At 66.5% G+C, this 56,051-nt stretch carries 53 protein-coding genes (2 of these 53 only partly in view); 24 read left to right on the top strand and 29 right to left on the bottom strand.

Translation table 11 applies throughout. The features are described 5' to 3' along the window. From LZ586_RS13895 to LZ586_RS13860, 8 genes are all read right to left on the bottom strand, one after another. A protein-coding gene (locus LZ586_RS13895; RefSeq protein ID WP_235076875.1) for a hypothetical protein crosses the window boundary here: on the bottom strand, positions 1 to 1,260 show its 5' portion. 405 nt of this gene lie to the left of the window's left edge; only the first 1,260 of its 1,665 coding nucleotides appear in the window; its start codon is at positions 1,258 to 1,260; the stop codon falls past the left edge of the window. A gap of 9 nt (positions 1,261 to 1,269) precedes the next feature. Further along, positions 1,270 to 2,712: a hypothetical protein gene (locus LZ586_RS13890; RefSeq protein ID WP_235076874.1), complete on the bottom strand. Its 1,443-nt coding sequence runs from the start codon at positions 2,710 to 2,712 to the stop codon at positions 1,270 to 1,272. A gap of 61 nt (positions 2,713 to 2,773) precedes the next feature. Further along, positions 2,774 to 4,114 carry a sulfatase-like hydrolase/transferase gene (locus LZ586_RS13885; protein ID WP_235076873.1) on the bottom strand — a complete coding sequence of 447 codons (1,341 nt, stop codon included), beginning with the start codon at positions 4,112 to 4,114 and terminating at the stop codon, positions 2,774 to 2,776. 13 nt (positions 4,115 to 4,127) lie between these two features. Then, the gene (locus LZ586_RS13880; RefSeq protein WP_235076872.1) at positions 4,128 to 5,834 is read right to left on the bottom strand and encodes a hypothetical protein; all 1,707 of its coding nucleotides are present in this window, start codon (positions 5,832 to 5,834) and stop codon (positions 4,128 to 4,130) included. Positions 5,835 to 5,878: 44 nt separating this feature from the next. Further along, entirely contained in the window at positions 5,879 to 7,096 is a 1,218-nt protein-coding gene (locus LZ586_RS13875) for an argininosuccinate synthase (protein ID WP_235076871.1), read from the bottom strand. Between the two features lie 83 nt (positions 7,097 to 7,179). Further along, the gene (locus tag LZ586_RS13870; protein ID WP_235076870.1) at positions 7,180 to 8,433 is read right to left on the bottom strand and encodes an SAM-dependent methyltransferase; all 1,254 of its coding nucleotides are present in this window, start codon (positions 8,431 to 8,433) and stop codon (positions 7,180 to 7,182) included. A gap of 71 nt (positions 8,434 to 8,504) precedes the next feature. Then, positions 8,505 to 9,194, bottom strand: a complete 690-nt coding sequence (locus LZ586_RS13865) for a molybdopterin-dependent oxidoreductase (protein ID WP_235079817.1) — start codon at positions 9,192 to 9,194, stop codon at positions 8,505 to 8,507. Positions 9,195 to 9,232: 38 nt separating this feature from the next. Next, complete coding sequence (locus tag LZ586_RS13860) at positions 9,233 to 9,946, bottom strand: cytochrome b/b6 domain-containing protein (RefSeq protein WP_235076869.1); 714 nt, start codon at positions 9,944 to 9,946, stop codon at positions 9,233 to 9,235. A gap of 73 nt (positions 9,947 to 10,019) precedes the next feature. Between LZ586_RS13860 and LZ586_RS13855 the strand changes: the two genes are divergently transcribed. Beyond that, the gene (locus LZ586_RS13855; RefSeq protein ID WP_235076868.1) at positions 10,020 to 10,637 is read left to right on the top strand and encodes a flavin reductase family protein; all 618 of its coding nucleotides are present in this window, start codon (positions 10,020 to 10,022) and stop codon (positions 10,635 to 10,637) included. Positions 10,638 to 10,639: 2 nt separating this feature from the next. Here the strand turns inward: LZ586_RS13855 and LZ586_RS13850 are convergent, their stop codons facing one another. Next, positions 10,640 to 11,413, bottom strand: a complete 774-nt coding sequence (locus LZ586_RS13850; protein ID WP_235076867.1) for a sulfite exporter TauE/SafE family protein — start codon at positions 11,411 to 11,413, stop codon at positions 10,640 to 10,642. 274 nt (positions 11,414 to 11,687) lie between these two features. Between LZ586_RS13850 and LZ586_RS13845 the strand changes: the two genes are divergently transcribed. Further along, positions 11,688 to 12,113, top strand: coding sequence for a hypothetical protein (locus tag LZ586_RS13845; RefSeq protein ID WP_235076866.1), 426 nt, complete (start codon positions 11,688 to 11,690; stop codon positions 12,111 to 12,113). Further along, positions 12,113 to 12,652, top strand: a complete 540-nt coding sequence (locus LZ586_RS13840; RefSeq protein ID WP_235076865.1) for a metalloprotease family protein — start codon at positions 12,113 to 12,115, stop codon at positions 12,650 to 12,652. The genes LZ586_RS13845 and LZ586_RS13840 overlap by 1 nt, the downstream gene beginning before the upstream one ends. Before the next feature lie 4 nt (positions 12,653 to 12,656). Here LZ586_RS13840 and rlmN read toward each other — a convergent pair whose 3' ends face one another. Beyond that, the gene (rlmN, locus tag LZ586_RS13835) at positions 12,657 to 13,841 is read right to left on the bottom strand and encodes a 23S rRNA (adenine(2503)-C(2))-methyltransferase RlmN (RefSeq protein WP_235076864.1); all 1,185 of its coding nucleotides are present in this window, start codon (positions 13,839 to 13,841) and stop codon (positions 12,657 to 12,659) included. Positions 13,842 to 14,019: 178 nt separating this feature from the next. On the opposite strand from rlmN, the gene LZ586_RS13830 reads away from it, so the two are divergent. After that, positions 14,020 to 14,391, top strand: a complete 372-nt coding sequence (locus tag LZ586_RS13830) for a DUF4168 domain-containing protein (protein ID WP_235076863.1) — start codon at positions 14,020 to 14,022, stop codon at positions 14,389 to 14,391. Between the two features lie 189 nt (positions 14,392 to 14,580). On the opposite strand, the gene LZ586_RS13825 is transcribed toward LZ586_RS13830, so the two are convergent. Next, positions 14,581 to 15,033: an invasion associated locus B family protein gene (locus LZ586_RS13825; protein ID WP_235076862.1), complete on the bottom strand. Its 453-nt coding sequence runs from the start codon at positions 15,031 to 15,033 to the stop codon at positions 14,581 to 14,583. Continuing rightward, a complete protein-coding gene (locus LZ586_RS13820; protein WP_235076861.1) occupies positions 15,030 to 15,677 on the bottom strand; it encodes a histidine phosphatase family protein in 648 nt (215 codons plus the stop codon). The genes LZ586_RS13825 and LZ586_RS13820 overlap by 4 nt, the downstream gene beginning before the upstream one ends. Before the next feature lie 230 nt (positions 15,678 to 15,907). On the opposite strand from LZ586_RS13820, the gene LZ586_RS13815 reads away from it, so the two are divergent. Both LZ586_RS13815 and dnaN read left to right on the top strand, forming a co-directional pair. Then, entirely contained in the window at positions 15,908 to 16,561 is a 654-nt protein-coding gene (locus LZ586_RS13815) for an outer membrane protein (protein WP_235076860.1), read from the top strand. Positions 16,562 to 16,703: 142 nt separating this feature from the next. Further along, complete coding sequence (dnaN, locus tag LZ586_RS13810) at positions 16,704 to 17,816, top strand: DNA polymerase III subunit beta (RefSeq protein WP_235076859.1); 1,113 nt, start codon at positions 16,704 to 16,706, stop codon at positions 17,814 to 17,816. A 116-nt stretch (positions 17,817 to 17,932) separates the two neighbouring features. On the opposite strand, the gene LZ586_RS13805 is transcribed toward dnaN, so the two are convergent. The 3 genes from LZ586_RS13805 to LZ586_RS13795 all read right to left on the bottom strand — a co-directional run bounded on the left by LZ586_RS13805 (position 17,933) and on the right by LZ586_RS13795 (position 19,438). Next, positions 17,933 to 18,277 carry a hypothetical protein gene (locus LZ586_RS13805; RefSeq protein WP_235076858.1) on the bottom strand — a complete coding sequence of 115 codons (345 nt, stop codon included), beginning with the start codon at positions 18,275 to 18,277 and terminating at the stop codon, positions 17,933 to 17,935. Between the two features lie 90 nt (positions 18,278 to 18,367). Further along, complete coding sequence (locus LZ586_RS13800) at positions 18,368 to 18,568, bottom strand: hypothetical protein (RefSeq protein WP_235076857.1); 201 nt, start codon at positions 18,566 to 18,568, stop codon at positions 18,368 to 18,370. Positions 18,569 to 18,649: 81 nt separating this feature from the next. After that, positions 18,650 to 19,438, bottom strand: a complete 789-nt coding sequence (locus tag LZ586_RS13795) for a hypothetical protein (RefSeq protein WP_235076856.1) — start codon at positions 19,436 to 19,438, stop codon at positions 18,650 to 18,652. Positions 19,439 to 19,514: 76 nt separating this feature from the next. Between LZ586_RS13795 and recF the strand changes: the two genes are divergently transcribed. Beyond that, positions 19,515 to 20,576 carry a DNA replication/repair protein RecF gene (recF, locus tag LZ586_RS13790; protein ID WP_235076855.1) on the top strand — a complete coding sequence of 354 codons (1,062 nt, stop codon included), beginning with the start codon at positions 19,515 to 19,517 and terminating at the stop codon, positions 20,574 to 20,576. Between the two features lie 38 nt (positions 20,577 to 20,614). On the opposite strand, the gene LZ586_RS13785 is transcribed toward recF, so the two are convergent. Beyond that, complete coding sequence (locus LZ586_RS13785; protein WP_235076854.1) at positions 20,615 to 21,376, bottom strand: CPBP family intramembrane glutamic endopeptidase; 762 nt, start codon at positions 21,374 to 21,376, stop codon at positions 20,615 to 20,617. A gap of 113 nt (positions 21,377 to 21,489) precedes the next feature. Here LZ586_RS13785 and LZ586_RS13780 point away from each other — a divergent pair, with 113 nt between their 5' ends. The 4 genes from LZ586_RS13780 (at position 21,490) to gyrB (ending at position 25,501) form a co-directional block, all read left to right on the top strand. Next, entirely contained in the window at positions 21,490 to 21,942 is a 453-nt protein-coding gene (locus tag LZ586_RS13780; protein ID WP_235076853.1) for a hypothetical protein, read from the top strand. Beyond that, positions 21,920 to 22,237, top strand: a complete 318-nt coding sequence (locus LZ586_RS13775; RefSeq protein ID WP_235076852.1) for a transcriptional regulator — start codon at positions 21,920 to 21,922, stop codon at positions 22,235 to 22,237. The genes LZ586_RS13780 and LZ586_RS13775 overlap by 23 nt, the downstream gene beginning before the upstream one ends. A gap of 278 nt (positions 22,238 to 22,515) precedes the next feature. Beyond that, complete coding sequence (locus LZ586_RS13770; protein ID WP_235076851.1) at positions 22,516 to 22,878, top strand: ArsR/SmtB family transcription factor; 363 nt, start codon at positions 22,516 to 22,518, stop codon at positions 22,876 to 22,878. A gap of 97 nt (positions 22,879 to 22,975) precedes the next feature. Further along, the gene (gene gyrB, locus LZ586_RS13765) at positions 22,976 to 25,501 is read left to right on the top strand and encodes a DNA topoisomerase (ATP-hydrolyzing) subunit B (protein ID WP_413777292.1); all 2,526 of its coding nucleotides are present in this window, start codon (positions 22,976 to 22,978) and stop codon (positions 25,499 to 25,501) included. 41 nt (positions 25,502 to 25,542) lie between these two features. On the opposite strand, the gene LZ586_RS13760 is transcribed toward gyrB, so the two are convergent. Continuing rightward, positions 25,543 to 26,388 carry an oxygenase MpaB family protein gene (locus LZ586_RS13760; RefSeq protein ID WP_235076849.1) on the bottom strand — a complete coding sequence of 282 codons (846 nt, stop codon included), beginning with the start codon at positions 26,386 to 26,388 and terminating at the stop codon, positions 25,543 to 25,545. Positions 26,389 to 26,522: 134 nt separating this feature from the next. On the opposite strand from LZ586_RS13760, the gene ppc reads away from it, so the two are divergent. Continuing rightward, complete coding sequence (gene ppc / locus LZ586_RS13755; protein WP_235076848.1) at positions 26,523 to 29,195, top strand: phosphoenolpyruvate carboxylase; 2,673 nt, start codon at positions 26,523 to 26,525, stop codon at positions 29,193 to 29,195. Positions 29,196 to 29,223: 28 nt separating this feature from the next. Here ppc and LZ586_RS13750 read toward each other — a convergent pair whose 3' ends face one another. From LZ586_RS13750 to LZ586_RS13735, 4 genes are all read right to left on the bottom strand, one after another. Continuing rightward, on the bottom strand, positions 29,224 to 29,616 hold the full coding sequence (locus tag LZ586_RS13750) for an acyl-CoA thioesterase (RefSeq protein ID WP_235076847.1): 393 nt from the start codon (positions 29,614 to 29,616) through the stop codon (positions 29,224 to 29,226). Between the two features lie 43 nt (positions 29,617 to 29,659). Continuing rightward, positions 29,660 to 30,478, bottom strand: a complete 819-nt coding sequence (locus LZ586_RS13745; RefSeq protein WP_235076846.1) for an MliC family protein — start codon at positions 30,476 to 30,478, stop codon at positions 29,660 to 29,662. Positions 30,479 to 30,692: 214 nt separating this feature from the next. Continuing rightward, positions 30,693 to 31,037: a DNA primase gene (locus LZ586_RS13740; protein ID WP_235076845.1), complete on the bottom strand. Its 345-nt coding sequence runs from the start codon at positions 31,035 to 31,037 to the stop codon at positions 30,693 to 30,695. 86 nt (positions 31,038 to 31,123) lie between these two features. Continuing rightward, entirely contained in the window at positions 31,124 to 32,359 is a 1,236-nt protein-coding gene (locus tag LZ586_RS13735) for a multidrug effflux MFS transporter (protein ID WP_235076844.1), read from the bottom strand. Between the two features lie 130 nt (positions 32,360 to 32,489). Here LZ586_RS13735 and LZ586_RS13730 point away from each other — a divergent pair, with 130 nt between their 5' ends. Then, complete coding sequence (locus LZ586_RS13730; protein ID WP_235076843.1) at positions 32,490 to 33,440, top strand: isopenicillin N synthase family dioxygenase; 951 nt, start codon at positions 32,490 to 32,492, stop codon at positions 33,438 to 33,440. 91 nt (positions 33,441 to 33,531) lie between these two features. Next, positions 33,532 to 34,824, top strand: coding sequence for a homoserine dehydrogenase (locus LZ586_RS13725; protein WP_235076842.1), 1,293 nt, complete (start codon positions 33,532 to 33,534; stop codon positions 34,822 to 34,824). 6 nt (positions 34,825 to 34,830) lie between these two features. Here LZ586_RS13725 and LZ586_RS13720 read toward each other — a convergent pair whose 3' ends face one another. Beyond that, positions 34,831 to 35,175 carry a hypothetical protein gene (locus LZ586_RS13720; protein ID WP_235076841.1) on the bottom strand — a complete coding sequence of 115 codons (345 nt, stop codon included), beginning with the start codon at positions 35,173 to 35,175 and terminating at the stop codon, positions 34,831 to 34,833. 145 nt (positions 35,176 to 35,320) lie between these two features. On the opposite strand from LZ586_RS13720, the gene glpX reads away from it, so the two are divergent. After that, entirely contained in the window at positions 35,321 to 36,286 is a 966-nt protein-coding gene (gene glpX, locus LZ586_RS13715) for a class II fructose-bisphosphatase (RefSeq protein ID WP_235076840.1), read from the top strand. Between the two features lie 74 nt (positions 36,287 to 36,360). Then, positions 36,361 to 38,217, top strand: a complete 1,857-nt coding sequence (locus tag LZ586_RS13710) for a CocE/NonD family hydrolase (protein WP_235076839.1) — start codon at positions 36,361 to 36,363, stop codon at positions 38,215 to 38,217. A 31-nt stretch (positions 38,218 to 38,248) separates the two neighbouring features. Here LZ586_RS13710 and LZ586_RS13705 read toward each other — a convergent pair whose 3' ends face one another. From LZ586_RS13705 to LZ586_RS13680, 6 genes are all read right to left on the bottom strand, one after another. Continuing rightward, a complete protein-coding gene (locus tag LZ586_RS13705) occupies positions 38,249 to 38,521 on the bottom strand; it encodes a UvrB/UvrC motif-containing protein (protein ID WP_235076838.1) in 273 nt (90 codons plus the stop codon). Between the two features lie 36 nt (positions 38,522 to 38,557). Then, positions 38,558 to 39,328: an ABC transporter permease gene (locus LZ586_RS13700; RefSeq protein WP_235076837.1), complete on the bottom strand. Its 771-nt coding sequence runs from the start codon at positions 39,326 to 39,328 to the stop codon at positions 38,558 to 38,560. Beyond that, positions 39,325 to 40,275: an ABC transporter ATP-binding protein gene (locus LZ586_RS13695; RefSeq protein WP_235076836.1), complete on the bottom strand. Its 951-nt coding sequence runs from the start codon at positions 40,273 to 40,275 to the stop codon at positions 39,325 to 39,327. Before LZ586_RS13695 ends, LZ586_RS13700 begins: the two co-directional genes overlap by 4 nt. 63 nt (positions 40,276 to 40,338) lie before the next feature. Continuing rightward, entirely contained in the window at positions 40,339 to 41,097 is a 759-nt protein-coding gene (locus tag LZ586_RS13690) for a DsbA family protein (protein ID WP_235076835.1), read from the bottom strand. Continuing rightward, positions 41,097 to 42,476 (bottom strand): M48 family metalloprotease, encoded by a 1,380-nt coding sequence (locus LZ586_RS13685; protein ID WP_235076834.1) that lies wholly within the window; start codon positions 42,474 to 42,476, stop codon positions 41,097 to 41,099. The genes LZ586_RS13690 and LZ586_RS13685 overlap by 1 nt, the downstream gene beginning before the upstream one ends. Before the next feature lie 100 nt (positions 42,477 to 42,576). Next, positions 42,577 to 45,270 carry an Rne/Rng family ribonuclease gene (locus LZ586_RS13680; protein WP_235076833.1) on the bottom strand — a complete coding sequence of 898 codons (2,694 nt, stop codon included), beginning with the start codon at positions 45,268 to 45,270 and terminating at the stop codon, positions 42,577 to 42,579. Between the two features lie 479 nt (positions 45,271 to 45,749). Here LZ586_RS13680 and LZ586_RS13675 point away from each other — a divergent pair, with 479 nt between their 5' ends. From LZ586_RS13675 to LZ586_RS13660, 4 genes are all read left to right on the top strand, one after another. Then, the gene (locus LZ586_RS13675) at positions 45,750 to 47,000 is read left to right on the top strand and encodes an N-acetylmuramoyl-L-alanine amidase (protein WP_413777291.1); all 1,251 of its coding nucleotides are present in this window, start codon (positions 45,750 to 45,752) and stop codon (positions 46,998 to 47,000) included. Between the two features lie 103 nt (positions 47,001 to 47,103). Further along, on the top strand, positions 47,104 to 49,623 hold the full coding sequence (locus tag LZ586_RS13670) for a penicillin-binding protein 1A (RefSeq protein WP_235079816.1): 2,520 nt from the start codon (positions 47,104 to 47,106) through the stop codon (positions 49,621 to 49,623). A gap of 70 nt (positions 49,624 to 49,693) precedes the next feature. Further along, positions 49,694 to 50,821, top strand: coding sequence for a peptide chain release factor 2 (gene prfB / locus LZ586_RS13665; RefSeq protein WP_235076831.1), 1,128 nt, complete (start codon positions 49,694 to 49,696; stop codon positions 50,819 to 50,821). Then, positions 50,818 to 51,573 carry a class I SAM-dependent methyltransferase gene (locus LZ586_RS13660; RefSeq protein WP_235076830.1) on the top strand — a complete coding sequence of 252 codons (756 nt, stop codon included), beginning with the start codon at positions 50,818 to 50,820 and terminating at the stop codon, positions 51,571 to 51,573. The genes prfB and LZ586_RS13660 overlap by 4 nt, the downstream gene beginning before the upstream one ends. On the opposite strand, the gene LZ586_RS13655 is transcribed toward LZ586_RS13660, so the two are convergent. Then, positions 51,565 to 51,915, bottom strand: a complete 351-nt coding sequence (locus LZ586_RS13655; protein WP_235076829.1) for a JAB domain-containing protein — start codon at positions 51,913 to 51,915, stop codon at positions 51,565 to 51,567. The genes LZ586_RS13660 and LZ586_RS13655 overlap by 9 nt on opposite strands. Before the next feature lie 177 nt (positions 51,916 to 52,092). Between LZ586_RS13655 and LZ586_RS13650 the strand changes: the two genes are divergently transcribed. The 4 genes from LZ586_RS13650 to ileS all read left to right on the top strand — a co-directional run. Beyond that, a complete protein-coding gene (locus LZ586_RS13650) occupies positions 52,093 to 52,887 on the top strand; it encodes a thymidylate synthase (protein WP_235076828.1) in 795 nt (264 codons plus the stop codon). A 148-nt stretch (positions 52,888 to 53,035) separates the two neighbouring features. Continuing rightward, positions 53,036 to 53,506 (top strand): dihydrofolate reductase, encoded by a 471-nt coding sequence (locus tag LZ586_RS13645; RefSeq protein WP_235076827.1) that lies wholly within the window; start codon positions 53,036 to 53,038, stop codon positions 53,504 to 53,506. Positions 53,507 to 53,547: 41 nt separating this feature from the next. Continuing rightward, a complete protein-coding gene (locus LZ586_RS13640; protein WP_235076826.1) occupies positions 53,548 to 54,486 on the top strand; it encodes a bifunctional riboflavin kinase/FAD synthetase in 939 nt (312 codons plus the stop codon). 185 nt (positions 54,487 to 54,671) lie between these two features. Beyond that, positions 54,672 to 56,051 carry the beginning of an isoleucine--tRNA ligase gene (ileS, locus tag LZ586_RS13635; protein ID WP_235076825.1) on the top strand. The gene runs 1,434 nt beyond the window's last position, so 1,380 of the gene's 2,814 nt are visible here — the first part of the coding sequence; the start codon lies at positions 54,672 to 54,674; its stop codon lies beyond the right edge, outside the window.

The following is a 56,051-nucleotide window of genomic DNA, read 5'->3' as shown; positions in this document are numbered from 1 at the left end:
CTTGCGCTCCAGCGCGAGCCCGGGAAGGTGCTGGACGCGCGTCATCCGCCATTCGTTGTAGCAGGTCTCACCGACGAAGGTGACCAGCCGGGCGCCGCGCGGCAGATGGTCGAGCGCCTTCAGCTCGCGGTCATATTCGCGGTCGTACAGGAAGAAGCTGGCCGTCGTGGCCGCCATGCGCGCAGTGAAGAACGCCATGCCGATCGCCGCCACCACCGCCGCGCCGCGCATCGACAGCCCCTTGGGCCGGATGCCGATGATTGCGATCGCCAGCATGAACGGCACCAGCCGCATGTCGGCATAGGCCGATCCGAACACGATCCGCGGCAGCAGCAGATACACCGCCAGCAGGAACAGCGCCGACAGCGTCAGGTTGCGCGAATATTGGATGTTCGGATCGCGGATGGCCTTGAACATCAGCAGGAACAGCACGCCCAGCGAGGCGAGGTCGAACAGCTGCCAGCGGTCGCGGAACACCTGTACTACCCACAAGGTCTTGGCGCGCCAGTTGAACCAGTTCGCGGTCTGCCCCGTCACGTGCCCGCCGCTGCGCCACAGCACCATCAGCAGCGCCGGCGGCGCCAGCACCAGGCAGTGGATGCCCGCCCAGAACCATGGCTTGAGCCAGCGCTCGACAAAGCCCTGCCCCCGCGCCAGGTCGTGCTGTCGCACGAGCTCGGCGGAGAAGGCCAGCACGCCGAGCGTCCCCCAGCCGAAAGTATGGGTGACCCAGATCGTCGCGGAAATCGGCACGAACAGCAATGCACGCAGCTTCAGATGCCCCAGCCGCGCCAGCCGCAGCCACCATCCGAACGCGATCAGCGCCAGCGCCATCGACAGCGCGAAGTTCACGAAGCCGAAATGGATCGGGAAGGAATAGGACAGCGGCAGCGCGAACAGCGCGGTCGCCGGGATGCGGCCATGCACTTCGCGCGCGATCATCAGCAGCCCTGCGACGGTCATCGCCGGAATGGTGATGATGATCAGCTTGACCGCGAGTTCCAGGCCGAACAGCTTGTTCAGCGGGATGATGAGCAGGTCGACCCCCAGATTGCCCATCAGGCTCCACTGGAAATTGTACCATTCGCTCAGCCACGGGACATGGTCATAGTCGAACTGAACCCGGTACCGGCCCATATGGCCCGGCAGGTCGACCAGTGGCGGAATGTCGGGCCATAGCAGCGGCACGATCGCCATGAGCGTGCACAGAGCCACGAACCACCGTGTCTGCCACCAATGCAACGCGTCGCCCCTGTTCATCGCGCCGCTTTAGGGGAGCAGGGGCGAAGGTTTCAAGCGGACTCGGTACACCGCCGACAGCCGGTTCGACCAGACGAGCTCCAGATCCGGATAAAGCCGGGGATTTGCCGGCATTCCAACCGTCCAGACATGCGTGAAAACACCCCGGGGAAAGCTGCGCAACGCGCCGTCCACCGTCATCGGGCGATAGGTGCAGCCCGCGGAGTAGATCAGCTGCGACGGATCGCTGCGGAACCAGCCGGCGTCTGGATGCCGCGCGCGGAGCAATTGCTGCCCCGCGATGCTCCATTGTTCGTTGGTGAAGATGTCGGCGCGCGCAACGCCGAGCCCGGCGATATGCGGCAGCCGCGTACTCGCCCAGTCACAGGGTTCGGCCACCAGCGACAGCACCGCGCTTCCCCGCGGAATATGCGGTATCGCGTCCGCCGCCTCGCGCTGGGTTTCGCCATAGAGGAACAGGCTGGCCGTGGCCGCCGCGATCCGGACGGCGAAGAACCCGGTAGCCACCGCCGCGACCCATGCGCCGCGCGCCGGCACGGCGATCAGCACCAGCGCCACCGCCGGCGCCAGCATCCGCATGTCGACATAGGATCCGCCGAGCATCACCCGCGGCAAAGCAAGGAACGCCAGGAACCCGATCAGCGCCGCTGCGCCCAATTCGCCCAGGCTTCGGCCCCTGGCCTGCCGCAGCAGCACCACCGCGAAGCCGAAGACGAACAGCGCCGAGAGCACATCGAACGCCTGCCACCGGTCGCGGAACAGCCCCGCCGCCCAGACCAGCTTCGCCTGCCCGGACCATTCGGGGTCGAGACTCACTCCTGGAGCGCGGACCAGCAGGGCGGGCAGCGCCAGGAACAACGCTGGCGGCACCGCATTGACGAGCGCCCGGACCAGTCCCACGCCGCCGCGCCGCAACCGGGCCGCCTCGGCGGCGAAGGCGAACAGCCCGAACATCCCCCATCCGAAGCTGTGGCACAGCCAGAGCAGGCAGGACACCGGCACGAACACGCCCGTGCGCAGCCACAGCCGCCCTTGCCGCCCCAGCGCGATCCACCAGGCCAGCGCGTGCAGCACCAGCGCCGACGCCAGCACGAAATTCACGAACCCGGCCTGGAAGGAGTAGGAATAGACCAGCGCGAACGCGACCGGCGCGGCGGGTGTCAGCCGGCCATGCACGACCCGCGACAGCCGCACCACGCCCCACCCCCAGAGCAGCGGGATCGCAATCACCACCAGCTTGGTCGCCGCCTCCACGCCGATCAGCTTGCCGAACGGGAACACGGCCAGGTCGACGCCGAGGTTGCCGAGCAGCGCCCAGCGGAAGGCCCAATGCCGCTGCAGGTCGGCCGACCGCCCGATCGCGTCGGCGATATGATAGCGCCCGACATGCCCCGGAAGGTCCATCAACGGCGGAAGAGCAGGCCACAGCAGCGGCAGGACGAGCAGCACCATGCATGCCGCCACGTACCAGCGCGTCTGCCACCAGGTCACGGAGCTAGATGGCCCGTCCACCCTAGGACCTCCGCCGTAGCAGGATCCAGGGGACGCGCTCGGGATCGAACGCGGTCCGTTGCCGCCGGTCGAAATAAGGCGGCATGTGATCGCCGACGATCAGTATGTCGGTAGCGGGAAAATCGTCGCGGGTGATCGCCGCGGCAAGCCGATCGTCAAGCTGCTGCCACAGCTGGAACTGCCGGCAGATCATCTCGAACTCGGCGACGGCCGGGAACGCGGCGCGCGGGCATCGCCGGGTATCGAGCGCGGCATCGGTGGGCACCGGCAGATGCGAGTTGACGGTGAGCCAGTACACGAATTGCGGCTTGCCACCCTCGCGAAGCTGCCGCGCGAGGATCGCGGGCACGTCGCGGTCGCAGGCGCCGGGAAACACGCCCGGGCACTTCGCAGCGCCCGCCGCGATCAGGGGATCCCGAAACGTCGCCCGCTCAAAGCCGATATTGGGGTACCAACGGTCACGGTCGAAGAAGCTCCCGTCGAAGCTGTGAATCGCAGAGGTACGATACCCGGCGGCGTGAAGTTTGGCTGGAAGACATGCGTCGTCGCGCCGCTCGACCAGATCACCATAGTCACCCCAGCGCGCGCACAGTTCGCGAATCTCACCGCTGGTGGTGGAGCCGAAATAGGGCGTCGATCCTTGCGTCAACGCATAGCGCGCGGCGATGTCGGGCCGCTTCCACCGGCTGACCAGCAGTTCGCGAACTGCCGGATCGTTCGGGAGCCCCATCGACTCCACCATGATCAACACCAGGTTGCGCTTGCCGTCAGCGTGCGACGCGAAGCCGCTCTGTGCCACGGCCGACGCGAACAGGGCACCATGCGGCGCGCTGCGCTTATAGGCGCCGCGGGTGCCGAACGACATCGCATAGTCGAGACCCGCCGCCGCGACGACAACCGCTACGGCGGTGAGCACCGCCCAAAGCTCGGTGAAGTCAGTACGGCTGCGCAGCAAGCGCGTCGCAGCCACGATCGTGAAGACCAGGCCGAGTCCGAGGAACAGATATTCGATCGAGCTCGCCGGACGCATCTCGACCATGAACTCGATCGAACTCAGCAGCGATCCGATCGCCAGATTGAACATGCCGGCGATGTACGCCAGCACCGAATAAGCGAGTACCAGCAGGAACGCGGCGAACTTGACGGAGTAACGCTGGCTGCGGACGACCAGGCCGGTGACGCCAGTGGCAACGATCTCGGACAGACGCGGCGGTGCGCCGACGATCCACATCAGCCAGAAACCGGCATTGGGCAACAACACCCAGCAGGCCAGCCACGCCCAGAGGCGGCCTGCCTCCTCGCGTCGAATACCGCGCAAGCCGGTAGCAGCGATCGCCATCATGTCCCCCTCCCGGTCAACGGGTAACCCTGTATATCCGTAGCGGCCCCGGTCCCCCGACCGGCGCCAGCCACGCGGGCGCATGCCCAACTTGCAATTGCCGCGCCAGCGTATCAACACCGGCGCTGCGGCCCAACTCGGCGAAGTCGGAAGGGCAGGACACCACATAATCGATTTTTAGCTGGCGGGCGATCGCCTCCGACGCGGACGGCTCCGACAGAAAGAAGCGGTACATCGCCGCGTTGCCGGCCATGTTGCGGTGATAAGGGGCCGCCACCAGCCGGTGCGGCGTAGCCACGACCGCGAACGCGCCGATGTCGATCGACGTCATCGCCGTCCCTCCAGGAAGCTTGGCAAGACGGGCGAGTTCGCCAGGCGACGTACAATTCTCCATTCCCGATGGCGGCCCGGCTGCGGGTGCGGCGATCGACCCGGCCAGCGGATACACGAAGCCGGCGCTGGCGAGCCAACTGGCGGCCAGCGCGACCACGCCCCGGCTTCTGGCAACCGCGATCGTGGCGGCGAGCGCCGGAGCCGCGAGCTGCGCGCCTGCATAGGCGCCGCGCAGCTGCACCAGGGTAATTGCCAGCGCCCCCAGCTGGAACGCCAGCAGCACAACCCAGCCCGCCGCACGCGTACGTATCGCCTGCCACAGGGTCGCGACGACTCCCACGGTCATCAGGCCGGCATAGCCGATCGCATCGGCTACCGGTGCCTCCAACAATGGCCGCGCCTCACCCACATGCGCGAGCCACAGCCGGCGGACGAGCGGGTCGACCGAGCCATATGGATCGGCGCACCGCTGCCCGAGCAACCACAGGACGGCCAACCCCGCCATGGCGACCAGCAGAACCGCAGCGGAGCGAGCCGCGCGGGTCCGCAACAAGGGGCTTGCGGCGGCGAGTGCCAGCGGGCCGAGGGATAGTGCCTGCGCGGCGCGCCAGGCCGTCGCGGTGAAGCCGTCACAGGCCGGGTAGGACCACGCCGAGGTGCGGAAGAGCAAGGCAGCGCCGGCGAGACCGAGCGCCAACGCGGCAGCGTACCCGGTCATCCGCTCCCTGGCGCCTGCGCGGCCGTGCCACCACTCCGCTGTGATGGCCAATCCCCCAACCGCGAGCAGCGGCGCCGTTTCCAAGCCGACGGCGATCGACAGCGCCGTCGCAGCGCCACCCAGTGCCCCGGTGGCGATCTTCCCGGTCCCAAGTACGGCGCGGACGAGCGCCAACAGCAGCACGATTTGCAAGCCGTGATGATCGATCCGGCCGGGCAGGAACAAGGTCGTGGCCGGATATGCGAGCGCCGCGACCGCCATCGCGGTTGCCGCCGCACTGCCGAGCGCCCGTGAAATCGAACCGGTCAGGGCCAGTGCGACCGCAAACAACGTGATCGGCCAGAGCGTCACCGCCGTCACGGTCGCCGCATGCCCTCCGATCAATGGGCCGAGCAGCGCGATCAGCGCCGCGGGCCCCAGATCGGCGGCCCGGGTCCAGTGCATCGCCAGCCCGGGCGGTATACCGATCCGCGCCTGTGTCACATCTCCGAACGCCTGCCCGGCCAGCCAGTCGCGCACCTGAAGCAGGCGGACGGCATCATCGGTATCCGGCAGCCGGAGTGCGCCGAGGTCGCTCCAATCGCGGATCGTCCACGCGGCGCCGAGTACCGCTGCGAGCAGCAACGCCAGCGCAGCGTCGCGCACGAACGTGGAAGGAGCGCGCTGCGTCATGTACCCGGGCTAACCCAACAGGGTTAATCCCGGGTTAGCCAAGATCAGCCCTCGCGCCGCCCCAGCAATCGCAGCCGCAGCGCGTTCAACTTGATGAAGCCCGCCGCGTCGCGCTGGTCGTACGCGCCCTGGTCATCCTCGAAGGTCACGACCTTTTCCGAATACAGGCTGTAGGGCGACTTGCGCCCGGTGACGGTCGCCTGGCCCTTGTAGAGCTTGAGCCGCACCGTGCCGGTCACCTTTTCCTGGCTGTGGTCGATCGCCGCCTGGAGCATCTCGCGCTCGGGGGCAAACCAGAAGCCGTTGTAGATCAGCTCGGCATAACGCGGCGCCAGTTCGTCCTTGAGGTGCGCGGCGCCGCGATCCAGGGTGATCTGCTCGATTCCGCGATGCGCGGCGTGATAGATCGTGCCGCCCGGGGTCTCGTACATGCCGCGCGACTTCATGCCGACGAAGCGGTTCTCGACCAGGTCGAGCCGGCCGATGCCGTGCTTGCGGCCAAGCTCGTTGAGCGCGGTCAGCAGCGTCGCCGGGCTCATCGCCTCGCCATTCAGCGCAACGCCGTCGCCGCGCTCGAAATCGATGGTGATCGTCTCCGGCGCGTCGGGCGCGTCCTCGGGGTTCACCGTGCGCGAATAGACATAGTCCGGCACTTCCTCCCACGGATCCTCGAGCACCTTGCCCTCGCTCGAGGTGTGAAGAAGATTGGCGTCGGTCGAGAAGGGCGATTCGCCGCGCTTGTCCTTGGCCACCGGGATCTGGTGCTGCTCGGCGAATTCGATCAGCCTGGTGCGGCTGGTCAGGTCCCATTCGCGCCACGGCGCGATGACCTTGATGTCCGGGTTCAGTGCGTAATAGCCTAGCTCGAAGCGGACCTGGTCGTTGCCCTTGCCGGTCGCGCCGTGGCTGACCGCGTCGGCGCCGACCATCTTGGCAATCTCGATCTGACGCTTGGCGATCAGCGGCCGCGCGATCGACGTGCCGAGCAGATAGGTGCCCTCGTAGAGCGCGTTGGCGCGCATCATCGGGAACACGAAGTCGCGGACGAACTCCTCGCGCAGATCGTCGATGAAGATGTGCTCGGGCTTGACCCCGGCCATCTCCGCCTTCTTGCGTGCCGGCTCCAGCTCTTCGCCCTGGCCCAGGTCGGCGGTGAAGGTCACCACCTCGCACTTATATTCCTGCTGCAGCCACTTCAGGATCACGCTGGTGTCCAGCCCGCCCGAATAGGCAAGGACGACACGGTTGATCTGATCGGACATGGGGCAGCGACTCCGGGGCTAGTATGAATCGGCGCGCTCTAGGGTTCCCTGCCCCCCCGTGCAACCATTAGGCCCATGCAAGATCAGGCAAGGCGGAGCTGCGGCGCGTCCATATCCTCGCGCAACGCCTGCTCGGCCTGCGCCATATAGTCGCGCGTGATCGGCAGCGCGCGCCGCGAGCGCGAGAACTGCAGCTGGTAGTTCACCAGCCCGCCATTCCAGAAGCTGACGAAGCATCCCGCGAGATAGAAGGTCCACATCCGGTAGAAGCGCTCGTCATACAGCGCGACGATGTCGTCCCGCGCTGCCACCGTCCGCTCGTACCAGGCCTTGAGCGTATAGGCATAATGGAGCCGCAGCACCTCGATGTCGGTGGCGAACATCTTGAGCCCCTCATATCCTTGCGCGATCTCGGATAGCGCCGGAATGTAGCCGCCCGGGAAGATGTATTTCAGCGTGAACGCATCGGTATATCCCGGCCCGCCCGCGCGCCCGATCGTGTGGAGCAGCATCACGCCCTCGGGCGTCAGCAGCTCGCGCACCTTGGCAAAGAAGGTGCGGTATTGCGGCGTGCCGACATGCTCGAACATGCCGACCGAGACGATGCGATCGAACTGGCCGGTCAGCGCGCGATAGTCGATCAGCTCGAACTTGACCTTGTCGGCCACCCCCGTCGCCTCGGCACGTTCGCGCGCCACCTTGAGCTGCTCTTCGGACAGGGTGATGCCTAGCACCTCGGCGCCGGTCTTCTCGTGGATGTAGAGCGCCATCCCACCCCAGCCGCAGCCGATGTCGAGCACCCGCATGCCCGGCTCGATCGCAAGCTTGGCGACGATGTGCGCCTTCTTGTCGGCCTGCGCCTGTTCAAGGCCGTTGCTCGGATCGGTGAAGTAGGCGCAGCTATATTGCCGATCCTTGTCGAGGAACAGGTCGTACAGCGTCGCCGACAGGTCGTAATGATGCGCGACGTTGCGCTTGGCACTGCGCGCCATGTTGCGCCGCCCCAGCCAATGCGCCGCCTTGCCGACCAGCCGCTGGAGCGGCTTGGGATCCAACGCCGCGCGGCCTTCCTCCCAGCGATTATTCTCGGTGATCAGCATCAGCAGGTCGAGGATATCGCCATGCTCGACGATCAGCGTGCCGTCCATGAACGCCTCGGCCGCGCCTAGGCTGGGGTCGCGCAGGATCTGCCGCTCGGCACCTGGCTTGAACCGGATCGTCACCGGTTTCAGCTCCGCGTCGGGCTGACCAAAGGTTCGGGAACTGCCATCGTCCCGAAGGATGGTGAGTTGGCCGCGCTTGACGGCGCGAGTGAAGAAGCGGTCGATCAAAGCCATTGCACGAACCCGAAGCAGCTTTTCATGTCCCCACTTTATCCGCAAGGATGTCCCGCACTGCAACAACGCAGTCAGATGCCGGCATACCATTCGTAGCCGTTGCTATCTTCCCAATAGCCCCCCTTGCCGCCGCCGATCCCGGCCAGCGAGGCGACCACCTCGACGCCCATGATGTACTTGGCCTGCTTGTAGCCCAGCTGCCGCTCGACCCGCAGCCGCAGCGGCGCGCCGTGCCCGACATCGAGATACCGGTCGTTCATCGCCCAGGCGAGCAGCGTCTGCGGGTGAAAGGCGTCGATCAGGTCGATGGATTCGTAATAGGCGTCCGCCCCGAAGCGGTCGGCGCAGTGGAAGACGACATAGCGCGCGCCCTCGCGCAGCCCGGCAAGCTGGAGCACCGACTCGAGCCGCGGCCCCTGCCACTTGCCGATCGCGCTCCACCCCTCGACGCAATCGTGGCGCGTGATCTGCGCGCGCTGCGGCAGCGCCTGGAGCTGGGTGAGGCTCAGGGTCAGCGGCCGCCGCACCAGCCCGGTCACCGGCAGCCGCCAGTTGGCGAAGCGGTTCGCCGCCAGCGCGTTATATTCGGGCGTGTTCGGCCGATTGGTGCCGTTGGTGCGGAACACCGGACTCATCTGGTCGGTGCGATATTCGCGGGCCAGCGCCGCACGGCCGGTAACCGAGCGCTGGAGGAAGCGGTGCGCGTCCTCGGCGCTCAGCAGCGCCGGGCTGTCGCTCCAGCGGTCGCACCCGGCGAGCATCACCGCGCCGCCGGTTACCAGCAGGTTGCGCCGTGTGATCACGAATGGTCCTCCTCGGGGGTGCGCCACCAGCCGGTGATCATCGATCGCAGTTCGTTGACCGGCCCGGCCAGGATCACCAGCGTCAGGTGCACGACGACGAACAATGTCATCGCACCCATCGCGATGAAGTGCACCGAGCGCGCCGATTGCCGCCCGCCGAACAGGTCGATCAGCCACGGCCACATGCCCGGCGCCAGCGCCAGCCCGCTCAGCACCAGCAGCGGCATCAGCACGAAGATCACGCCGACATAGCTGAGCTTCTGGAAGATGTTGTACGCGCGCGGATCGTGCGGGTCGTGGAAGCGCAGCGCCCAGTGCGCCTTCAGGTCGGTGGACAGCGCGGCAGGCGTGAGGTCGCGCCGGCGAATGCGCAGATCGCGCTGGATGTGGCGGTTGATCAGCCCCCAGACCATGTACATCAGCAGCCCGAACGCCAGCACCAGCGCGAACGCCAGATGCCAGTGCCGCGCCCCCGACAGGCTGTAGCGCGACGGCAGCGTCACCCAGCCCGGCCAGCGCGGCAGCTCCAGCCAGGCAGCGTCGAAGTTCGCGCCATACTGCCCCCAATAAAGCCGCGGATGCGCGTTGAAGATCATCAGCCCGCTGCCGATCAGCACGATCACCGCTATGGCGTTCACCCAGTGCCACAGGCGCGTAAACAGCCGGTGGCGATACACGCGCACCGGCGCGGTGGGGGAGTCGGCATCCATCGCCGGGCAATAGCAGCCGAAGCCGCGCCCTGCACCCCTTGCCTGCTCGCGCGGCGCCGCCACATGGTCACCGATGACCGACTATCACTCCTACGAACCTGCGAAGGGCCACGGCCTCAAGCACAATCCCCTGAACGCGATCGTCGCGCCGCGGCCGATCGGCTGGGTCAGCACGGTGTCGGCAGGCGGCGTGCGCAACCTGGCGCCGTACAGCTTCTTCAACGCCTTCGCCTATGTGCCGCCGCTGATCGGCTTCTCGTCGCAGGGGTGGAAGGACAGCGTCGAGAATGCCCGCACCACCGGCGAGTTCGTCTGGAACCTGGCGACGCGCGGCCAGGCCGAGGCGATGAACGCCAGCTCTGCGACGGTGCCGCACGATGTCGACGAGTTCGCGCTGGCCGGTCTCGAAACCCTCCCATCGACGCTCGTAAAGCCCGCGCGCGTCGCGGGCAGCCCGGTCCAGTTCGAATGCAAGGTCACCCAGATCGTCCAGCTGGAGACCAAGGAAGGCACCGCGATCGAGCAATGGCTGGTGCTCGGCGAAGTGGTCTGCGCGCATATCGACCGCGCGATGCTGGAAGACGGCGTCTACCAGACCGCCCGCGCCCGCCCGATCCTGCGCGGCGGCGGTCCCGCCGACTATTTCGAGATCACGCAGGACGCGCTGTTTCAGATGCCGCGTCCGACCTGAAATCAACCATAAGCCCGCACGACGAAGACCACGGTCGTGACGCCCGTCACCGCCAGCGTCCACCACCACACCAGCCGGTGCGGCAAGCGCTTGCCTAGCCGGGCCCCGAGCCAGCCACCCAGCACCGAACCCACCAGCATCGGCACCGCTAGCACCCAGTGCACGAGCCCGAAGCCGATGAACACGAATGCGGCGGCGAAATTGGCCACCGCGAGCATCAGCGTGCGCGGCGCGAACATCGCACGGGGGTTCATCCCCGCCAGCAACCCGTAGGTCGCCGTGGTCATGATCCCCACGCCCCCACCGAAATAGCCGCCATAGACGCCGAGCATCGCCTGGACGACGACCAGCGTCGCGCGCCCGATCGTCACGCGCGCCTCCAGCCAGCGCGACGCCGGCGCGCCGAACGCGATCGCCACGAAAGCGATCAGCAACAGCCACGGAATAATGAGATCGAATGCCCGGCTCGGCGTCACCACCAGCAACAGGCTGCCAACCAGCCCACCGGCAAAGGTGATCGCCGCCAGCGCCCGCACGCCGACGCCGCCCAGCGGTTCCAGCTCCTTGCGAAACGACCAGGCGCTCGCGCCCGCCCCGGGCAGCAGCGCGACATTGGACGTCGCGTTGGCGACGTTGGCCGGCAACCCGAGCGCGATCAGCGCCGGCAGCGTCGCGAAGGTTCCGCCGCCCGCCAGCGCATTCATCGCGCCGCCCAGGAACCCCGCACCGGCGGCAAGCAACAGGCCGAGCATTGCGGCGGTAGCGAGATCGGCCATCGGCGCGGCTTAGGGTCTGAACGCAATGCCGGCAACGGTATTGCAGGGAGGCCCTAACCGGAGAACCCAAACAAGTTCTCGCTTCCCCCTAGTCACCCCGGCCTTGAGCCGGGATCCCGCTTCTTCTTCTGTGCCGCAAGGCCGCGAAACCCCCGAACAAGTCCGGCGTGCCGGAACGATACTTGTTCCCTCCTTGAAATCCTGCAGCCCATAGTTGCAAATCGATGCAACATCGCGGACAAGTCTTGTCGAGCCGCAGGGGCGCGGGGGGCAAATGATGACCGACACGCTTTCGCAAGCCGAGCCGTATGAGGACGCGCCCGCGCTCAGCGCCACAAGCTATCCCTGGTGGGTCGTCGCCTTCGCTATCCTGATACTGGTCGCGTTCGGCTATTCGCTGCTCTCGCTGCCCCGGCATATCGCGCTAGCCCACGAACTCGCCCGGGCCGAGCGGCTCGACGCGGCCACCGACTATACCGGCGCGGAGAGGGTCTATACCTCGCTGCTCACCCAAATGCCCGGATCGAAGGCGGCGCGGATCGGCATGGCGCATGCCGTGTTCGCCGACGCCGAGTCCGGTAACGATCCCGACGGCATGGTGCTGCTCGCCGGGCTCTCGCTCCAGGAAGCGGAGTGGAACAGGCTCGAACCGGTCATGCCGTCCGAATATCGCGCGCAGTTCGTTCGGGAGAAGCGGTGATGCTCTTTCTACCCGGCTGGCTGTTCTCGGCGATCACCTTTCCCGGCGTCATCGTCCACGAGATCGCGCATCGCCTGTTCTGTCACCTCACCGGCGTGCCGGTCTACGAGGTTTCCTATTTCCGGTTTCGCGGCAATCCGGCCGGCTATGTCGTCCACGGTCCGCCGCCGACGCTGCGCTCGGCGCTGCTGATCAGCGCCGGGCCGCTGATCGTCAATTCGCTGCTCTGCATGCTGCTCACCTTCGCAGCGGTGATCCCCCTGATCATCCTCGACGATTCGGATGTCTCGGCGGTCTCGATATTCCTGTTCTGGATCGGCATCTCCATCGGGATGCACGCCTTTCCCAGCAATCACGATGCCGAGGCGTTCGTCCTGCATGCCGAGGAGCGGCGCGGCGCCTCCAGCATCGTCGCCACCCTCGCCCAATTGTTCGCCTGGCTGCTCAAAGCCGTGAACGCGCTGCGGATCGTCTGGATCGACTTGTTCTACGCCGTCGCGCTCAGCATGCTCCTGCCGTTCGCCTTCGGGCTGGGCTGAGCGCTCAGCCCAGCGCCGCCATCTTTTCCTCGGCCTCGCGGTCCATCTGCGCGCGACTCTTCTTCTCGGCCGCGGTCTTGAGCTGGCCGCACGCCGCGTCGATGTCGCGCCCGCGCGGGGTACGCACCGGCGCCGAGATCCCGCCCTCGAACACGATGTTCGAGAAAGAGCGAATGCGATCGGGCGTCGAACACTCGTACGCCGCGCCAGGCCAGGGGTTGAACGGGATCAGGTTCACCTTGGCGGGCAGCTTGTACTTCTTGAGCAGCCGGACCAGCTCGTGCGCGTCGGCATCGCTGTCGTTCTTGTCCTTCAGCATCACATATTCGAACGTGATCCGCCGGGCATTGTTGGCGCCCGGATAGTCCGCGCACGCCTGCAGCAGCTCTTCGATGCCGTATTTCTTGTTGAGCGGCACGATCTCGTCGCGCACGTCCTTGGTCACCGCGTGGAGCGACACCGCCAAATTGACGCCGATCTCTTCGCCCGCACGCGCCATCATCGGCACCACGCCGCTGGTCGAAAGCGTGATCCGCCGCTTGCTGAGCGCCAGGCCGTCGCCGTCCATGACGATCTGGAGCCCGGTCTTGACCTCTTCGAAATTGTACAGCGGCTCGCCCATGCCCATCATCACGATGTTGGTGAGCATCCGCCCCTCGGGCTGGCTCGGCCATTCGCCCAGCGAGTCGCGCGCGAGCATCACCTGGCCGACGATCTCGCCGGCGGTCAGGTTGCGCACCAGCCGCATCGTGCCGGTGTGGCAAAAGCGGCAATTGAGCGTGCAGCCCACCTGGCTCGATACGCACAGGGTCCCCCGATCGGCATCGGGGATGAAGACCATCTCGTAATCCTGCCCGTCGGGCGAGCGCAGCAGCCATTTGCGCGTGCCGTCGTTCGACACCTGCGCCTCGACCACGTCGGGCCGTCCGATCACGAAGCGCTCCGCCAGCCACGGATGCTGCGCCTTGGCGATGTCGGTCATGTGCGAAAAGTCGGTCGCGCCGCGATTATAGATCCAGTGCCACAGCTGCTTGGCGCGCAGCTTGGCCTGTTTGAGCTCCATGCCCCCGTCGAGCAGCGCGGCGCGGATACCTTCCTTCGACAGGCCGATCAGGTCGGTCTTGCCGTCCGGGCGCGGCGCCTTGGCGCGCGGTACGGGCACGGGATCGATGTGCCCGGGGATAGGCATGGGGGCGGCCGACACTGTCTGCATGCGCAGCCATATAAGCGATTTCGCACGGAATTTCCACACCCGGCGCGGCGCGCGCGTTCGTCACACGAATCATTCTGCTTCAGGCGCCGCGCTTCCGTCCGAGCCCCGCTGGTGGTACAGTCGTTCCAGGAGAAACATCGTTGGAGTAAGTGCCATGCTTATCCAATCCTTGATCGTCGGTGCCGCACTGCTCGGCGCCCAGACATCACTCACGCAGACCACGCCGATACCCGCCTCCGCCGGCACCGCGCCGACCGAAGCGGCGCGCCCTCCTTTGTCCCGGGCGGCGGCAACCGTGAGCGACACCGAAGTCGAGCAATACGCCTCGGCTGAATCCTCGATCCGCAATATTCGCGCCGACAAGACCGGCAGCGACGCCGACCGGAACCGCCGCGCCGCCAACGTCATCAAGGCCACCGGACTGACCTCCGCGCGCTTCGACCAGATCACCCAGGCAATGCAGGCCAACCCCGCGCTGGCCAAGCGCATCCACGCCATCACCGGCGACGAGACCCCGACGCCGTAAGCCGCGGTCCCAAGGCAGCACCCTCATATCCTCCTCCGCCAGGGGGAGGTGGCAGTCCCCGCGCCAGCAGGGAATGACGGAGGGGGAGGACGCCAACCACCAGCGAGTAGCCCACCTCCCGCTCCGACACCTTCGGCGCCTCCTCCCCCCGCCAGGGGGAGGATCAAGCTACGAACCGCAACGGCTACGCTAATACCGCACGCACCCCAGCGCCGCGGCATCGATCGCCGTCGCCGCGCCCTTCAGCGAATAGGTGTCGGCGAACGGACGCCCTTCGGCACCGACCGTCTCCACGCTCATGCTCCGCCCCTCGCGCATCGCCCCGACCACCGCGGCATCGGTGCGCGCATCGGGCGCCCAGGCATCCAGCGGGCCGGCGCGCAGCTCGAAGCGCCGCTCGCCGATCGACAGCGTCACGCGGGCATCGGCCCGGCGCGGGCGGCTCAGCCGAAGGTGGATCTGGTTGCGTGCCCCGGCGCGCGGCCAGCTGCCGATGCTGGCGAACGCCCCGCTCCCGCGCTGCACCGGCCGCGCGATCGCGAAGCAGCGCAGCGGCGATGCGTCGCGAAACGCCCCCCACCCTTCATAGACGCCCAACGCGTCGCGGCCGCCGAACGCCAGAACCAGCGCCAGCAGGATCATGCCGGCGCCGCTCCCCTGCCGGTGCCCCTATGTGCCACCGTCTCAACGCCGCCTTCGATCAGCACCACCGATCCTTGCGGCAGGTCCGGCGCGACCGGAGCATCGAATTGCGGCACTACGTCGCGTCCGGCCAGCACCCCGCGCAATATCCGGCTCGACATGCCGTGCATGATCACCAGCCGATCGCCGAGGTCGTCGCCGGTGTCCGCGGCCCAGAACGATACCCGCGTCGCGATCGCGTCATACCACTCGCCCCCCGGTGGCGGGCGGGTGTACAATCCGTGCGCCAGGTCGAGGAACTCGCCTTCCTCGGCGCGAAGCTCGCCATAATAGCGCCCGCTCCACGCGCCCATGCCGATCTCGATCAGCCGGTCGTCGGTCCTCGCCTGGTGCCAGTCGAGCTCGAGATGCTCGGCAACGATCGCCAGGGTCTGCAATGCGCGCCCGGCTGTCGAAGACCACATCGTCAACTTGGGCTTGGGCCCGAGGATCGTCCGGAGCGCCGCTCCTATCGCATCCGCCTGGGCGAAGCCGGCGCGGGTGAGCGGCGTATGCGGGTGATCCCCCTGCATGCGCTGCGCGATGTTGAATACCGTTTCGCCGTGACGGGCGATGAAGTCGCGGCCCTTGCGCTTGCCTTGCATGCCGATCCTTTCCCGCTTCTCGCCCGGAAACGCAACGTTGCCGATCGACTTCGTTGCATTCAGCCAACGGTCAGCCTCGGTGACGGAGATCGACCTCGGGGGGCGCGTAGCTGTTGCACGAATGTCACGCTTCGCGCTGTTTATCTGGCGTTCATGCAACTGCCTGCGCGCCACCCCAGTTAAGCCACCCACTCGCCCGCTTGGGCAGTCGGATCATCAAGGAGTTTGTTATGCGTAAGATCCTCTTCACCGCCGCCCTGGCCGCTTCGAGCGCCTTCGCCGCACCGGCATTCGCGCAGGACGCAGCCCCAAGCGGCTTCCGCGTCGGCGTCATCGGCGGCTACGACATCGTCCGTCCGGGCAACACCGAGGATTCCGATGTCGATGGCGACGACCAGAGCGTCGAGGGTTTCCAGTACGGTGTCGAGGCCGGCTATGACATTCCGCTCGGCGGCGCCGTGCTCGGCATCGAGGCCGAACTGAGCGACTCCACCGGCAAGACCCGCACCAACAGCACCGATCCCAACTTCTTCGGCTATGGCGAAGTCGGCACCGGCCGCGACATCTATGTCGGCGCCCGCCTCGGCTTCGTCGCGGCACCTGGCACGCTCATCTACGCCAAGGGCGGCTACACCAATGCCCGCCTGAACGTCCTTGCCTCGAACGGCACCGATGAGCTCGACGAGAACTTCCAGCTCGACGGCTGGCGTCTGGGCGCGGGCGTCGAAAAGTCGATCGGCCGCAACACCTATGCCAAGCTCGAGTACCGCTACTCGAACTACACCAATGCCGATTTCGAATATGCGAACGGTGGGACCACCGACCGCTTCGAGGTCGACACCGACCGTCACCAGATCGTCGCGGGCGTCGGCTTCCGCTTCTAAGCACGCGTCTCGGAACGCGGGCGCAGCATTTAGCTGTGCAGGAAAGGGTCGGGGCGCTTGCCCCGGCCCTTTTTGCCGTTAGAGATTGGGATCGAATGAATGCCGCTACTGGATTCGTGCCGGCGGTTCCGGGGGTTTTGACATGAAAGCGACGATCGAACGCGCAACTCTGTTGAGGGGCCTGAGCCACGTCCAGTCCGTGGTCGAGCGTCGCAACACGATTCCCATCCTTTCCAACGTGCTGATCGAGGCACAGGCCTCGGGCGCGCTGCGGCTGATGGCGACCGACCTCGACCTACAGATCGACGAGACCATTCCCGCCGCGGTGGATCAGCCCGGGGCGATCACGGTGTCGGCGCACACCCTGTTCGACATCGCCCGGAAACTGCCTGAGGGCTCGCAGGTCGAGCTGTCGGCCGCCGAGGGCCGCATCACCATCAACGCTGGCCGCGCCAAGTTCACGCTGGCGACGCTGCCGCGCGACGATTTCCCCATGATCGCCGAGGGTGAGCTTCCCACCACCTTCGAGCTGCCGGCCGAGACGCTCAAGCAGATCATCGACAAGACGCGCTTCGCGATCTCGACCGAAGAGACGCGCTACTATCTCAACGGCATCTTCCTGCACGTCACCGATGACCCCCAGCCGGTGCTCAAGGCCGCGGCCACCGACGGCCATCGCCTGGCGCGCGTCACCGTCGCCCGCCCGGACGGGGCGGAGGCGATGCCCGACGTGATCGTGCCGCGTAAGTGCGTCGCCGAGCTGCGCAAGCTGCTCGACGAAGTCGATGGCTCGGTCGGCGTGTCGCTCTCCAATTCGAAGATCCGCTTCGATCTCGGCCAGGCGATCCTGACGTCCAAGCTGATCGACGGCACCTTCCCCGATTACAGCCGTGTCATCCCGACCGCGAACGACAAGATCCTCAAGATCGATCCCAAGAGCTTCATGCAGGGCGTCGACCGCGTCTCGACGATCGCCACCGAAAAGACCCGCGCGGTCAAGATGGCGCTCGATCGCGACAAGATCATCCTGTCGGTCACCAGCCCCGAAAACGGCGCCGCGGCTGAGGAGGTCCCCGGTGAATATGTAGCGCTGCCGTTCGAGATCGGCTTCAACAGCCGGTACCTGATGGACATTCTCGGCCAGATCGAAGGCGACCTGGTCGAAGTGCACCTAGCCGACGCCGCCGCCCCGACGCTGATCCGCGAGAACGACCAGTCGCCCGCGCTCTACGTCCTGATGCCGATGCGAGTGTAACCCCGTCATCCCGGCCTTGAGCCGGGATCCCGCTTCTTCTGCCCGCTCAAATCAGCGGGACCCCGGCACAAGGCCGGGGTGACGGAAGTAGGAAGACCGGGCGACTACGAACGCCGCTATTCGGCCCGGATTGCGCTGACCTCGGCCTTTGCCTTGTCCTTCACCGCCCGCGCCCGCGCATCTGCCTGGCGGTCGAGAATCTTCGCTTCTTCCTTCAGCGCACCGGCGCGCGTCTGCAGCCGCTCGGCTTCGAACCCCGTTAACGCCTTCGCCTGGTTCGTGAGATTGCCTGCCTCGGCCTGCATCGCGTCGACCTGCCGCTCGGCGGTATCCTCGATATTGTCCGCGACGGCGTCCGCCGCATCTTCGATATTGTCGATCCGCTGCTCGCGCGGATCCTGGCTGCCGCACCCGGCCAGCAGGAAAACCGCCGCCGCCGCGCCAAAGCTTGCCAAACGCATGGTCCTGTAACTCCCTGTCCGGCTCTCGAACGACTCAGCCACGGCTTTCGTTTCGCAGGGGCAGACCTAAGCGGCGAACCGACCGAACGGCTATTGCTTGGGCGTCACCCACACCGACACCGGCACCACGACCTTGCCGGGCGCGGGCTTCCCCACCTCGACGCGGTCCGCCTTGACCAGCTCGCCGCTCTCCAGCGTGAAGGACGCCCAGGGCTTGGGCATGCGGCCAAAGCTCATCTTCTGGATCGGCTGGCCGGTGGTGCTGTTCATGATGGTTGCGATGATTCCCATCGCGCAGCCGATAGGGAGGCACCCCGGCGATTGTCCAGTGCCTCCCCCGACTTAGCTCCGCCGAGGCGGAAGAACCTGTCCTTACTTCCCCTTGGGCGCGGCACTCGGTGCGGGCGCGGGTGGCGCCGGCATCTGTCCGCCCTGCGGTGCCGCCTTCTGCGCCTGCATCATCCGCTCGCGCTCGGCCTTGAAACGTGCCTGCAGCGCCTCGCGGCTCAGTGCCGCGGCGGGCAGCTTGAAGGTGTCGGCATCGAACTTCGTCTTCTCGACCTTGTCCAGCGTCAGGCCCTGCCCCATCCGCAGCACCAGGCCCTTGCCCATCAGCTCGTCGACGCGCGCATCCATCTCGCTCTGCTTCTGGCCGGCTTCGCGCATGCCGATGGTCATCATCCGCGTCTGCAGCTGCAGCGCCTTGCCCATTTGCGCATAGGCCGGGTCGGTGCTGATCACCGCGTCCAGATCGCCGCCCGGCGCCGGCTTGCCGCCCTTGGCGCGCAGCTTCCACAGGTCGCCGGGCAGATTGGCGATCGTCTCGTTGCCGGTCTTCACCAGCTCATATTGGATCTGCTGCGGCGGCGCCGGCGGCTTCACGCCCGCCTCCTTCATCGCCGTGCCGATCACTTGGCCCAGATCGTCGAGCTTCGCGACGATCGTGCCCTGGCTGTCCTTGCCCACCAGATAGTCGACACCCTCGCGGCGGATCAGCGAATTGCCGGTCATGTCGATGCGCGCGTCGCCGTTGGCGGCGACCTTGAGCGTCATGCCGCCAGGCTGCCCGCCAAGCGCATAGGTAGCGGTGGCGTCTTCGGGGGACTTCGAGCAGGCGGCGAGGAGCAGCGCTCCGGCCACGGCCATGCGGATACGGATCATGGGGATTCCTTCTGTTTCGCGTGCCTTCATCGGCGAAGTGCTGTCGCCCGGCAAGTGGCTGCGCTAGGAGGCGCCCATGCCCGTCACTCGGCTCGTCCTGACCGACTTCCGCAATCACCGCGACGCAGTGCTCACGCCGGGCAGCGGCTTCGTCGTGCTGACCGGAGAGAATGGCGCCGGCAAGACCAACATCCTCGAAGCCGTGTCGCTGCTCGCTCCGGGCCGCGGCCTGCGCCGCGCTCCCTTGTCGGAAATGGCGCGCCAGGGCGGCACCGGCGGCTTCGGGGTCGCCGCGACACTCGGCGATGTCGAGATCGGTACCGGCACGCAAAGCGCCGCGCCCGAGCGCCGGCTGGTCCGCGTCAACGGCGCCGCGACCGCCGCCACCGTGCTTGCCGAATGGCTGACGGTGCTATGGCTCACCCCGGCGATGGACCGGCTGTTCATGGAGGGTCCCGGCGAACGCCGCCGTTTCCTCGATCGCCTGACCCTCGCACTGGCCCCCGGCCACGCCCACGAGTCCACGCGCTACGAAGCCGCGATGCGCCAGCGCAACCGCCTCCTCGCCGACGAGACCCCGCCCGATCCAAGCTGGCTGGCGGCGCTGGAGGCGCGCATGGCCGAGCACGGCGCCGCCATCCAGCACGCGCGCGACGCCGCCGTCACCCTGCTGCGCGACCGCTTGGAAGCCGAACCCGACGGCATCTTCGCCCGCGCCGGCCTGACGCTGGAAGGCTGGACCGGCGATGCCGACAGCCTCTCCCGCGACCTGCGCGAAGGCCGCCGTCGCGACGCCGCCGCCGGGCGCGCGCTCGCCGGCCCGCACCGCGCCGACCTGGCCGTCACCCATCTGGGCAAGGCCCAGCCTGCCCATCTCTGCTCCACCGGCGAACAAAAGGCGCTGCTGCTCGGCCTGGTCCTCGCCCATGCCGAACTGGTCGCCGACCGCATCGGCCGCGCCCCGATCCTCCTGCTCGACGAAGTCGCCGCCCATCTCGACCCGACGCGCCGCGCCGCGCTGTTCGAACGCCTCGCGGGCAGGGGCCAGGTGTGGATGACGGGCACCGAACCGGCACTGTTCGACGCGGTGCCGGGCGCGGCCACCCGGCATATAGTCGCCAATGGCATGATCGAGTAAGGCCCCCACGCACTTGAGCCACCCCTGGCGGCGGCTCTTCACGAGTTCAGGAAAGCCCATCTTGGCGCTCGACGCGAGACGATCCAGTCCGCGATCGCTGGTCGAACGAAGAAGGCGATCACGTCGATGACCGCGTGCGCGATCATGACGCGCAGCAACGAACCGTGGTGGAGATAGTAAAAGGTCAACATCGCGCCTGCGGCCGTCGTGGCAAGCACGCCCTTCCAGCCATAATGCGCGTGCGCCAGTCCGAAGCTCAGCACCGACACGGCCAACGCGACCGCGAGCGAATCCGTAACCTGGAGGAGGAGCATCGGCAGCGCCAGCCGGAAGAACAACTCTTCGCCGAACCCCGCATTGAGGCTGAGCAACAAAGCAAGCATGCCTTCGCGGCGGTTGCGCGGGATCAACGCCGCGTCCGGGCTCCCTTTGGGCGTAAGCACGTTTTTTAAGCGCCGCCACTGCACGGCGACTGATACCGCGATACCCGCGGTGAGACCCAACGCCATCAGCATCCAATGGTCGCCGGTATCCTGGCTCTCCTGGTTCAAAAGACGGTTCGCCGGTGCGAACGCCGAGGGGAAGCCGTCAAACGGCCACAAGGCGTGCGCCAGCCAAAGGCTGATCACGCTCGCGCCCACGAAAACGACGAAACTCTCGACCAGCCACCTGCGGTAGAAATGCTGCCGCTCCATCGTATCGGAAAGCGTCTGGAACCGCGCATAGGCCGCGACGTCTCGACGCACCCACCGCGCGCCGCCGACAAGCATCACGGCAATCCAGATCAACGTAAGCACCATGTCAGCTCCTGCAGAGTCGTTTTCCATATTGGAAAGTGACTGTTGCTTTCCATATCGTCAAGTCGTAACTTTCTGTGGAAGAAAGTGGCTCGTTTGTCGGAAGCAGGTGACGCATGGACGAAATGGAGGCGGCTCGTTCGCTGGAGATGATGCGGACGACGCGCAGCGCGTTGGCCGAGCGGGCAAAATGGTCGCTGCTTCGCCATGCCGCAGTCGGCCTTTTGCTGGGCGGGCTGATCGCCGGCTATGCGCTGCCTGGATCCTGGCCCGTGATCATGGCCTCCGCTTGCGCTGCTCTTACCGCCGTGATCGTTGCCCGGGATCGACGGCGAGACGGGTTCTTCGTCAACGGCTATCGACGAGGGCGCACGCGATGGGTGACGTTCGCGATACTGGTGGTCTCATTCGGGGCGCTGGTCGGCGCCATCGTCCTGAAGACGCGTCACGGCCTGACCTGGGCTCCCCTCGCGATCGGAAGCGCCACGGCCCTGTTCGCGACGATAATGAGCATGGTCTGGGAGCGCATATACCAGCAGGAGCTGGATGGAGCGCCGCATGATCGTTGAACGGCTGGATCCCCTGATCCACCCCCCGGCGCGGCTGCAACTCCTGGCGCTGCTGTCCGACGTGAGCGAAATGGAGTTCGGGACTGCGCGCGATCTTCTTGGGGTCAGCGACTCCGTTCTTTCCAAGCACCTCGCGCAGCTCAGCGATGGCGGGTACATTGAGTTGCGAAAAGCGACGGTGAACACCCGGCAAAGAACGTGGATCGCCTGCACCGCGGCAGGACGGAATGCCTTCAAGAGCCATGTCGCGGCGTTGCAGGCACTTGCGTCCGGACGCGCGCCTTCGACCGACTGAACCGGAGGCACGGCGGCAGACGCGTTCAAGGAACGCGCGACCGCGATCGCCGATTTGGTGCCCGCAAGCCGCCGGTCCGTGCTCCACCTGTTACCGGACACCCCCGAAAGCGCTGGCAAAATAGGATTTGCCCTGCTGTCGTTCGCCCTATGTTCGGCTCCGCCACCCCCGCTCGGCCCCGCGCCACACCGCGTCAGACCGCAACTTCGGCAACATCAACATCGTCCGAAACCCGCGGAAACGGCGGAAATCCTAAGCTTCTTCATCCAACCAAAAGGTTGGATGATCCCCTTGCCGGGCTGGTCGACGTAATGATCGTCAGCCGAGTCGGAGAGACCTTCCACGCCCTCGCAGACCCCACCCGCCGGGCGATGCTCGCACGATTGGCGCAAAGCGATCTGCGCACCGGGGACCTGCTCGCCGGCTTTGCGATCAGCGACGCTGCAGCCGCCAAGCATCTCGCCGTGCTCGAAGCCGCCGGACTCGTGCGGCGGCAGCGTGAGGGCAAGTGCCGGCGCTGCACGCTCCACGCCGATCCGCTGGTCGAGGCCGGGCTATGGCTGCGCCGCTGGACCGCGTTCGCCAGCCCCGCCGCTGCCCGAACCATCGCCCTGATCGACCGCACCGAGACCCTGGTATGAAGCCGGCGGCCCGCCCGCTCCCGCTCGCGGCGCCGCCCCCTGCCCCGGCCGCGCCGCGGGTGCCATTTTGCTTCCGTTTCACCGGCGCGGACCCTATATGCTGGGCATGGCAACCGACGACACCAACGCTCCCAATCAGAACAGCTACGGCGCAGATTCGATCAAGGTCCTCAAGGGCCTCGACGCGGTCCGCAAGCGCCCCGGCATGTATATCGGCGACACCGATGACGGCTCCGGCCTCCACCACATGGTGTTCGAGGTGTCCGACAACGCGATCGACGAGGCGCTGGCCGGGCATTGCGACCGGATCATCATCCAGCTCAACGCCGATGGCTCGGTCTCGGTCGAGGACAATGGCCGCGGCATTCCGACCGGCATCCACTCGGAGGAAGGCGTCTCGGCGGCCGAGGTCATCATGACTCAGCTCCACGCCGGCGGTAAGTTCGAGAATACGTCGGACGACAATGCCTACAAGGTGTCGGGCGGGCTGCACGGCGTCGGCGTGTCGGTGGTCAACGCGCTGTCCGAATGGCTAGATCTCAACATCTGGCGCGACGGTGAAGAGCATTACATGCGCTTCCGCCACGGCGACGCCGAAGCGCCGCTCAAGGTGATCGGCAAGGCAGTCGATGCCGACGGCGTCCCTAAGAAGGGTACCCGCGTCACCTTCCTCGCCAGCCCGACGACCTTCAAGATCACCGAATATGATTTCGACAAGCTCGAGCACCGCTATCGCGAGCTCGCCTTCCTCAATTCGGGCGTGCGCCTGTTCCTGCGCGATGCGCGGCATGAAGAGGTCAAGGAAGTCGAGCTGTTTTATGAGGGCGGCATCGCCGCATTCGTGAAGTATCTCGATCGCAACAAGGTGCCCTTGATGCCCGAGCCGGTGGCGATCAGCGGCACCCGCGACGACGTCACCATCGACGTCGCGCTCGAGTGGAACGACAGCTATTACGAAAACGTCCTCGCCTTCACCAACAACATCCCGCAGCGCGACGGCGGCACCCACCTCGCGGCGTTCCGCGCGGCGCTGACCCGCACGCTCAACAACTACGCCGAGAAATCGGGCGCGATGAAGAAGGAAAAGGTTTCCCTCACCGGCGATGACATGCGCGAAGGCCTCACCGCAATCGTCTCGGTCAAGTTGCCCGATCCCAAGTTCAGCAGCCAGACCAAGGACAAATTGGTCTCCTCCGAAGTCCGCCAGCCCCTCGAAAGCCTGATGGCCGATAAGCTCGCCGAATGGCTCGAGGAGAACCCCCAGGTCGCCCGCCAGATCATCCAAAAGGTGATCGACGCCGCCGCCGCCCGCGAAGCCGCCAAGAAGGCGCGCGAACTCACTCGCCGCAAGGGCGTGATGGACATCGCCTCGCTGCCCGGCAAGCTCGCCGACTGCCAGGAGCGCGATCCCGCCAAGTCCGAGCTGTTCCTGGTCGAGGGTGACTCCGCCGGCGGTTCGGCCAAGCAGGGCCGCGACCGCCACTTCCAGGCGATCCTTCCGCTGCGCGGCAAGATCCTCAACGTCGAGCGCGCGCGCTTCGATCGCATGCTGGGCAGCCGCGAAATCGGCACGCTGATCCAGGCGATGGGCACCGGCATCGGCCGCGACGACTTCAACCTGGAGAAACTGCGCTACCACAAGATCGTCATCATGACCGACGCAGACGTCGACGGCGCGCACATCCGCACGCTGCTGCTGACCTTCTTCTACCGCCAGATGCCCGAGATCATCACCGCCGGGCACCTCTACATCGCCCAGCCGCCGCTCTACAAAGCGAGCAAGGGGCGTAGCGAAGTCTATCTCAAGGACGACAGCGCGCTCGACCAGTATCTGGTCGACGCCGGCGTCGGCGGCAACGTGCTCGACACCGCGGGCTCCATCCGCTCGGGCGAGGATCTGCGCACCCTGGTCGAGCATGCCCGCCGCATGCGCACGCTCACCCGCTACGTGCCGCGCCGCTACGATCCCTCGATCATCGAGGCGCTGGCGCTCGGCCGCGGCCTCGATCCGGAAGCCAGTCGCGAGCAGCGCGCCACAAGCCTGAAGTCGGTGGTCACTCGCCTCGACGCCGCCGATGCCGATGCGCGCTGGTCGGCGCGCATCACCGAGGATGGCGGCTATCATTTCGAGCGGCTGTGGCGCGGCGTGACCGACCACCATATCGTCGAGCCCAGCTTCCTGGTCTCGGCCGAGGCGCGCAAGCTCCACGCGCTCGCCGCCGAACAGGCCGACAGCTATCTGCTTCCCTCCAAGCTGGTGCCTTCCAAGGCCGTGCCCGCCACCGAAGTCGAAGCCGCGCTCGCGCTTGAGGGCGAGGACGAACCCGTCACCGTCGGCAAGGGCGAGGCACTGGTGTCGCGTCCGTCGCAGCTCCTCGACGCGATCCTCACCGCCGGCCGCAAGGGTCTGGCGATCCAGCGCTACAAGGGTCTGGGCGAGATGAACGCCGAACAGCTGTGGGAAACCACCCTCGACCCCACCAACCGCTCGATGCTGGTGGTCCAGGTCGATCAGGCCGACGTCGCCGACGCGATCTTCACCCAGCTGATGGGCGACGTGGTCGAACCCCGCCGCGAGTTCATCCAGGAAAACGCGCTCAGCGTCGCCAACCTGGACGTGTGATCTTTGAACCCTCCCTCGTGATCGCGGGGGAGGACTGGAAACTAGCGAAACGCCCAGCGCATCGTCTCGGCGGCGCCGCGGGTAACCGCACGCACCGCCGGCGCTGCCAGGCCGGGCCCGGACAGCCCGTGCATCCGCCTCGCCCAAGGCGGCAACAGGTCGATGGCAGCCTGGAAGGTCAGCGCCTGGAACGGCTTGGTCGCCAGGCTCGGCGCGGGCTGGTTGAGCAGGACATGCGCCACGTCCCGGGTTCGTGCGTCGACCAGCAGTTCGGGGCGCATCGCCTCGATCAGCGCCTCGGCCTCGGCGCGGCTGCGCGGCACCGGATCGGCGCCAAGCTTCTCGCCGACCTGCGCCACTTCGGCGAAATACCGGTCCTGATCGGCCAGCGACATGCCGGGCTCGGCATAGCGCCGCCAGGCGTCGAGGAAACTGATGCTCTCGGTCACATGCACCCAGGCGAGCAGCCGCGGGTCGTCGGCGCGGTAGGGCGTGCCATCGGGCAGGGTGCCGTGCACGAAGCCATGCACCTGCCGCACCTTGGCGATCATCGCCTCGGCCTCGGCCCGCGAGCCATAGCTGGTCACCGCGATGAAGCGCGCCGTGCGCCGCAGCCGCCCGTGCATGTCCTCGCGAAAGCCCGAATGGTCCCACACCCCGGCCAGCACGGCGGGATGCAGCATCTGGAGCAGGAGCGATGCCACCCCGCCCACCATCATGCTGGTAACGTCGCCATGCACCCGCCAGGTAACGGAGCCCGGCCCGAACAGGCCGTCCGCACGCCGCACCACCGGGCGCTCGCCCCGGTTCTGGTCGTGGAACACCGAACGCACTTGCCCCACCAAAGCGGTCTTCAGCGAACGGGCGGCAAGCGTGGCGGGATTCATCCACCAAAGGTAGGAAGCCGCGTTGGATGCGCAAGAAAATTGCGGCGGCAGGCAGGCGCTCGAAGCAGGGATTGCGCGGCCGCAACCGCGGCTATGGTTGACCCTGCCAGCCTCGGCGTGCAGCACACGCTCCCATGGCCAGCCTTGCTATCGCAAACAATCCCGACATCCGCTTTCTCGGTCGCCTGCTCGGCGATGTGATCCGCGCCTATGGCGGCGAGGAGCTGTTCAGGCGCATCGAATATATCCGCGCCACCTCGGTGGACCGCCACCGCGGCGTCGCCGGCGCCAGCGCGATCGATTCCGGGCTGGAGCGGCTGAGCCTGGACGACACCCTCGATTTCGTGCGCGGCTTCATGCTGTTCTCGATGCTCGCCAATCTCGCCGAGGACCGCCACGGCGCGTCGGTCGAGCACCAGGCCGACATGGCCTCGGCGCTGGAGCGCTTGGCGGGCGACGGCATCGGCCGCGACGCAGTGAAGGCGCTGCTCGACCATGCGCTGGTCGTGCCGGTGCTCACCGCGCACCCCACCGAAGTCCGCCGCAAGTCGATGATCGACCACAAGAACCGGATCGCCGAGCTGATGGCGCTCAAGGATCTCGGACTCGACGAGACCGAGGACGGCGACAAAGTCGACGAAGCGATCCTGCGCCAGATCGCCCTGCTGTGGCAGACGCGCGTGCTCCGCCGCGAGAAACTGGGCGTCGCCGACGAGATCGAGACGGTGCTGTCCTACTTCCGCGACGTGTTCCTGCCGGTGATGCCGGCGCTCTACGCCCGCTGGGACCGCGCATTGGGCGAGCGGGTCCCCTCCTTCCTGCGCGCCGGCAACTGGATCGGTGGCGACCGCGACGGCAATCCGTTCGTAACCGCGGACTCGCTGCGCCTCGTCCTCGCCCGCGCCAGCGAGACCGTGCTCGCTTATTATCTCGACGCGGTGCACGCGCTCGGCGCCGAGCTGTCGATCTCGACCGAGCACACCGCGGTCGAGGAGGCCGTGCTGAAGCTGGCCGACGCCAGCCAGGATACCGGCCGCAGCCGCCAGGACGAACCCTATCGCCGCGCCTTGTCGGGCATCTATGCCCGGCTCGCAGCGACGCATGAGGCGCTGACCGGCAAGGCCCCTGCCCGCCCCGCGCCGCTTCCCGGCAAGGCCTATGCCCATCCCGGCAAGTTGCGCGACGAACTCGCCGCGATCGCTCGCGGGCTTGCCGCGGAAGGCGCAGGCCCGCTCGCCAGCGGCGGCGCGCTCGGCCGGCTGATCCGCGCGGTCGACACCTTCGGCTTCCACCTCGCGACGCTCGACATGCGCCAGAACAGCGCCGTCCACGAGCGCGTCGTCGCCGAGCTGCTCCAGGCCGCTGGCGTGGAAGGCGACTATGCCCTGCTCGACGAAGCGGCGCGCGTGGCGCTGCTCCGCCGCGAACTGGCTGGCCCGCGGCTGCTCACCAGCCCCTATGCCGACTATTCGGAGGAGACCGCGTCCGAGCTGGCCATCGTCCGCGCCGCTGCCGAGGCGCACGGCAAGTACGGGCGCCAGTGCATCACCCACTACATCGTCTCGATGGCGCAGTCGGTCTCCGACCTGCTCGAAGTGCACGTGCTGCTCAAGGAGGCCGGCCTCTATGTGCCCGGCGAGGAGCCGCAGGCGCACGTCATGGCGATCCCCCTTTTCGAGACGATCGGCGATCTGGAAGCCGCTCCCGCGATCATGGAGGACTGGCTTGCACTCCCCGAAGTGGCGACGATCGCTGCCGGGCGCGGTCATCAGGAAGTGATGATCGGCTATTCGGACTCCAACAAGGACGGGGGTTATCTCACCTCGACCTGGCAGCTCTCGCGCGGCTCCACTGCGCTCAAGCCGGTTTTCGAACAGGCCAAGCTCGCCATGCAGCTGTTCCATGGCCGCGGTGGCGCCGTCGGGCGCGGCGGCGGCTCCAGCTTCTCGGCGATCCTCGCCCAGCCTCCCGGCACGGTGCAGGGCCGCATCCGCATCACCGAACAGGGCGAAGTGATCGCTGCCAAATACGGCACGCGGGCAAGCGCGATGACCAACTTGGAAGCGATGGCCTCCGCCACTCTGCTCGCCAGCCTGGAGCCCGAAAAGCTGGCCCCGGCGGACGCAGCCCGCTTCGCCGCGGCAATGGACCAGCTGTCCGACACTGCCTTCAGGGCCTATCGCGGCCTCGTCTACGAGACCGAAGGCTTCAAGACCTTCTTCCGTCAGGCGACGCCGATCGCCGAGATTGCAGGCCTCAAGATCGGTTCGCGTCCTGCCAGCCGCAAGCAGTCCGATGCCATCGAGGACCTGCGCGCCATTCCCTGGGTGTTCAGCTGGGCGCAGGCGCGCGTGATGCTGCCAGGCTGGTACGGCGTCGGCGCCGCGGTGGAGGCGTTCGAGGACAAGGGCCTGCTCCGCGAGATGTCGGTCGCCTGGCCCTTCTTCCGCTCGATGCTCGACAATATGGAGCAGGTGCTCGCCAAGTCCGACATGGCGATCGCCGAACATTATGCCGCGCTGGTCGCGGATGCGAGCCTTCGCGACCAGGTGTTCGGCCATATCCGCTCGGGCTGGCAATCGACTCACGACGCCCTGCTCACCGTCACTCGGCAGACTCGGCTGCTGGAGAAGCATCCTGGGCTGGAGACCTCGATCCGCCTGCGCCTGCCCTATATCGAGCCGCTAAACCTGCTCCAGATCGAGCTGCTCAAGCGCCACCGCGCAGGCGAAGACGATCCCCGGATCGGCGAAGGCATCCTGCTGTCGATCAACGCCATCGCCACCGCGCTGCGAAACAGCGGCTGACTTCATCTCCCGCGCGAGCGAGGGGCAATCAGGCGAGGAAGGGTGCGATCACCTCCGCGGTGACGCGCACCAGCCGTCCGGTGGCGCGGTCGAGCATCGCCCAGGTGGTCTTCGCCTCCACCTTCACCTTGCCGTCATCCCCGATGAACCGCATGTGGCGGTCGAACCGGGCGCCGCGCGGGCTGTCTGCCAGCCAGGTCTCCGCCGTCACTGTCTCGCCTTCGCGCACATTGCCGCGATAATCGATCTCGTGACGGGTGATGACCCAGATATAGGCATCGACATGCGCATCTGCGGCCACCGCGCGCCAGTGGCCGACCGAGATCTCCTGGATCCACTTCACCCAGACCGCATTATTGACATGGCCGAGCTCGTCGATGTCGTCGGGCCCGGCGGTAATGCGAGTGGTGAAGCGCGTCATGGGGCCAGTCTAGCCACATGGCGCCCGCGAAAGGAAGCCGGGCCTAGTTGATGATGCGGCAGGCGATCGGCGGTTGACCTGGCGCAGTGAACGTCATGTCCGATCCTTTGGCGCGCAGCTCATAGCCTTTCGCCACATAGCGGATGCCCGAAGCAGCGCGCTGCCCGCGCAACGTCGCCAGCACCTTGCCGCCACGCGACACCGTGACTCGGTTGTTATCCGGATCGAACGCGCCTGCCAGCCGCGACCCGTCCATGCAGCGGTACCGCGCATTGGAGCGGTTGTCGGCAATATCCTCGGTGGGCTGCGCCGGCTGCGTGCTCGGCGATGGTTTGGCTTCGCCGCGCGGCTTCACATCGATGCTCTCAATACGCCACCGCCGCTGCTCGGCGGATGCGCCGTCCACGCCGCCCGCGCGACGCAGCGTGGCAGTGCCCAGCAGGTTGAACGGCCGGTTGCCCTGCTTCATACGGCCATAGACCTGCACCGGCACCGTGACATAGCGCTGGCCGGCGCCGGCATCGATCCGTCCCGGCGCGCCGACATTGGCATGGTACTCGGAATATCGCGCAAAGCTTCCGGCAAACGCCTGCGCGCTCATGCCCGATGCCTGGCCGCCATTGCGCCACAACACCCAAGCGTCCTTGTATCTGCCTGCCCCGATCAGCGCATAATAGGTCTGGACGACATTGGCCGCACCCTGGGCGCTGTCTTCGGTAAACGGCGCTTCGCTTAGCGGGGTCCGGTCGTCGGGCAGCCCACCTGGCTCACCCGGGGCCGGCGGCGTCACCGTTTGCGGCATTTCACGGGCAGTATCCACCTTTGCCGTTTCGGTGGCCTCGGTCGCATCAGGAGTAGCCATGCTTTCAGGCGCCCCATCGCTTGTGCTGTTCGACGCTTCGCCGGGAGCGGCCACGGCAGCGTTGGTGGCCGCGTTCTCGGCCGGCTGATTGGAACACGCAGCCAAAGTACAGGCGGCGACGGAAAGGAACAGGCGCATGTGATGCCCTTGATCTATGTTGTACTCTGCCGGGGAACGTCCGCGCCGCGCGCCCGTTCCCCGCCAGCCTAACAGATCACGGACGCAGCGCGACGTGGTCGCCGTCTTCCAGTTCGTCGTCGAGGTCGTCGTCGTCGACATCCTCGTCGTCCAGATCGGCCTGAATCTCGTCCTCGCGCATGTCGTCCAGCGCGATGGCGACGTCGTCATCCTCTTCGCCAAGCTCGTCGTCGACCATGGTGAGATCGTCGGTGTCGTCCTCGTCGCCATCATCGCCCAGGTCGATGGGGATGTCGGTCAGGATGTTGCCGTTGCTGGGCGCGTCGTTGGTAGCCTCGATGATCTCGGCGCGCTGCGCCTCGTCATAGCCTTCCGCATCCCAAGTATCGGTGGAATGCGGGGGAACCTGGTTGCCGCCCATCGCCTGTCCTCATCGTTGCCGGTGGCGATCGTGCCCCGGTTCACCAGCGCGAACGGCGGGCGCCCCCAAGCGTTCCACAGGACGGTTCAGGTCGGACGGAACAGCCGGCCTCGCTCGGCGAACAGCACCGCGCCAAGCGCCAGCACGCCCATGGACAGAAAGCCCGCGTAGAGCGGGATCGTCGTCCCGTTGAACTGCTGGCCGATAAAGGCGCCGATCACTGCGCCACCCAGCGTCGTGACAAACCCCTGAAGGCTCGACGCGGTGCCCGCGATCGCGCCCATCCTCTCCATCGCCATTGCCGAGAAGTTGGAGGTGGCAAGGCCGAAACAGCCCATCATCAGCGCCTGGAGGATGGCGAAGGTCCACAGATTTTCCAGGCCCGCCAGAGCGACGATCAAGTGTACCCCCGAAGCAAGTATCAGCCCGCTGAGTGCCGAATGCGAAATACGCCGCGTACCCAGCTTCATGACCAGCTTCGAGTTCATGAAGGAACCGAGCGCCATGGTGCTGGCGACTGCGGCGAACACGATGGTCAGCAGCTCGGGGCGGTGGAACACGTCGTCCATGACCTGTTGCACCGAGCCGATGAAACCGAACAGGCCGCCCGAAAGCAGCGCGGTTGCAATGGTATAGCCGACCGCAGTCCGGTCGCGCAGCATCAGCGCATAATCCCCGGCGATGCGTCGCGGGTGCAGCGACTGCCGCGCCTCGGGCTTCAGCGTCTCGGGCATCCGCAGCCAGAACCATGCCGCGACCAGCGTCGAAACCGCGGCAACGCCCCAGAAGATCATCCGCCACGACCCGCCTGCCGACAGCACTCCCTGGCCGAAGGCGGGGGCGAAGATCGGCGCGGCCATGAACACCATGAACGCCAGGCTCATCACGCGCGCCATCGCCCTGCCCGCAAAACAGTCGCGCACCAGCGCCACCGTCACCACTCGCGCACCAGCGGCGGCCGTTCCCATCGCCACTCGCGCAATCAACAAGAGCGTAAAGCTTCCGGAGATCGCCGCCAGCCCGCTGGTCAGAACATAAGAGAACAACGCGATGCCAAGCACCGGCCTCCGCCCGAAGCGATCCGAAAGCGGACCGTATCCAAGCTGCGCCACCGCGAAGCCGATCAGGTAGGAGGTGATGATGAACTGGCGATGGTTCGGCTCCGCGACTCCCAATGTGTCGCCAATCGCGGGCAGCGCCGGCAGCATCGAATCGATGCCCAGCGCCGTCAGCGCCATCATCGAGGCAATCAGCGCGACGAATTCGCCGAAGCGGAGCGGCGCCTGGTTTGCGCTATCGGTGGTCAGATGCGGTTCGCTCATGCGCGCCCAATGGCCCATCGCCGCGCATCCGTCACCCCATAGCGGTATCGAACCCGCCAATCGCGTTCGCGCGCTTGTTCGCGCGGGGGCGGAGGGTCTAACTGGCGCCAACATCCCCTCGGAGACTCACATGTCCAATATTCTTGCTGAAATCCCGGCGCTTTCGCTCGCGGACCAGCAGTCCGATCCGGAAGGCTTCGCCCAGGCGTTCGGCCAGTCCTTTCAGCGCTTCGGCTTCGCGGTCGTGCGCGATCACGGCGTTCCCCAGGATCTGATCGACCGCGCCTGGACGATGACCAAGGCGTTCTTCGACCTGCCCGAAGACGAGAAGCGCAGCTATTTCGTCGAAGGCGGCGGCGGCGCCCGCGGCTACACCCCGTTCAAGACCGAAATCGCTAAGGGCGCCAGCCATGTCGACCTCAAAGAGTTCTGGCACATCGGCCGCCAGCTTGCCGCCGGCCACCGCTTCGAAGCGAACATGTCGCCCAACATCTGGCCCGAGCGGCCCGAGGGTTTTCGCGAGACCTTCATCGAACTGTTCGCGGCGTTCGACACTGCGGGCGACAAGCTGCTCTCCGCAATCGCCCGCTATCTCGGCCTGGATCCCAGCTGGTTCGATCCGGCGGTGAAGGACGGCAACTCGGTCCTGCGCCTGCTCCACTACCCACCGGTTGCCGCCGACGCGCCGGAAGTCCGCGCTGGCGCGCACGAGGATATCAACCTCATCACTTTGCTGCTCGGTGCTGAGGAAGCCGGGCTCGAGTTGCTCGACCGCGACGGCCAGTGGCTGCCGCTCAAGCCACCAGAGGGCGCGATGGTTGTGAACGTCGGCGACATGCTTCAGCGGCTGACCAACCATGTCCTTCCGTCCACTACCCACCGGGTCGTCAATCCGCCTGCCGAGCGTCGCGGCAACTCGCGCTATTCTATGCCCTTCTTCCTGCACCCGGCGCCCGACTTCCTCATCCAGACGCTGCCGTCCACGATCACGGCGGAGAACCCGAACCGCTATCCCGAGCCGATCAGCGCCCATGACTATCTCCACCAGCGGCTGGTCGAGATTGGGCTGATCAAGAAGTAATCCTATCTTTCAACCGCTCGGCAGGAGCGGCTAGGGACAGGCGGCGGCGGAGCTTCGGCTCCGGCCGCCGCAACTTTATCCGGGGGATCCCATGACCGAACCGCTTCGCATCGCACTGGCTGGCCTTGGCACCGTGGGCGCGGGCGTGATCCGGTTGCTGGACGCCAATGGCGAACTGATCGCTCGGCGTGCCGGACGCCCGATCGAAGTCGTCGCCGTGTCTGCGCGGGACCGGTCCAAGGACCGCGGCATCGACATCGCTCGATTCGACTGGGTGGACGATACCGCCGAACTCGCTCGCCATCCTCAAGCCGATGTGGTGGTCGAACTGGTCGGTGGATCCGATGGGCCGGCAGTCGCCTTGGTCCGGGCTGCATTGTCCGCAGGCAAGCATGTGGTGACCGCCAACAAGGCGATGATCGCGCACCACGGACTGGAACTCGCGCGCGCCGCCGAAACCACCAACGTCGCGCTGAAGTTCGAAGCCGCGGTCGCGGGCGGCGTGCCGGTGATCAAGGGTCTGCGCGAGGGCGCGGCCGCCAATGTCGTGATGCGCGTCTATGGCATCCTAAACGGCACCTGCAATTTCATCCTGTCCAAGATGGAAGCCGAGGGCCGCGACTTCGCCGACATTCTCGCCGAGGCGCAGCGCCTTGGCTATGCCGAAGCCGACCCCAGCTTCGACATCGACGGGGTCGATGCTGCGCACAAGCTCTCGATCCTAGCGAGCCTCGCCTTCGGCACCGAACCGGCGTTCGGCGAAGTCGCGATCAGCGGGATCCGTCACATCTTGGCCGAGGACATCGCCGAGGCCGCGGCGCTCGGCTTCCGGGTTCGTCTGCTCGGCCTGGCCGACGCCGGGCCGCACGGTCTGTTCCAGCGCGTCCACCCGCACCTCATCCCGCTCAGCCACCCTCTGGCGCACGTCACCGGTTCGACCAACGCGGTTGTGGCCGAAGGCAATTTTGTCGGCCGCCTGCTGTTCCAGGGGGCTGGCGCCGGCGACGGCCCCACTGCGAGCGCAGTGGTCGCCGACCTGATCGACATCGCCCGCGGCGAGTTCGGCCCGGCCTATGCCATGCCCGCCGCCGCGCTGGCTGCTCAACCCCGCGCCGATGCGGGCGAGCGCCGCGCCCGTGCCTATGTCCGCCTGACCGTCACCGACAAGGTCGGCGTACTGGCGGAGATTGCTGCCGCCATGCGCGATGCCGGCGTCTCGATCGAAAGCCTGATCCAGCGCGCAGCCAAGCCCGACGGTAGCGTCCTGGTGGCGATCGTCACCCACGAGGTGCCGGAGCGCAGCGTTGCACACGCTCTGGAAAAGCTGCGCGGTTCGCAGAGCCTGGTCGATGAGCCGATGTGGATGCACATCCTCGACGACTGAAGCGACCTACGGCGCCAGCGGCCGCAACGTGACCCGTGGCGGCCGCCCGCCGCCCATGGTCGTACTGACACCGGCCGCACCGCATCGCACTGTGAAGGCACCCTGTCCGCATGGCGGCGGCGCCGTGTCGAGCAGCTTTCCCACGCGCTTGTCGGGATTCTCACCGCCTTCATAAGTGGTAGCCAACGGCAGACGGTAGCGGTCGGCCTGGCGACGAGCGCAGATCACGATCTCATCCTCCCGGGGGCCGCGTCTGCAACCGGGCTCTACGCGCGTGAGTTCGCGATAGCTGCTCAATGCCGCATGAACCGCAGGCACCTCCTGAACCATCACCAGCAGTGCAATAAGCATCGCGCGTCTCCCGCGAGTGGTTCAGGCAAGCTGACGTGAAGATGTGGCCAAATTGCGAAGCCGTCGCTGACAACGTTAGCACCCTCGACAGGCCCCACCGCCGCTCCTATCCCCGGCGCCAAGTTCATCAGGGAATTCCAAACCTATGCAGACCGCCAGCCATATCCTGGATCGTGTTCTCGTGCTCGAGATGGTGCGCGTCACCGAAGCCGCCGCGATCGCCGCATCGGCGCTGACAGGGCGCGGGGACGAGAAGGCGGCCGATGCCGCTGCGGTCGAAGCGATGCGCGAAGCGCTTAACAAGCTCGAGCTCGACGGGACGGTGGTGATCGGCGAGGGCGAGCGCGACGAAGCGCCGATGCTGTTCATCGGCGAGAAGGTCGGCGCGGCGCAGGGCACTGGCCCCAAGATCGACATCGCGCTCGACCCGCTGGAAGGCACCACCATCTGCGCAAAGGCAGGCCCTAACGCGCTAGCCGTGCTGGCAGTCGCCGAGGAAGGTGGGCTGCTCAACGCTCCCGACGTCTACATGGACAAGATCGCGGTCGGCCCCGGTTACCCCGAAGGTGTGATCGACCTCGCAAAGTCGCCGACCGAGAATGTGCGCGCGCTGGCCGCTGCGAAGGGCGTGCAGCCCAACGAGATCATCGCCTGCGTGCTCGACCGTCCCCGCCACGAAGCGCTGATCGCCGAGTTGCGCGCGATCGGGTGCGGGGTGATGCTGATCGGCGATGGCGATGTGGCCGGAGTAATCGCAACCACCGATCCCGACACGACCATCGACATCTACATGGGTTCGGGCGGCGCGCCTGAGGGCGTGCTCGCCTGCGCTGCGCTGCGCTGCGTCGGCGGTCAGTTCCAGGGCCGGCTGGTGTTCCGCAACGATGACGAGCGCGCGCGCGCACGGAAGTGGGGCATCGAGGATCTCGACAAGATCTACACGCTCGACGACCTTGCAAAGGGCGACTGCATCTTCGCAGCGACCGGGGTCACCGATGGCTCGCTGCTCGCCGGCGTGAAGCGCATGCGCGGCAAGATGACCACCGAGAGCGTGGTGATGCGGGCCAGCTCCGGCACGGTCCGCTGGGTCAAGGGCGAACACCGCCTCTAAGGCTTGCCCCCTCCCGGTTGACAGCATCTGCCCTGCCCCTTCTAGTCCTCCACTAAAGGACTGAGGGGCAGGACATGAAGGCGTTCTTGACGATTTTGGCGGCAGGCGTGGCGATCCTGCCGATGACGGCGGCACATGCCCGGCCACAGTCGGCCACACAGCCGAGCGCCTCTTTCACTTATCAGGAAGTAATGGTGCCGATGCGCGACGGGACGCGCCTCCAAACCGTGATCCTGCGCCCCGCCGGCGGCACGGCCAAGCTGCCGATCCTGCTCCAGCGCACACCCTATGGCGTCCCCGCCCAGGCGCCTGCCGGCATTCCGGCGGCCTGGAAGTACCTGATGCAGGACGGCTACATCCTCGTCTTCCAGAATATGCGCGGGCAGTTCAAGTCTGAGGGCGACTTCGCCATGTCGATGGCGCTCGACGCCAAGGGACCCAAGGGCGTGGATGAAGCGACCGACGGCTATGACAGCGTCGACTGGCTGGTGAAGAACGTGATCGGCAACAATGGCAAGGTCGGCATGTGGGGCGTTTCCTATCCCGGCTATGCGTCAGCGGTGGCGCTCGCCCATCCGCATCCGGCGTTGAAGGCGGTCAGTCCGCAGGCAGCGTGGAACGACTGGTGGATCAACGACGACCTTCACCGCTACGGCGCGATGCGGCTGAGCTACGCCACCGACTGGCTGTTCGCCCTGCAGAATAACGATCAGGGCCAGGATTTCGACTATGGCGGCAACGCGCCGATCGACAGCTATGATTGGTTCCTGAAGCTCGGCCCGATCGAAAACCTCGACAAGCTCTACTTCAAGGGCAGCGTGCCGCGACTGACCCAGATGATCGAGCATCCGGACTATGATGCGTTCTGGAAGCGCCAGCGCTGGACCGACAAGCTGGGCCGCACCACCGTACCGACGCTCCACGTCGCGGGGTATTGGGACCAGGAAGACCCGCTCGGCACCTGGAAGATCTACGAGAAGATGGAGGCGCAGGACCCCGACCGCCTCAACATGATTGTCGCCGGCCCTTGGGCGCACGGTACCTGGCACACCGCCGCCAGCGATGTCGGCTATGTGAAGTTTGGCCATGACAGCGGCGTCGACTTCATGCGCGACATCGAGGCGCCGTTCTTCGGTTATTGGCTACATGGCAAGGGCACCAGGCCGACGGGGGAGGCACGCAGCTTTCAAAGCGGCTCTTGGACGTGGAAGTCCTATGCCAAATGGCCGGCACCCGGTGCCACCTCGACCAACCTGTATCTCCAGAGCGACGGCAGCCTGTCCTTTACCGCGCCGACAAATACCGGCCAGTGCCGCGACTATGTCTCCGACCCTGCCAATCCGGTGCCGTTCCGCGAGCGCCCGATCTCGCGCACCTATCCTTCGCTCGAATGGCGCTGGTGGGAGGCCGCCGACCAGCGCTTCGTCGACCACCGCCCCGACGTGCTCAGCTACGTCACTGCACCGCTGGACGCGGACCTCACCGTCACCGGAGACATTTCCGCCACGCTGATGGCCTCGACCTCGGGAACCGACAGCGACTTCGTGGTCAAGCTGATCGACGTTTTGCCCGAGGATTACGAGCCGGTGAAGGCGGGCGCGCTCGGCGACTATCCGCGCACGATGAACGGCTACCAGTTCCCGATCGCGATGGAGATCCGCCGGGGCCGCTACCTGCAAAGCTTCGAGAAGGCGACCCCGCTGACCCCCGACAAGGTCGTCGCCTGGGATGTGCCGCTGCGCCCGCACGACCATGTCTTCAAGAAGGGCCACCGCATCATGGTCCAGATCCAGTCGAGCTGGTTCCCGGTGATCGACCGCAACCCGCAGACCTTCGTCCCCAACATCTACAAGGCCAAGCCGGCTGACTTCCAGAAGGCGACCCAGCGGGTGTGCGGCGGCTCGAAGATAACGCTGCCCGTCATGCGATGATGATGGCGCCAGGCGGTGCTGGCCGAGAGCCTTACCGCCTGTTGCGCCCCTTGGTCATCGGATCGGGCTTGCGCGGCGGCTTCCATCCCGCCGGCGGCGTCATCCGCTGCTGGCTGGTCCCCAGCCCCATCGCGCCGGGCTGCTGCCGCGTCAGGCCCGCCGTGTCGGCAAGTGCCGCCTGTTCGGAACCGGCGCCGCCGCGCAGCAAGTTGATCTGGTCGCGCAGCCGCCGCGCTTCCTCGAAGTCCAGCGCCTCGGCGGCTGCCTCCATGCGCTGCTGCAGCTCGGCGAGCGTAGTGGTCATGCCCGGTACAACGCAGAGCCCGCGCTGTGGATGCGCCTAGTTCTTGAGCCGATACCCGGTCCGGAAGATCGTCACGATCAGCCCCAGGCACAGCACCAGGAACGCCGCGGTCACCCCCAGGCTCAGGCCGATACTGACATCGCCCTGCCCGAAGAAGCTCCAGCGAAAGCCGCTCACCAGATACACCACCGGATTGAACAGGCTCACGGTGCGCCACGGCTGGGGCAGCATGTCGATCGAATAGAACGCGCCGCCCAGAAAGGTCAGCGGCGTCACCAGCAGCGCCGGCACGATGTTCAGCTGCTCGAACCCCTTGGCCCAGATGCCGATGATGAACCCGAACATCGAGAAGGTGATCGACGTCAGCAGGAGGAACGCGATCATCGCCAGCGGATGATCGATCCGCAGCGGCACGAACAACGCCGAGGTGACCAGGATGATCAGCCCGATCACCACCGATTTGGTCGCCGCCGCGCCGACGAAGCCGATCACCATCTCCAATGCCGAGATTGGCGCCGACAGCAGCTCGAACACGGTGCCAGTAAATTTGGGGAAGTAGATGCCGATCGAGGCGTTGGCGATGCTCTGGGTCAGCAGCGACAGCATGATCAGCCCGGGCACCAGGAAGCTGCCGTAATTCACGTCTCCGATCGTATCGATACGGCTGCCGATCGCCCCGCCGAACACGATGAAGTACAGCGAGGTGGTGATCACCGGCGTGGCGATAGACTGCCACAACGTACGCATCGTGCGCGCGATCTCGAACTTGTAGATCGCCCAGATGCCGTGAAGATTGAGGCCGGTCATGCCGCGGCTCCCTGAGTAGCAGTGTCGCGACGCTCGACCAGATCGACGAAGATATCCTCCAGGCTCGACTTGGAGGTGTCGAGATCCTTGAAGGCGATGCCCAGTTCGGACAGTTTCCGGAGCAGCGAGGGAATACCGGTACGCTCGGCCTGCGCGTCGAACGTATAGCGCAGCCGGTGCCCCTCGTCGGCGAGCGTCAGCTGCCATTCCGCCAACTCGGACGGCACGGCGCCCAGTGGCTCGACCAGCGACAAGTCCATCTCGCGCTTGCCCAGCTTCTGCATCAGCACGGCCTTCTCCTCGACCAGCAGCAATTGACCCTTGTTGATCACGCCCACTCGGTCGGCCATCTCCTCGGCCTCTTCGATATAATGCGTGGTCAGGATGATGGTGACGCCGCGCTCGCGCAGCTTGCCGATCAGCTTCCACATGTCGCGGCGCAGCGACACGTCGACGCCCGCGGTGGGCTCGTCCAGGAACAGGATGTCGGGCTCGTGCGCCAGCGCCTTGGCGATCAGCACCCGGCGCTTCATGCCGCCTGAAAGCTCCATGATCTTGGAATTGCGCTTGTCCCACAGCGACAGGTCCTTGAGCACCTGGTCCAGCACCGCCTGATTGGGAGCCTTGCCGAACAGCCCACGGCTGAAGCGGATTGTCGCCATCACCGTCTCGAACATGTCGACGGACAACTCCTGCGGCACCAGCCCGATGCGGCTACGCGCCTCGCGCGGGTGGCGGATCGCATCATGCCCGTCGACCAGGATCGTGCCCGAACTGGGCGTCACGATCCCGCAGATGATCGAGATGAGCGTCGTCTTGCCCGCGCCGTTCGGGCCCAGCAACGCGAAGATCTCGCCTCGCCGGATTTCAAGATCGACATGGTCGAGCGCCTTGTGCCCAGAGCCATAGGTCTTGCCGACCTGGGAAAGCGATAGGATCGATTGCATGGAAGGCCTTCGGACCGGAACGGACCCGTTACGTAAGCGCCGTACCGCTTGGGTACAAGGCGGCTATTTGCCGCCGCGTGCTGCCGCTACTGCCGTCGCCAGGCCCTGATAGGTCTGGGCCCCGTAGAGGAGCTTACCGCCGACCACCCAGCTCGGCGTTCCGGTCATCGCCAGCTTCTCCCCAAGCTGGCGGTTGCGGAGGATTTCGCCTTCGACCGGCTTGGACGCCGCGGCGCGCTCGGCAGCCGGCTTGTCGAGCCCGGCCTTCGCCAAAGCTCCTGCGATCGCCGCGTCGGTCGGGCTGCCGGCGGCGTAGAGCGCTTCATGAAACTCGCGGAACTTGCCCTGTTCGGCAGCGGCGAGCGCCCAGCGCGCGGCGACCACGCTCTCGGGCCCGAGCACCGGATATTCCCGATAGACGACCCGTACCCCAGGGTCCTTGGCGAGAAGTTCGGCGATGCCCGGCAAGCTGGCGCGGCAATAGCCACAGGCATAATCGAGAAACGCGACGACAGTCACGTCGCCGTTCGGATTACCCGCCCATGCGCCAGCATAGGGTTTCGCCAACGCTTGGATCTGGCTCCCCACTGCCGTCTGTGCGGTCGCCTGCGCCTGTTCGGCACGGGCATTCTCGCGCGCCTGAAGCCGGTCCATCGCTTCGGGCAGCACTTCGGGATGATCAAGCAAATATTGGCGGATGGTCGTACCGGCTAGTTGCGGCGCCGTGGCGCGCGCAATCCAGGCATAGATCGCCGCGCCAAGCGTCGCCGACAGGATCAGCGCGCCGGCAAGTGCCAGCGGACGCAACAATTTGCCGTTCATCAATCGCCCCTGCGCTTGTTGCGCTTGTCGTCTTCCATGGCGTTTTGCGACACCATCATGATGTCCTGCGCGCGGATCCATTCGGAGGATCCCTGGGGCAGCCCGCTCATCGCGGCTCGGGCGCTGATCAGCGCGGTGCGGTTGTCGCCCATCAGCGTAGCCCGTTCGGCAGTGGCGAGCGCCGTGCGTGGCTGATCGCCCTTGCGGTCGTAGACGGTGCCGAGATTGACCCACGCGAACGGGTTCTCGCGGTCGCGCGCCACCGCCTGCCGCAGGATCATCTCGGCCTCAGGCAGGTTCGCACGGTCTTCGGTGGCGAGCAGCGCGTGGCCGAACGTCGCGGCGATCAGCGGCTGGTTGTTCGAGCGCCGGGTCGCTTCGCGCAGCGGTGCCAGCGCCTCGGCGGGCTTGCCGGACTCGAGCAATATCTGCCCCTCGAGTTCGAGGAAATAGGGGTCTTCGGGCGCCGCCTTGACGAGCGCGGTGGTCTCGGCCGCCGCCTGATCGGGATAGCCCGATTTGTGATAGGCATAGGCACGGGCATAATGCGCCGGCAACGACTCGTCGGTGCTCGGGTACAGGCGCAGCGTCGTCTGGGGTTCGTTCACATAACCGCGCAGCTTCGCCTGGATGCGCTTGAAACGCTGCTCGAAATCCTGGTTCGGCGGCTTGTTCCAGGCGGCATTGCCCTGAAGATCGGCGGTGAGCGTCTCGACGCGCTGCTGCGACATCGGGTGCGTCTGTGCGAACGGATCTACCTCGGGGCTGGTCGAGTAATAGCCATAACTATGCATCTGCTTCGTCAGCTTGTCGAAGAAGCTCAGCATGCCCTTGCCGGTGATGCCTGCGGTGCCGAGATAGCGTGCACCGGCGGCGTCCGCGGAGGACTCCTGGACGCGGCTATAGGCGAGGTATTTGCCGATCGCGGCGCGCTGGCCCATCATCATCATGCCGGTGCCGGCTTCGGGCGAGCCGGCGGCTATCGCCGCGACGCCGAGCAGAAGGCTGAGGATCGAGATGTTGGTGTAGCCGCCGTCGTTCTGGAACACGGCATGACCGCCGACGATGTGGCCGATCTCATGGGCGATCACGCCCTGAACCTGGTTGGCGCTATCCGCAGCGTCCAGCAGCCCGGTATGAATATAGACGATCTGACCGCCGGCGACGAAGGCGTTGATCGACGGGTCCTGGATCAGCACGACCTTGGCATTGGCCGGCGAAAGCCCCGCTGCCTGGAACAACGGGCGCGAGATGTCAGTGAGCCAAGCCTCGGTCTCGGCATCGCGCAGCATCGATTGCGCCATGGCCGGGCGCGCGGCGAAACTTGTGAGGCAGAGCAGCGCGAGCAACGCCGCCAAACGCTTGAACCCCGCCCTCATCGTTCCAGTCTCCATAGCGGCAACGCTGTTCGGCCCGGCGCCTGAACCCGGCGTGAAGGGTCGGGAGCGGCGGCTCGATGCAGCCGCTCCCGATTCCAGATCAGGCGCCGAAGGTGCGCTGCCACCAGCCGCGGCGCGGCGACTGTCCGTCGCCGGCCTCTTCGGTGGCGCCTTCATCGCCCTCGGACGGTGCTGCGGCCTCGGGCGCGACATCGGCTTCGGGCACCTGTGCTTCGGCTTCCGCTTCGGGCGCTGCTTCTGCCGGCGCCGCGGCCGCAGCCTTGCGGCGAGTGCGCTTGGGCTTGGGCGCGGGCTCGGCAGCCGGTTCCGCTTCGGCGGGAGCTTCGGCAGTTACGGCTTCGGCAATCGCATCGGCCTTTTTGCGGCGAGTGCGCTTCGGCTTGGCCGCAGGCTCTTCCGCTTCCGGCGCTTGCGTTACCGCTTCGACCGGCGCTGCCTCGGCCGGAGCCTCTGCGGCCGGATCGGCCTTCTTGCGGCGGCTGCGCTTCGGCTTGGGCGCGGGCTCGGCTTCCTCGGCCTGCGGGGCCTCGATTACCGGCTCGGCATCGCGTGCCGGCTCGGCCGCGGGTGCTGGCTCGTCCTCCACGGCTCCCGCGGCATCGGCAACTGCCTCCTCGGCACCAGCCGCGCCACGGCGACCGCCCCGGCGGCCACGACGGCGGCGCTTGCGGCCGGCTTCGCTCTCTTCCTCGCCACGCGGCTCCGCGTCGGCCGCCACCTCGACGGCTTCCTCCGCCTCGTCTTCACCGGAGTCGGCGTCGGACTCGCCGTCGGCGGCTTCTTCTTCACCACCGGCTTCGTGCTCGCGACCGCGACGGCCACGCCCGCGACGGCGGCGACGACGCTTACCGCGGCCTTCACCCTCGCCCTCTGCATCTTCGCGCTGGCGCGGTGCCTTGGCTTCGGCCTCGGCTTCCGCCTCGCCTTCTTCCTCTTCGTCTTCGTCGATCTCCTCGACGTACTCTTCTTCCTCGGGCTCTTCGATCAGCTGCTCGATCTTCGGCGCATAGGCGGGCGGCGGCCCAGCAGCCTCCACCGACATGCGCGCACCCTCGATCTCCCCATCGGCCACGACCTCGACCAGCACGCCATAGCGGTCCTCAATCTCGGCCAGTTCGGCGCGCTTGCGGTTGAGCAAATAGAAGGCGGCTTCCTGGCTGGCGCGCAGCGTGATTTGCGAGCCGCGGCCGCGGGCAGCCTCGTCCTCGATCATGCGCAGTGCCGATAGGCCAGCCGACGACGCGGTACGGACCAGGCCCGAACCCTCGCAATGCGGGCAGGTGCGGGTCGAAGCTTCGAGCACGCCGGTGCGCAGGCGCTGGCGGCTCATTTCCATCAGGCCGAATGCCGAGATGCGGCCGACCTGGATGCGGGCGCGATCGTTCTTCAGCGCCTCCTTCATCGCCTTCTCGACCTTACGGACGTTGGACGAGTGATCCATGTCGATGAAATCGATCACCACCAGGCCGGCCATGTCGCGCAGGCGAAGCTGGCGGGCGATTTCCTGGGCGGCCTCGAGATTGGTCTGGGTCGCGGTCTGCTCGATATTGTGCTCGCGCGTGGAGCGGCCCGAGTTGATGTCGATCGAGACCAGGGCCTCGGTCGGGTTGATCACCAGATAGCCGCCCGATTTGAGCTGCACCACCGGATGGTACATCGCCGAGAGCTGGTCCTCGACCCCGGCGCGCTGGAACAGCGGCACGGCATGGGCATATTGCTTCACCTTGCGGGCATGGCTGGGCATCAGCAGCCGCATGAACTCCTTGGCCTGGCGATAGCCATCCTCGCCTTCGACGATCACCTCGTCGATATCCTTGTTGTAGATGTCGCGGATCGCGCGCTTGAGCAGATCCGAATCACCATAGACGAGCGCGGGCGCCGAGGACTTCAGCGTCTCCTCGCGTATCCCGTCCCACAGCCGGGCGAGATAATCGAAGTCGCGCTTGATCTCGGTCTTGGTGCGCTGAAGCCCGGCAGTGCGGACGATGCAGCCCATCGAGGGCGGCAGCTTGAGGTCCGCCATGATGCCCTTGAGGCGCTTGCGGTCGGCGGCCGAGCTGATCTTGCGCGAAATGCCGCCGCCATGCGCGGTGTTCGGCATCAGCACGCAATAGCGGCCGGCGAGCGACAGATAGGTGGTCAGCGCCGCGCCCTTGTTGCCGCGCTCTTCCTTGACGACCTGGACCAGCAGCACCTGGCGGCGGCGGATCACGTCCTGGATCTTGTAGCGGCGGCGCAGGTTCATGCGGCGCTGACGCAGTGCGTCGGCTTCGTCGCCATTGCCGCTGCGCTTGCCGCGGCGGCGGCCGCGGCCACGTTCTTCACCGCCTTCCTCGGAGGCTTCGTCGTGCTCGGAGTCGTCCTCGTCGTCGCCCGGACGCTCTACGACTTCCACGCCGTCCTCACCGTCGGCATCCGCCTCCAGGTGATCGTCATAGTCGTCGTCGCCGTCTTCCTGGGCGCGCAGTGCGGCTTCCTCGGCGGCATGCTCGGCCTCTTCGCGCAGCAGTGCTTCGCGGTCTTCCTTGGGAATCTGGTAATAGTCGGGGTGAATTTCGCTGAAAGCGAGAAAGCCGTGGCGGTTGCCGCCGTAATCGACGAACGCCGCCTGAAGCGACGGCTCGACGCGGGTAACCTTGGCTAGGTAGATATTGCCCTTGAGCTGCTTGCGCTCGGCGGACTCGAAATCAAATTCCTCGATCCGGTTCCCTTTGACGACAGCCACGCGGGTTTCCTCCCGGTGGCGTGCGTCGATCAGCATACGCATGGTCATTGAATGTTCTCCGGGCGCGCCGGCTCATGTCCCTGAAGGGCTGGGGCGCGTGCGCGCGATATTGAACGCGACCCGGGCCGGCCATTCCGGCCACGGTGTCGCTGGATTGAAAAGATGCTGTTGCTGCACGGGCACGCGCGGACCGGCGGTCCACTGGCTCCACCACGGCCGCGCTGCCGGCAAAAGCCTGGCGAAGCGGACGGTGGGGAAATTGCCTCATGCGAGCGTCAACCTGAACTGTCACGGCGGATGGCCGCGGGTAGGTCCCGATACCAGGATCGGGATAACGAACTGCCTAGCACCCCCCGCACCGTGCGGCAACTATGCGCAACCGAATGATTGTTCCGGGGAAAGTACGGGCAATTCCTGATCCTCTCACGCGAAGGTTTCGCCATGATTAACCCTGCGGCTTAACCGGCTTTTGAGCGCCCGCACGTAGAGCCGAGCGCGTCAGATAGACGCGTATCGAGTAGCAAAGCATGGATTTGTGCTGGACCCCCACGGCCCCTGCGCGGCATATCGCGCGGGTGTTGTTCTTGCTTGCCTTGCTCTCCGGTTGGTTGACCGGCGCTCCGAGCTGGGCAGGCGTCGTTCAGGAAGTGCGCGTACGCGGCGACTCCATCGTCATCACGTTCGACGCCCCGGTCGCGAAGGCGAGCAGCTTCGTGCTGGCCGCGCCACAGCGTATCGCGTTGGACGTCGACGGGACGGAACCGGGCAGCCGAACCTATGCCGACGGACCCGTGGCGAAGATCCGGCAAGGCGCGCAGGGGGAAGGCGGCGCGCGGATCGTATTCGATCTCGCGCGGCCTGCGATCGTCACTGAAGGCCGGTTCGGTCCCGACGGCCGCACACTCACGCTGCAGATCAAGACGGTCGATGACGAACGCTTCGCCCGCGCCGCGGCCGAGCGGCGGATGAGCTTCCTGCCGCCTTTCACCTTTTTGCAGCCGGCGGCGCGCCACCGCTATTCGGTGTCGATGCCGGTGCCAAGGCGCACCGCCAGGTCGCCCCTGCCCCGGGTTTATGGTGACGCCGATCGGCCGCTGGTGGTGATCGATGCGGGGCATGGCGGACATGACCCGGGCGCGTTGTCACCCGATGGCACCCTGCGCGAGAAGGACGTGACCCTGCGCATCGCCCAGGCGATCAGGAACGAGCTGCTCGCCTCGGGCCGGGTGCGCGTGGCGCTGACCCGCGCCGACGACCGCTTCCTGGTACTCCAGGAGCGCTTCGGCCTGGCGCGCCGGCTCAAGGCCGATCTGTTCATCTCGATTCACTGCGACAGTGCCGCCAATCCGGAAGCCACCGGGGCCACCGTCTACACCTTGTCCGAAGTCGCCTCCGACAAGGAAGCGGCGCGCCTGGCGGCGCGCGAAAACAAGGCAGACATCATCGCCGGAGTCGATCTGGGCGGCGCGAGCCCGGACATCTCGTCGATCCTGATCGACCTCACCCAGCGCGAGACGATGAACACGTCCGCGAACTTCGCCCGCCTGCTCGGACGCGAGGCGAAGCCGCTGATTCCGATCAAGGCCAATTACCACCGCATGGCGTCGCTGATCGTGCTCAAGGCGCCGGACATGCCATCGGTGCTGTTCGAAACCGGGTATATTTCGAATCTCGCCGACGCCGACTTTCTGGCCTCGCCCGAAGGACCCGCCAAGGTGGCCGAGAGTGTGCGCAAGGCGGTGCAAATCCATTTCGCCACGCGGATGGCGGCACGCTGAGCGCATCCGTAGCTATGGTCCCGGCGGGCGAACCGAGCGATTAGACATACGGGCGTGCTGATCGGCTTTCATCGTGGCTGAAACTTGCTACACCGCGCGGCAGATGGCGGACGGCGACACTTCGGGCGAAACGGTACGGATCAGGCGTGGCCTGAGCGGCGTACACGGCTTTTTCGGGCAGCTACGGCGGCGCTGGTGGTTCCGCGTGCTGGCGGTGCTGGCACTGCTCGCCGGCATCGGCATCCTGCTGCTGTGGCTTCTGTTCGCCCGCAACCTGCCTTCGGTCGACGCGCTGCGCACCTATGAGCCGCCGCTGCCGACCAATGTCCGTTCCGCCGATGGCACCCCGATCCACAGCTATGCCCGCGAGCGGCGCGTCCAGCTCAGCTTCCCGGAATATCCAAAGCTGCTGGTCGGCGCCTTCCTGTCGGCCGAGGACAAGACGTTCTTCGAGCACCACGGCGTCGATTTCCCCGGTCTGGTACGTGCCGCCTATCAGGGCATCACCAGCGGTTCGACGCCGCGGGGCACGTCGACCATCACCCAGCAGGTCGCCAAGAACCTGCTCGTGGGGGATGAGGCCAGCTATGTGCGCAAGGCCAAGGAGGGCATCCTTGCTTGGAAGATGGAGGACACGCTTTCCAAGGAGCAGATCCTCGAACTGTACCTCAACTCCATCGAGCTAGGCCGCAACGCCGGCGGCGTGGCGGCGGCGAGTGAGGCCTATTTCGGCAAGGAGCTTGAACAGCTGACTCTGCCGCAGATGGCGTATCTGGCGATCCTGCCAAAGGGTCCGGCGAACTACGATCCCGACCGCCACATGGATCGCGCGCTGGAACGCCGTAATTGGGTGCTGGGGCAGATGCTGGCCAATGGCTATATCGATGCTTCGCAGCACGCGGACGCCGTCGCTGCGCCGCTGGGCACGGTGCGGCGCCAGACGCCCAAGTTCGAGCGCGTCGGCGGCTATTTCATCGAGGAAGTCCGCCGCCAGCTACTCGGCAAGTTTGGCGAGAAATCCGACTCCGGGCCGTACAGCGTCTATCAGGGTGGGCTGTGGGTACGCACCTCGCTCGACCCGCGGCTCCAGGGCTTTGCACAGAAGGCGCTGCGCGACGGGCTTCTCCGCTACGACCGGGCGCGCGGCTGGAGCGGGCCGCTGGCGCACAAGGAGATCGGCGGCAGCTGGCTGCAGACCTTCCTCAACACCAATATCGGCCTGGACTATGAAGACTGGCGTGCGGCGATCGTGATCGCGCGCGACGGCGACAGCTGGGAGATCGGCTTCGACAACGGCCAGACCAGTCGTCTGCCCCGCTCGGGCGCTCTCATGCCGGTGCGCGGCAAGGGCGGCGAAGCCTTTTCGGCGATCCAGCCGGGCGACATTCTGGCGGTGGCGCCGGCGGGCGGAGCCTGGTCGCTCCGCTCGGTACCCAAGGTTTCTGGCGGCATGGTCGTCGAAGACCCTCGCACCGGCCGCGTGCTCGCAATGCAGGGCGGCTTCGATTCGCGTATTCAGTCGTTCAACCGCGCCACTCAGGCGATGCGCCAGCCCGGCTCCACCATCAAGCCGTTGGTCTATGCCGCGGCGATGGAGCGTGGCCTGACGCCGGCGACGATCGTCGTGGATGGCCCGTTCTGCGTGTGGCAGGGCGCCAATCTGGGGCAGAAATGCTTCCGCAACTTCGGCAACATGCGCAGCGCGGGGCCCAAGACGCTGCGCTGGGGCGTGGAGCAGTCGCGCAACCTGATGACGGTGCAGGTCGCCAACCGCATCGGCATGGAACCGGTGGTCGACCTGATCCAGCGGGTCGGCGTGACCAAGAACAAGTTCCCGCCTTATCTCAGCTATGCGCTTGGCGCGGGTGAAACCACCGTGCAGCGCATGGTCAACGCATATTCGATCCTGGTGAACCATGGCCGTGCGCTGGATCCCACCGTGATCGATTTCGTTCAGGACCGCCACGGGCAGGTGATCTGGCCGGAGAACTGGCGCGCCTGCGACGGGTGCAACGCGCGCGACTGGAACGGCGGGGCGATGCCGCGTCCGATACGGCGCGCCCGGCAGCTGGTCGATCCGATGAGTGCGTACCAGATCGTCCACATCACCGAGGGTGTGATCCAGCGCGGCACCGCCACTGTGCTGCGCGACCTCGACCGTCCGCTGATGGGCAAGACGGGCACCACCAATGGCCCCACCGATGTGTGGTTTGTGGGCGGTGCCGCGCAGATGATCGCCGGCCTCTATCTCGGCTATGATTCGCCGACCAATCTGGGCGGCTATGCCCAGGGCGGATCGATCGCCGCGCCGATCTTCAAGCAGTTCGCCATTCCCGCGTTCGAGGGTATGGACAAGCTGCCCTTCACCGCGCCTCGTGGCATCCGCATGGTCAGGATCGACCGGGCGAGCGGGCGCAAGGTGTCCGGCGGCTGGCCATCGAACGATCCGCTGTCGCCGATCATCTGGGAAGCCTTCAAGCCCGAGGTGGAGCCGCGGCGCGGCCGCCGCACGATGGAACAGGAAGAAGCGCAGAAGGCGAAGGCCGTCACTCCCAAGGCCGCCCCCAAGGCGGAGCGCCAGAGCGACAGCGATTTCTTGCAACGCGAGGGCGGAATCTACTAGCGGCGTCTTATATCTACCGCCGTCACCCCCAGTCGACGGGGCGGCGTCAGGCTTTGAAAGGTTTCACAACATGCGCGCCGAAGCGCAGGCTCACGTCAATCAGATCCAGGCAGCCCTGGCGCTGCTTCGCCGTTCCCTCGATTGGGATCGCGCGCTGCGCCGCCTGGATGAACTCAACGCGCGGGTCGAGGATCCGACCCTCTGGAACGACGCCAAGGCCGCGCAGGACGTCATGCGCGAACGTCGCCGGCTGGACGAATCGATCGGCGCGACCCGGGCCATCGAAAGCGAGCTGAGCGACACTGTCGAGCTGATCGAGATGGCCGAGGCCGAAGGCGACGAGGAGATGGCGAACGACGGCACCGCCGCGCTCGCCGCGCTTGCCGAGCGCGCCGAGAAGGACAAGGTCGTCGCCCTGCTGTCGGGTGAAGCCGACACCAACGACACCTATGTCGAGATCAACTCGGGCGCCGGCGGAACCGAGAGCCAGGATTGGGCGGGCATGCTGCTGCGCATGTACACCCGCTGGGCAGAGCGGCGCGGGCTGAAGGTCGAGCTGGTCGACTATCACGCCGGCGAGCAGGCGGGGATCAAGTCAGCCACGCTGCTGATCAAGGGCGAGAACGCGTACGGCTATGCCAAGACCGAGAGCGGCGTGCACCGCCTTGTCCGCATCTCGCCCTATGACAGCGCGGCGCGGCGGCACACCAGCTTCTCCTCGGTGTGGGTCTATCCGGTGATCGACGACAATATCGACATCGAGATCAACGAGAGCGAGCTGCGCATCGACACCTACCGTGCGTCGGGCGCCGGCGGGCAGCACATCAACACCACCGATTCGGCGGTGCGCATCACCCATTTGCCCACCGGCATCGTCGTGCAGTGCCAGAACCAGCGTTCGCAGCACAAGAACAAGGCCGAGGCATATAACCAGCTCCGCGCCCGCCTGTACGAACGCGAACTGGCCGAACGCGAGGCAGTGGCCGACGCGCAGAACGCAACCAAGACCGACATCGGCTGGGGCCATCAGATCCGCTCCTACGTTCTCCAGCCGTACCAGTTGGTGAAGGATCTGCGCACCGGCGTCACGTCGACTGCGCCGTCCGACGTGCTCGATGGTGCGCTCGACTCGTTCATGGCCGCGGCGCTGTCGCAGCGGGTGACCGGCGAAACCGTCCAGGTGGAAGACGTCGATTGAGGCTGGGCGCTGTCCTGGCCGCCGCCGCGCTGCTTGCCGCATGCGACGGCCAGGCGCGGGATCCGGACACGAAGCGTGCCGACCCGCATAGCGGGTTCCCCGCCGCAGACCGGCCGGTGGCGAGCATCGTCTCGGCGCGCTGGTCGACCGAGGAAGCGCGCGACCGGATGAAGGAAGCCGACCAGGTGATGAACCTGGCCGGGATCAAGCGCGGCATGACCGTCGCCGACATCGGTGCGGGCGAAGGATATTACACGATCCGCCTGGGCCAGCGTGTCGGCAAGGACGGTCGCGTCGTCGCCGAGGACATCGTGCCGCAAGTGATCGAGCGGCTAGGCGAGCGCGTGGTGCGCGAGCGGCTGGCCAATGTCAGCGTGCGGCTGGGCCTGCCCGCCGATCCCCGCCTGCCGGAGAGGAGCTTCGACCGGGTGCTGATGGTGCATATGTACCATGAGATCGAAAGCCCGTACGAGTTCCTGTGGCGTCTGCGTCCGTCGCTCGCGCCTGAAGGCCAGGTCGTCGTGGTCGACGCCAACCGGCCTACCGAGCAGCACGGCACTCCCCCCGACCTGCTCCAATGCGAATTCGCCGCCGCCGGATACCGCCAGGTGTCGATGCGGCAGATGCCCTCCGCGGGCGGGTATCTGGCGATCTTTCGGGCCGAAGGTGAACGCCCCGAGCCGATGATGATCAAGGCCTGCCGCAGCGGCGCGCGCGCCACGCCGGCGGCGATGCAGCAGGGCTCAGAGTAGCCCCAGCGTCCGGAAGCTGGTGACGCCTCGTGCCGCCACGATCAGGTGGTCGAGCAGCCGTACCTCCAGCGTGTCGAGCGCCCGGGCAAGCAGCCGGGTCGCCTCGCGGTCCGCAGTGCTGGGGGTCGGATCCCCGCTCGGATGGTTGTGCGCCATGATTACCGCGCAGGCGTCGAAGGCGAGCGCATCGGCAGCGATGTCGCGGATCGGAACGGCCATGCTCGCGGTCGATAGCGAGCGGGCATGGCGCAGCCCGAGCAGTCCCCGGTCGCTGCCGATATAGGCAAAGGCCAGCACTTCGACGGCTTCGCCAGCAAGCCCGGCAAACAGCGCTTGCGCCACCGCCGGGTCGGATATTTGCAAAAAAGTAGCCGCACCGTTCAACACCCGCAGGAAGCTGCCAGCCGCAGGCCGCCCCGCGAAGCGCGCTCCGCTCCGTTCCGGATACCGACCTGATCCACAGCGGAGGGATCGACGACGGCCTTGCTCCGTCGCGGCCACAGCCGCTAGTCATGCCACATGCGGCAATATCTTGATCTCATGGAGCGCGCGCTCCGTCACGGTGCGGAAACGATGGACCGCACCGGCACCGGCACGCGGTCGGTGTTCGGCCACCAGATGCGATTTGACTTGAGCGAGGGCTTCCCGCTGCTCACCACCAAGAAGCTGCACCTGCGCTCGATCCTGATCGAGTTGCTATGGTTCCTGCGCGGCGACACCAACGTGCAGTGGCTGCAGGACCGCAAGGTCAGCATCTGGAACGAATGGGCCGACGAGAATGGCGATCTCGGCCCGGTCTACGGCAAGCAGTGGCGCGACTGGGAGACGGCGGACGGCCGCCACCTCGACCAGATCGCCGAACTGATCGAGACGCTGAAGACCAACCCCGCCTCGCGCCGCATGGTGGTCTCCGCATGGAACCCCGGCGATCTGCACGCGATGGCGCTGGCGCCGTGCCACTGCCTCTTCCAATGCCATGTCGCCAACGGCAAGCTGTCCCTGCAACTCTACCAGCGCTCGGCCGACATCTTCCTGGGGGTGCCCTTCAACATCGCCAGCTACGCGCTGCTGACGCACCTGCTCGCCGAGCAGACCGGGTTGCAGGTCGGCGATTTCATCTGGACCGGCGGCGATTGCCACCTTTATTCCAACCATCTCGACCAGGCGCGCGAGCAGCTGAACCGCACGCCGGGACCGCTGCCGCGCCTCGAAATCCTGCGCAAGGCACCATCGATCGACACGTACGAGTATGAGGATTTCGCCATTCACGACTACGTGGCGCAACCCCATATCAAGGCCCCGGTGGCAATATGAGCACGTCTCCAATCCTCCCCGGAACGGGGAGGGGGACCGCGCGCGCCAGCGCGTGGTGGAGGGGGCTTGCCGCAGGCGAGTCCTTCGTGGCTCCCCCCATCCACCATGCTTCGCATGGTCCCCTTCCCCGTTCTGGGGAGGATCGAATATGATCACCTTCCACCTAGCGCGCGCCACCAACGGCGTCATTGGCCGCGACGGTGCGTTGCCGTGGCACCTTCCCGCCGACCTCAAGCGCTTCAAGGCCCAGACCATGGGCAAGCCGCTGGTGATGGGCCGCAAGACGTTCGAGAGTTTCCCCAGCCCCCTGCCCGGCCGGCGGCACATCGTTCTCACGCGCGACCCTAGCTGGTCGGCCGCGGGTTGCGAGATCGCCCATTCGCCCGAGGAAGCGCTGGTCCTGGCTGGCGAGGATGTCGCGGTGATCGGCGGTGCGGAAGTCTTCGCGCTGTTCCTGGGCCGCGCCGATCGCATCGAATTGACCGAAGTCCACGCCGATGTCGAAGGCGACGCCTGCGTGCCCGCGTTCGGCTCCGACTGGCGGGAGGTCGCACGCGAGACCCACGCCGCGCAGGGCGATCGCCCGGCGTACAGCTTCGTCACGCTCGAACGGGCCTGACGCACTAGCGAGCGCCGGCCATGCCCCCTATAGCCACCCGCATGGAGCGGCTGGACGGTGGCTCGGCGGTTCCGCCGCGGCTGAGAGGCGCGATCGTCGCGCTGGGTAATTTCGACGGGTTTCACTTGGGCCACCAGGCAGTGGTGGGCCAGGCGATCACGCGTGCCCAGGCCGAAGGGCGGCCAGCGATCGTCGCCACCTTCGATCCGCATCCCAAGCGCTTCTTCAGGCCTGCCAGCGACCATTTCCGCCTCACCACGCTCGACCAGCGTGAGCGGCTGTTCGCCCAGGCGGGGGCGGATGCGATGCTGGTGTTCCCGTTCGACGAAGGGCTGGCGAGCCTGAGTGCGCGCGGCTTTGCCGAAGAGCGGCTGGTCGCGCGGATCGGCGCGGGCGGTGTGGTAACGGGCGCCGACTTCACTTTCGGCAAGGGCCGCGAAGGCGATGTGGCCAGGCTTGCGGAACTGGGCCGCGAACTCGGCTATTCCGCCGATATCGTCGCAGCGGTCAGCCTGGACGGCGAGACCGTGTCCTCCAGCCGCATCCGCGAGCATCTCCGCGCCGGCCGCCCCCGCGACGCCGCCCGTCTGCTCACCCGCCCCTTTGCGATAGAGGGCGTAGTCGAAGGTGGTGCACAACTTGGCCGCACGCTCGGCTACCCCACCGCCAACATGGTTCTCGCCAACTATCTGCGCCCCGCCTACGGCATCTATGCGGTTCGAGCGCGGCTGCCCGACGGGCGCGCGCTGGACGGCGTCGCCAACCTCGGCATCCGCCCGACCATCGAACCGCCACTGGAACTGCTCGAAAGCTTCTTCTTCGACTTTTCGGGCGACCTTTATGGCCAACGCCTCGAAGTGTCGTTGATCGACTATCTCCGGCCCGAGGCGAAGTTCGACAGCCTCGATGCGCTCAAGGTCCAGATGGACCAGGACGCGGCCCAGGCGCGGAAGCTGCTAACCCAACATCCTCCCCTGTAAGGGGAGGTGGCGCGCGCAGCGTGTCGGAGGGGTGTCACCGGTTGTTCCGGCATAGTTCGTCGATGGGGGGTATCCCACCGTCAGCACCTCCCTTTCCCAGCGGGAGTCAGATTGCTCCCCGAATCGTCAGGCCCGCCAACTCCGCCTTTGCAAGCGCGCGCGCTTCCTTTAATCCGCGCGCACTCATGAGCGACACCAACGACACTCCGCGCGACTGGCGCGACACCGTCTTCCTTCCGAAGACCGATTTTCCGATGAAGGCCGGCCTCGCCGCCAAGGAACCCGCGATCCTGGAGCGCTGGGCGAAGATTGGCCTGTACGACCGCCTGCGCCGCGAACGCGAAGGCCGCGAACGCTTCATCCTGCACGATGGCCCGCCTTACGCGAATGGCGACATTCACATGGGCCATGCGATGAACAAGATCCTCAAGGACATCATCGTCCGCAGCCAGAGCCTGATGGGCAAGGACGCGCCGTACGTGCCCGGCTGGGACTGCCACGGCCTACCGATCGAGTGGAAGGTCGAGGAAGCCTACCGCGCCAAGAAGCTCAACAAGGACGAAGTCGACCCCGTCGCCTTCCGCGCCGAATGCCGCGCCTATGCCGAGAAATGGGTGCAGGTGCAGCGTGGCCAGTTCGAGCGCTTGGGCATCATGGGCGATTGGGAAGACCCATACCTCACCATGAAGTTCGAGGCTGAGGCAACGATCGTCGGCGAGCTGCTGAAGTTCGCCGAGAGCGGCCAGGTATATCGCGGCGCCAAGCCGGTGATGTGGTCGCCGGTCGAGAAGACCGCGCTCGCCGAAGCCGAAGTCGAATATGAGGACATCACGTCCACCCAGATCGACGTGGCGTTCGAGATCGTCACGGCGCCGAATGCGCCGGACGTGGAGGGCGCGCATGCGGTGATCTGGACGACCACGCCGTGGACGATTCCAGTGAACCAGGCGCTCGCCTATGGGCCGGATATTGACTACGTCCTGGTGCACATCAATTCGGCATCGGGAAGTGCAGAACGCCACCGCGCGAGCCACTTCGTTGTTGCCGAACAACTGCTGGAACAGTTCTGGTCGAGGGTCGGCGCGCACGATCATAGCGTTGTCTGGCGCGGCAAGGGCTCGCAGCTGGAAGGCGCGGTCGCGCGCCACCCGATGCACCATCTCGGCGGCTTCTTCGCCAAGCCGCGCCCGCTACTCGCCGGCGATTTCGTCACCACCGACGCCGGCACCGGCCTGGTCCATATGTCGCCCGACCACGGCGAGGACGACTTCCTGCTGTGCAAGGCCAACGGCCTCGATCCCGTATTCGCGGTCGATGGCGCCGGCTTCTACCGCGCCGATTGGGCGTGGCTCGGCGGCCAGGGTTCGGTGATCAACAAGAAGTTCACGGCGTCCGACGGTCCGATCTGCACCGATCTGCGCGAAGCCGGCGCGCTGCTCGCCGCCTCGGACGACTTCAAGCACAGCTATCCGCACAGCTGGCGCTCCAAGGCCAAGGTGATCTTCCGCGCGACGCCGCAATGGTTCATCCCGATGGACCGCGCGTCGCACTCGAAGGAAGAAGGT

Source organism: Sphingomonas sp. S2-65 (assembly GCF_021513175.1).
Lineage (GTDB): Bacteria > Pseudomonadota > Alphaproteobacteria > Sphingomonadales > Sphingomonadaceae > Sphingomonas.
This window is presented reverse-complemented; position numbering and strand designations above follow the sequence as displayed.

Bases quoted from the DNA above. Each gene is read 5' to 3' on its own strand.
- LZ586_RS13890 (WP_235076874.1), bottom strand. From the start codon at position 2,712: ATGGTGCTGCTCGTCCTGCCGCTGCTGTGGCCTGCTCTTCCGCCGTTG.
- LZ586_RS13885 (WP_235076873.1), bottom strand. From the start codon at position 4,114: ATGATGGCGATCGCTGCTACCGGCTTGCGCGGTATTCGACGCGAGGAG.
- LZ586_RS13880 (WP_235076872.1), bottom strand. From the start codon at position 5,834: ATGACGCAGCGCGCTCCTTCCACGTTCGTGCGCGACGCTGCGCTGGCG.
- LZ586_RS13875 (WP_235076871.1), bottom strand. From the start codon at position 7,096: ATGTCCGATCAGATCAACCGTGTCGTCCTTGCCTATTCGGGCGGGCTG.
- LZ586_RS13870 (WP_235076870.1), bottom strand. From the start codon at position 8,433: ATGGCTTTGATCGACCGCTTCTTCACTCGCGCCGTCAAGCGCGGCCAA.
- LZ586_RS13865 (WP_235079817.1), bottom strand. From the start codon at position 9,194: ATGCTCGCCGGGTGCGACCGCTGGAGCGACAGCCCGGCGCTGCTGAGC.
- LZ586_RS13860 (WP_235076869.1), bottom strand. From the start codon at position 9,946: ATGGATGCCGACTCCCCCACCGCGCCGGTGCGCGTGTATCGCCACCGG.
- LZ586_RS13855 (WP_235076868.1), top strand. From the start codon at position 10,020: ATGACCGACTATCACTCCTACGAACCTGCGAAGGGCCACGGCCTCAAG.
- LZ586_RS13850 (WP_235076867.1), bottom strand. From the start codon at position 11,413: ATGGCCGATCTCGCTACCGCCGCAATGCTCGGCCTGTTGCTTGCCGCC.
- LZ586_RS13845 (WP_235076866.1), top strand. From the start codon at position 11,688: ATGATGACCGACACGCTTTCGCAAGCCGAGCCGTATGAGGACGCGCCC.
- LZ586_RS13840 (WP_235076865.1), top strand. From the start codon at position 12,113: ATGCTCTTTCTACCCGGCTGGCTGTTCTCGGCGATCACCTTTCCCGGC.
- rlmN (WP_235076864.1), bottom strand. From the start codon at position 13,841: ATGCCTATCCCCGGGCACATCGATCCCGTGCCCGTACCGCGCGCCAAG.
- LZ586_RS13830 (WP_235076863.1), top strand. From the start codon at position 14,020: ATGCTTATCCAATCCTTGATCGTCGGTGCCGCACTGCTCGGCGCCCAG.
- LZ586_RS13825 (WP_235076862.1), bottom strand. From the start codon at position 15,033: ATGATCCTGCTGGCGCTGGTTCTGGCGTTCGGCGGCCGCGACGCGTTG.
- LZ586_RS13820 (WP_235076861.1), bottom strand. From the start codon at position 15,677: ATGCAAGGCAAGCGCAAGGGCCGCGACTTCATCGCCCGTCACGGCGAA.
- LZ586_RS13815 (WP_235076860.1), top strand. From the start codon at position 15,908: ATGCGTAAGATCCTCTTCACCGCCGCCCTGGCCGCTTCGAGCGCCTTC.
- dnaN (WP_235076859.1), top strand. From the start codon at position 16,704: ATGAAAGCGACGATCGAACGCGCAACTCTGTTGAGGGGCCTGAGCCAC.
- LZ586_RS13805 (WP_235076858.1), bottom strand. From the start codon at position 18,277: ATGCGTTTGGCAAGCTTTGGCGCGGCGGCGGCGGTTTTCCTGCTGGCC.
- LZ586_RS13800 (WP_235076857.1), bottom strand. From the start codon at position 18,568: ATGGGAATCATCGCAACCATCATGAACAGCACCACCGGCCAGCCGATC.
- LZ586_RS13795 (WP_235076856.1), bottom strand. From the start codon at position 19,438: ATGATCCGTATCCGCATGGCCGTGGCCGGAGCGCTGCTCCTCGCCGCC.
- recF (WP_235076855.1), top strand. From the start codon at position 19,515: ATGCCCGTCACTCGGCTCGTCCTGACCGACTTCCGCAATCACCGCGAC.
- LZ586_RS13785 (WP_235076854.1), bottom strand. From the start codon at position 21,376: ATGGTGCTTACGTTGATCTGGATTGCCGTGATGCTTGTCGGCGGCGCG.
- LZ586_RS13780 (WP_235076853.1), top strand. From the start codon at position 21,490: ATGGACGAAATGGAGGCGGCTCGTTCGCTGGAGATGATGCGGACGACG.
- LZ586_RS13775 (WP_235076852.1), top strand. From the start codon at position 21,920: ATGGAGCGCCGCATGATCGTTGAACGGCTGGATCCCCTGATCCACCCC.
- gyrB (WP_413777292.1), top strand. From the start codon at position 22,976: ATGCTGGGCATGGCAACCGACGACACCAACGCTCCCAATCAGAACAGC.
- LZ586_RS13760 (WP_235076849.1), bottom strand. From the start codon at position 26,388: ATGAATCCCGCCACGCTTGCCGCCCGTTCGCTGAAGACCGCTTTGGTG.
- ppc (WP_235076848.1), top strand. From the start codon at position 26,523: ATGGCCAGCCTTGCTATCGCAAACAATCCCGACATCCGCTTTCTCGGT.
- LZ586_RS13750 (WP_235076847.1), bottom strand. From the start codon at position 29,616: ATGACGCGCTTCACCACTCGCATTACCGCCGGGCCCGACGACATCGAC.
- LZ586_RS13745 (WP_235076846.1), bottom strand. From the start codon at position 30,478: ATGGCTACTCCTGATGCGACCGAGGCCACCGAAACGGCAAAGGTGGAT.
- LZ586_RS13740 (WP_235076845.1), bottom strand. From the start codon at position 31,037: ATGGGCGGCAACCAGGTTCCCCCGCATTCCACCGATACTTGGGATGCG.
- LZ586_RS13735 (WP_235076844.1), bottom strand. From the start codon at position 32,359: ATGAGCGAACCGCATCTGACCACCGATAGCGCAAACCAGGCGCCGCTC.
- LZ586_RS13730 (WP_235076843.1), top strand. From the start codon at position 32,490: ATGTCCAATATTCTTGCTGAAATCCCGGCGCTTTCGCTCGCGGACCAG.
- LZ586_RS13725 (WP_235076842.1), top strand. From the start codon at position 33,532: ATGACCGAACCGCTTCGCATCGCACTGGCTGGCCTTGGCACCGTGGGC.
- LZ586_RS13720 (WP_235076841.1), bottom strand. From the start codon at position 35,175: ATGCTTATTGCACTGCTGGTGATGGTTCAGGAGGTGCCTGCGGTTCAT.
- glpX (WP_235076840.1), top strand. From the start codon at position 35,321: ATGCAGACCGCCAGCCATATCCTGGATCGTGTTCTCGTGCTCGAGATG.
- LZ586_RS13710 (WP_235076839.1), top strand. From the start codon at position 36,361: ATGAAGGCGTTCTTGACGATTTTGGCGGCAGGCGTGGCGATCCTGCCG.
- LZ586_RS13705 (WP_235076838.1), bottom strand. From the start codon at position 38,521: ATGACCACTACGCTCGCCGAGCTGCAGCAGCGCATGGAGGCAGCCGCC.
- LZ586_RS13700 (WP_235076837.1), bottom strand. From the start codon at position 39,328: ATGACCGGCCTCAATCTTCACGGCATCTGGGCGATCTACAAGTTCGAG.
- LZ586_RS13695 (WP_235076836.1), bottom strand. From the start codon at position 40,275: ATGCAATCGATCCTATCGCTTTCCCAGGTCGGCAAGACCTATGGCTCT.
- LZ586_RS13690 (WP_235076835.1), bottom strand. From the start codon at position 41,097: ATGAACGGCAAATTGTTGCGTCCGCTGGCACTTGCCGGCGCGCTGATC.
- LZ586_RS13685 (WP_235076834.1), bottom strand. From the start codon at position 42,476: ATGAGGGCGGGGTTCAAGCGTTTGGCGGCGTTGCTCGCGCTGCTCTGC.
- LZ586_RS13680 (WP_235076833.1), bottom strand. From the start codon at position 45,270: ATGACCATGCGTATGCTGATCGACGCACGCCACCGGGAGGAAACCCGC.
- LZ586_RS13675 (WP_413777291.1), top strand. From the start codon at position 45,750: ATGGATTTGTGCTGGACCCCCACGGCCCCTGCGCGGCATATCGCGCGG.
- LZ586_RS13670 (WP_235079816.1), top strand. From the start codon at position 47,104: ATGGCGGACGGCGACACTTCGGGCGAAACGGTACGGATCAGGCGTGGC.
- prfB (WP_235076831.1), top strand. From the start codon at position 49,694: ATGCGCGCCGAAGCGCAGGCTCACGTCAATCAGATCCAGGCAGCCCTG.
- LZ586_RS13650 (WP_235076828.1), top strand. From the start codon at position 52,093: ATGCGGCAATATCTTGATCTCATGGAGCGCGCGCTCCGTCACGGTGCG.
- LZ586_RS13645 (WP_235076827.1), top strand. From the start codon at position 53,036: ATGATCACCTTCCACCTAGCGCGCGCCACCAACGGCGTCATTGGCCGC.
- LZ586_RS13640 (WP_235076826.1), top strand. From the start codon at position 53,548: ATGGAGCGGCTGGACGGTGGCTCGGCGGTTCCGCCGCGGCTGAGAGGC.